Origin of the sequence: Streptomyces sp. NPDC021225 (genome assembly GCF_044332865.1) — a bacterium.
Taxonomy (GTDB): domain Bacteria; phylum Actinomycetota; class Actinomycetes; order Streptomycetales; family Streptomycetaceae; genus Streptomyces.
The window spans coordinates 1-55,582 of record NZ_JBIRPV010000022.1 but is presented as its reverse complement, the minus strand read 5'-3'; the positions used below and the strand labels follow the sequence as shown (position 1 = coordinate 55,582).

The following is a 55,582-nucleotide window of genomic DNA, read 5'->3' as shown; positions in this document are numbered from 1 at the left end:
TTGCAGACAGAGGCGTATGCGCGGGCCGTCTTTCAGAGCAGGGTGCCACTCCTGGCCGACCAACAGATCGAAGCCCAGCTCACCGCCCGCCAAGAGCGCCAACGTCTGCTCCGGGACAGGCCCAACACTGCGTTCAGCTTCATCGTCGAAGAGGCGCTTTTCCTGCGGCGTACCGGTGGTGCGGAAGTCACCCGGCAGCTCGTCGAACACCTCCTGGAGTGTGCGGAGCTCCGAAATGTCGAAATCCAGATCATGCCGCTGAGGCAGGAAAACCACGCCGGGCTGGAAGGACCCATGCGACTGCTGGAAACCCCGGACCACCAGTGGTTCGGCTACACCGAAGGTCAGCGCAGCGGCCACCTGATCTGTGACCGGAAAGACGTCAGTGTGCTCCAGATGCGGTATGCGAAACTGCGCTCACAGGCTCCCACCCCCGAGGACTCCGTGAGCCTGCTGAAGCAGATCCGAGGAGCGCTATGAACACCAGTGAGCCGGCCTGGTTCAAGAGCAGCTACAGCGGAGGTGATGGTGACGACTGCGTCGAAGTTGCTACCTGCCCTGACACCGTCCACATCCGGGACTCCAAGGACCAGCAAGGCCCCCAGCTCGCCGTCTCCCCCGCCGCCTGGTCCGCCTTCGTCACATACGCCGCGCGCAGCTGACCGTACGACCACAACCCCGCACCTCACACCCATGCTCGGCTGCAGTCCCCCAATGGAACATGGCCGACGGCGCTACGCTGCCGTGCCATGCAGGAGACACGCCTCGACACTGCTCGGATCCGGGCGGCTCGCCGGGTGATCGACCCGATTTTTCTCGACACTCCGCTGTACCCCTGCGAGCCGCTGGAGCCCGCCCTCGGGTGCGCGGTGAGCATCAAGCTCGAAACGGCGAACCCGGTCCGCAGCTTCAAGGGCCGCGGCACCGAGGTAGTCGCGAGCCTGCTCGCCGACAATGACTCGCGAGCCGTGGTGTGCGCCAGCGCGGGCAACCTCGGCCAAGCCCTCGCCTGGTCCGCTCGCGGCCGGGGGCTCGACGTCACCGTTGTGGCATCCCGCTTCGCGACTGCGGCCAAGCTTGACCGCATCCGCGCACTGGACGCCGGGCTGGAACTGGTGGACGGCGACCACGAGATGGCACGCGAGCGGGCCGCGGCCATCGCGCGCCACGACGGCATCCGGCTGCTCGAAGACAGCCTGGACATCGAGACCTGCGAGGGTGCAGCGACCATCGGCCTGGAGCTGGTCGATACGGCGCCATCGTTCGACACCGTCCTGATTGCTCTCGGCGGCGGGGCGCTGGCCACCGGTGTGGGGCATGTGGTGAAGGCCTTGGCGCCCGGCGTCGAGGTGATCTGCGTCCAGCCGCTGGGCGCACCGGCGATGACACACTCGTGGCGCCGGCGGCGCGTCGCCACCACCGACTCGACCAACACCATCGCCGACGGCGTCGCCGGCCGGTGTCCCATCCCGGCCGTCCTGGACGACCTCCTGCTGGTCGCCGACGACGCCGTCCTGGTCCAGGAGGCGTCGATCATCGCCGGTATGCGAATGCTCCTCGACCACGCCGGCCTCGTCGTCGAACCGTCGGCCGCGCTCGGGGTCGCGGCGATCCTCGAAGACCGCGACCGCTTCGCCGGCCGACACGTAGTCACCATCGTGTGCGGCAGCAACGTCGACGTAGACGCCTATCACCGCTGGGTCGGTGCGGCTCCCGTCCACAGGTCTTGACAATTACTCGGCCGTAAGCCACCTGCGGGAAGCGGGTATTCGGCCTCGGGGAACATCGGTACACCGGTTATCGGTGAGAACGATCATGGTGGACCAGCACAGTGATCCACTTTGCCGCTGGGGTTCGGTGAAATGCCTCCAGGGCTGCTCTGGGGCTGGTTACGGTCCGGCTCGTGCCGGTGGAATTTCTGAGTGATGAACAGGCCGAGGCGTACGGGGCGTTCGCCGAGGAGCCGACGGGGCCCGAGCTGGAGCGGTTCTTCTTCCTGGACGACGTGGACCGGGATCCGATCGCCCTGCGGCGGACGAAGCACCATCAGCTCGGGTTCGCGCTCCAGATGTGCACGGTGCGGTACGTCGGTCTGCTCCTGGAGGACCCGCTCGCGGTGCCGTGGCCGGTGGTCGAGCACCTGGCCGTGCACCTTGGCATCGAGGACCCGTCCGCGGTCAAGCAGTACAGCGAACGGCGTCAGACGCTGTACGACCACGCGTGGGAGATCCGGGAGGCCTACGGATACCACCCCTATGGGGACGCTGAGTGGGGCCGGCGCTTCCGTACGTTCCTGCACGGGCGGGCGTGGATGCACGCCGAGGGCCCGAAGGCATTGTTCGACCACGCGGTGGGCTGGCTGCGCCGTCACCGGGTGCTGCTGCCCGGGGTGTCGGTGCTGGCCCGGCAGGTATCGGAGGCGCGGAAGGTCGCGGAGAAGCGGCTGCACGCCACGGTCGCGGGGTCCGCCCGGCGGGCGGACCCCGCGTTACCCGGCGACCTGGTGGCGACGTTGATGACGCCGGAAGGCTCTCGGTTCTCGGAGCTGGAGCGGCTGCGCCGGCCGCCGACGCGGGACGAGGACATCGCCCGGTCCTCCCCGCTCAAGCACCGCAACCTGAACCTGCTCGGCCGCTACAGCTTCACAGCCTCCACCCCGGCCGCCGGCGCCCTGCGCCCGTTGCGCGACCCGGACGCGCCGGAGCTGGACGAGGACGACGACGGGGCCGCACAGAACTGAGGAAGCTGTGCGAGCACCTGGACGTCGAATCGGATCCGTGGGGCGAGTCCAGCGTGGCGCCGGGGGCGCCCGTGGCCGACGAGCGGATGCCGCCCGGTGGGCGGCCTCTGCGGGCATTTAGCGCTGTTTTTGAGCCGGCCATGGCATGACAGCCCGTGGAGTTTCGGTGTTCGCCCAGCCAGGAGCTTCCCCGACGCCCGCGTCGTGGAGCCCACTATCGGCCAACCCGACACAATGTGTAAATGATCTGTCGCTTACTGTAGTCAATCTGGGAGCATGGTGCGGCGCGGCCCGCGTCCGGTGAGGGTCGGCTTCTACCTGTGGGAGTGGCGATGTCTTCACCTGTCGACAACGGGACCTTCACCCGGACTGAGCGGCTGGAGCGGCTGCGCGGCCTGCTGTCGGGGGCGCGGGAGGAGGAGTGCGCGGGGCGCGCTTCGGGCCCGGAGTCGTACGGGCATCTGCTGATGGGGGCGATGCTGCACGGCGCGGACCGCCTGCGGCAGGGTCAGGAGCCGACCGATCTGGAGAGGCTGCTGCTGGACGCGGTGGGCTCGGTGCTCTCCGAGGAGGAGACGAAGGCGTGGGGCGCGGTGTACCGGGAGGTGGCCTCCGGGAGCCGGATGGCGCTGCTGCCGCAGGCGTTCGCCGACCGGCCGGTGGAGTCGGGCTATGCGCTGGAGGATCTGCAGCGGGACCTCCCTGAGATCGTCGCGGAGGCGATGGCGGCGGGGAACACCCAGATCATCGACCCGCGGACGCCGGCCCGGGAGGCCAACGATCCCGCCTTCCTCGCCGCGATGCGGGCGGCGAAACTCGGCATCACCGCCTTCGCCACCCCCAGCGAGCGCCTCCTGCCCGACACGGACGACCTGGCGGGCACGGAGCAGGCGCCCCAGGAGGGCGGAGAAGACCCGGAGGGCCGCTCGGGCCCGCCGTTCCGCGTGCGGATCTTCACGGAGAGCTTCTACGTCCACAAAGCGGTCGGCGACCAGTGGGGCGGAAGGGACGAGATCTTCTGGACGGCGGCCGGCAGCGTCGGCGGCGGCACCAAGCACTCCTTCACCTCGGAGGAGTTCGGAGCCGTCGAAAAGGGCCAAACGCGGGCGTTCTCCGTGAACAACAAGACCCTCTTCGACGGGTACTCCTCCGGCGACTACCTGGGGATCAACGTCACCTGCTGGGAGAAGGACGAAACTCCCAACGAGTGGTGGAGGGCGCTGAACAAGGCGCTGCTCGACGCGATGGAAGCCCTCAACAAAAACCTGGCCTTCGACGACTTCGTCACCGGCCAGCTGCCGGTGTGGCTGGGCATCGCCGTCCAGGTCGCGAACATGTTCATCGACGTCATGATGGAGCTCATCAACATGAGCGACATCTCCTGCCAGCGCGTCATCGGCATGGGCCGCTACGAACTCGCCATGCTCTCCCGCGGCGGCGGCTCCATCTGGAAATTCGACGGCGACGGCCACCACGACCTGCGCCTGGCGTGGGGCGGCAGCCTCATCCCCTTCCACCAGGCCTACCTGAAGTCCTCCATCCGCACGGGCAGCACCTGGAGCGAGCCCGGACACGTTCCCTTCAAGACCATCACCACCCCCGCGCTCGCCGTCCACGACGGCAAGCTCTACATCGCCTACCTGCGCCCCAGCGACCAGGCGGTGATGTGGGCCGCCATGGACAGCGGCGGCAACTGGAGCACGCCCCAGCAGATCGGCGGCGACCAGAGCTGGTACGCACCGGCCATGACCTCGGCCCACGGCAAGCTGTACTACACCCACACCGGCAAGGACTACAAAATCTATGCCCGGACCTTCACCCCCGCCGCCGGGTGGAGCGCGGCGAAGCCCCTCGAGGGAGGGTGGCTGTACGCGCCGGCTCTGACCACGCACAACAGCGATGTCTGGCTGGTCGCCTACGGCCGCGACGAGAACCTGTGGACCTCCGGCAACAACACCGGCGCCGACACCGGCTGGAGGAAGCCGGTCTCGGACAACCTCGGCTGGGAGCTGAACACCTACGTGACCCTGGCCTCCTACCGCGGCTACATGTGGCGGATCGCCACCGGCAAGGCCCGCGAGATCCGTACCAGTAACAGCACGGGCGGCTATTGGAACAGCAAGGGCAACATCCCCGGGTGGGGCTCCACCCACGCCCCCGCCCTGGCCGCCGACGCCAACAACATGACGCTCCTCAGGCGCGGTGACGACGCCGCGCTGTTCTCAGGCGAGTACAACGGCACCTCCTGGCACAGCTCCAGCAAAATCCCCGGAGCCACCGCGAAGGAGACACCCGGCGCCGCCTACTACAACGGCAAGCTCTACGTGATGTACCTGCCCCCCGCCACCTGACAGGGCGGCGGGCGGCCTTCCGCGCTGGTCTTCTTCCCGCCGTCCGGCACCTCTCGTCCTGTTGGATGACGACTTCGAGGACACGGGCTGGGGCTCCCCTGTCGAATTCACGCTGTGGGGCCCGCCCAGGGTGTAGCGCGGCCCCAGCACACCTTGCGAACCCCATCAACTGGGCTTCATCCACGGAGGACCGAAATGTCTAATACTGAACCCGCGGCGGAGAACTCCGGCCTGGTGATCCTGCCGGCGGAGCAGGTCAGTGAGACAGTCAAAGCCACGCTGAAGATCGAAGAACACGACGGCACCCTCATCGTCCGCGCAACCGAGGGCACTGCCCTTCCCGCCAACCTCGTCATTGTCGATGGGGACGACACCCCCATCGCGATCTACTCGGCTGCCGAGCTGCCCCGGCCAGTCGCGTTGCAAGGACGCACGGCCGACATCCAGGTCCTCACTCAGACCCTCGATGGATTCAACGACTGGCTGCTCACCGAATCAGGCGAGCCCCGCCAGTAGTTCGCATCCACGGGCACTACTGGCAGCGGCTGCCACGAATCCGTCGTGAGCGACAGAGCCCTGGAGACACCTTGGTGTCTCCAGGGCTCTGTCGCGTACGCCCGACATTGGCCTCCGGCCCTGCGCATCAGCGCCGCCCCCGCCATGCACCGCCGTCTCCTCGCCCGCTGCCAGCCGCTCAACGGCGCCCAGGGCGTCCCGGCGGTCCCGGCCCAGCGCAAGGCCCGCCGCGAGTACGAGAACCGGGTCAGCACACTCACGCCGCCCGGACCATGATCGTTCTCACCGATAACCGCTGTACCGATGTTCCCTGAGGCCGGTATTCCGGCACTCGGGCTGCGACAGGAGACTCCGGAGGCGGCGGGCGGCACCAAACGGACCTCACCGACGCCGGGATGTCTTAGCCACCTCGCGCTCCGGGAGCCAACCTCACGGACGGACCGTCCGCCCGAAATTCCGGGGAATCCTCGCCGCCGTTGAGACATTGGCGCCCCCGAGCCGTATCCCTCGTCACCGGAGCCGTCCGGTGACGCGCGGACGCGTGCGGAAAGGGGACAGGGCGTTGACGACGGTGACGAACAGCCGGACCGACCGGCGGGAGGTGATGCGGCGCATCCGTCCCCGCCGCTCCCCCGCGGTGCCGCTGATCCTGCTCAGCTGGGCGGGGGCCGCGGCGGTGGTCACGCTGTGGTGGCAGAACACCCCGAACGTGGTCGGCAACGCCGAGTGGCTGGTCGGCGGGGGCCGGCTCACCGGGCTCCTCAGCGGGTACTCCATCGCGCTGGTCGTGCTGTTGATGGCGCGGGTTCCGGCGCTGGAGCGGCGCGTGGGGTCGGACCGGGTCGCGCGGTGGCACGCCGTGGCCGGCCGGTACACGCTGTGCCTGATCATCGCCCATATCGCGCTGATCATCTGGGGGTACGCGGTCCAGGCGCGGACGAGCGTCGTCGACCAGACCGTCACGGTGGTGACCGAGTACCCGGACATGATCAAGGCGACGGTCGGCACCGGGCTTCTGCTGCTGGTCGGCCTGATCTCGGCGGGGGTGGTGCGCCGCCGGATGCCGTACGAGGCCTGGTACTACCTGCACCTGATGACCTACGCGGGCGTGTTCCTGGCCTTCTGGCACCAACTGGCCGCCGGCGCGGAGTTCGTCGCCGACGAGGTGGCGCGCATCGCCTGGTACGTGCTGTACGGCAGCGTCACCCTCGCCATGGTGTGGTTCCGGGTGCTGGTCCCGGTGGGGCTGAACCTGCGCCACCGGATGCGTGTGTTAGCCGTGGTGCCCGAGGCGCCCGGCATGGTCTCGGTGGTGATCGGCGGCCGGGATCTGGACCGGCTGGGCGCGGAGCCGGGGCAGTTCTTCCGCTGGCGGTTCCTGGCGCCGCGGCTGCGCTGGGGCTCGCACCCCTACTCGCTGTCCGCGCCCCCGCAGCAGGAGCGCATGCGGATCACGGTCAAGGCGGTGGGCGGGCACAGCACGGCGCTCGCCACGCTGGAGCCGGGCACGCGGGTGTGGGCCGAGGGGCCGTACGGGGCGATGACCACCGGGCGGCGCAGCCGCAGCAAGGTGCTGATGATCGCGGGCGGGGCCGGGATCACCCCGCTGCGGGCGCTGTTCGAGACGCTGCCCGGCCGCGGCAGCGACATCACGCTCCTCTACCGGGCCCGCAGCATGGAGGACCTGGCGCTGTGGGACGAGCTCCAGCGGATCGCCGAGGCCCGCGGGGCCCGGCTGCTGTACGCCGTGAACGGGCCGGACGGCGCCCGCCCCGAGATCACCTCCGAACGGCTGCGCTCGGTGCTGCCCGACATCGACCGGCACGACGTCTTTCTGTGCGGGCCCCCCGGCCTGGCCGAGCACGCCTACGCGGCGCTGCGCGAGGCCGGGGTGCCCGATCGCCGTATCCACCACGAGTCCTTCGAAATGTAGGGAGGCGGAGTCATGAAGAGGAAGCATCCGCTGCGCCGGATCATCCTGGGCACCGCGGCCACCGTCTCCGGGGTCGTGCTGCTGCTCGCCCTGAAGCAGCCGGCCTCCGAGCCGGTCGCCGCGGCCGGCTCGCAGAACGCCGGGCAGGTGCCCGCCACCGCGCCGCCGGCGCCCGGCGGAGACAGCAGGGGCGGAGGTGGCGGTGGCGGTGGCGGAGGCGGCGCCGCGCAGACGGTCACCGGCGACGAGGCCAACACCCAGTACGGCCCGGTCCAGGTGAGCGTCACCGTCACCGGCGGAAAGATCACCGCCGCCACGGCCGTCAAGACCCCCGACTCCGGCCCGCAGAGCGAGCAGATCGCGGCCGATTCGGTGCCCAAGCTGAACCAGGCGGCGGTGACCGCCCAGAGCGCGAAGATCGACACCGTCTCCGGCGCCACCTACACCAGCGAGGGCTACCGGAAGTCCCTCCAGAGCGCGCTGGACAAGGCCGGTCTGTGATGGACGGCGAGCCGCGGCGCATGCTGCATGTCGAGGAGACCATGGGCACGGTCTTCTCCCTCGACGTCCGCGAGGTGGCCGACGCCGACCGGCCCCGGGTGCGGGCCGCGCTGGACGGGGCCGCGGCCTGGCTGCACCGGGTCGACGAGCTGTTCTCCACCTGGCGCCCCGACAGCCAGATCAGCCGGCTGCACCGCGGCGAGCTCGACGTGTCGCAGTGCGACGCGGACGTACGGGACGTGCTGCGGCTGTGCGAGGAGGCCGAGCGGCTCAGCGACGGCTGGTTCTCCACCCGCCACGCCGGCCGGGTGGATCCGACCGGCCTGGTCAAGGGCTGGGCGGTGGAGCGGGCCGCCCAGATGCTGGCCTCGGCGGGGGCCGGGTCGGTGTGCGTCAACGGCGGCGGGGACATCCAGACGCACGGGGGACCGTGGCGGGTGGGCATCGCCGATCCGCTGCGCCCCGGGGAGCTGATCGCCGTGGTGGAGGCGCGCGACGAGCTGGCGGTGGCGACCTCCGGCCCGGCCGAGCGCGGCTGCCACATCCTGGACCCGTACACCGGCGCGCCTCCCGCGGAGCCGCTCGCCTCGGTCACCGTGGTGTGCCGGAGCCTGACGGACGCGGACGCCTGGGCCACCGCGGCCTGCGCGATGGGCGCCGAGCGGGCCCGGCCCTGGCTCCAGCGGCTTCCGGACGCGGCGGCGTTCGCGGTCACGGCGGACGGCGCGACCTGGCAGACGAGCGGGTTCGCGCGGTACGACGCGGCGATGTTCGTGTAGCGGTGTTCCGGCCGCGCCGCGCGGCACCCCCGGCGATCGATGTAGGGACCACATAACGAGACGGCCTTGCGCGTCGCCCCGTCGAGGGCGTTCCATCACGCGGTGCGATCAGAAGACACGAGCCGCAGGGCGGACGCCACAGCGCCGCCGACACCGACGCAGTCCGCCACCACCGACCGGGCGGCCAGACGGGCCGTCACCGTCTTCCCCATCCTGGTCCTCGCCGCGGGCGCGGCGGGCCTGGCGACGCCCGGCACCTTCAGCGGCTGGGCGCCGAACGTTCCCTACCTACTGGGAACGATCATGTTCTGCATGGGTCTGACCATGACCACGCAGGATTTCTCCGGCGTCGTCAAGCGGCCGTGGGCCGTGGCGCTCGGCCTGGTGGCGCACTATGTGATCATGCCGGGCCTGGGGTGGCTCATCGCCCATGCCCTGGGCCTGTCACCGCAGTTGGCGGCCGGTGTGATCCTCGTCGGCTGCGCCCCGAGCGGTACGGCCTCGAATGTGGTGACGTACCTGGCGCGCGGCGACGTGGCGCTGTCGGTCTCGGTGGCGACCGTCTCCACGGTGCTCGCCCCGCTGGTCACCCCGCCGCTGACGCTGCTGCTGGCCGGGGAGTATCTGCCGGTGGACGCCGGGTCGATGGTCACCGACATCCTCAAGACGGTGCTGCTGCCGGTCCTCGGCGGCCTCGTCGTACGGCTGGTGGCGGGGCGTTACCTCGGCCGGGTGCTGGGCCTGCTCCCCTGGCTGTCGGCCGCCACCATCGCGGTGATCGTGGCGGTCGTGGTGGCGGCCAGCGCGGACGCCATCAAGTCGGCGGCCGGGCTGGTGCTGTTGGCCGTGGTGCTGCACAACGGCCTCGGGCTCGCGCTCGGCTACGCCGCGGGCCGGGCCGCCCGCCTCGGCGAGCCCGCCGGGCGGGCCATGGCCTTCGAGGTCGGCATGCAGAACTCCGGGCTCGCGGCGTCCCTGGCGTCCGCGCACTTCAGCCCGCTGGCCGCGCTCCCGGCCGCCATCTTCTCCGTCTGGCACAACATCTCGGGCGCGCTGGTCGCCGCCTGGATGTCCCACCGCTCGCGCCGCGCGGAGGGCTGACGGCGGGGGTCACACGACGACCGGGTCCTCCCAGGCCCGGTCGACCACCCGCACCAGACCCAGGTCCGTCAGCTTGATCTGCGGCGACACCGGGAGGGTCATGGTGGACACGCTCATGAAGGCGTTGCGGTGGCGCCAGCCCCACCCGTGCAGCGCCTCCCGTACGGCGCCCGCGCCGGCCGCGACCTCGGGCGCGGGCGCGGCGGACATCACGCCGCCCACGGGCAGCGGCAGATGGACGTCCGGCCGCCCGGCCACCGCCACGCAGATCCCGCCGCCCGAGGCGATGACGCGGTTGGCCGCCCGGCGCAGCGCGCCCGCGTCGGTGGCCACGACGGTGAGGTTGTGGCTGTCGTGCGCGTACGTGGTGGCGGTGGCGCCCTCCGCGAGGTCGAACCCCACGACGGGGGCCATCGTCCGGCGGCCGGTGCCGTGGTGGCGTTCGTACACCGCGAGCACGGCCGTCCTGCCCTCCCAGTGCACGACACCGTCGCGTACGGGCAGCACGACCTCGGCCGGCTCGGTGAAGGTGTCGACGGGGTTGACCCGCAGCGCCCGGAAGGTGTGCTCCCCGTCGGGGAGGTCGGCGCGCCACACGCAGTCGGCCTCCTCCAGCGGGGCGAGGCGGACGGAGTCGGCGAAGGGGTTGTCGGGCGCCGGCCCGGCGGTGTCGTCCCCGGCCACGACGCGGCCCCCGCAGACCACGGTCACCGGTGTCGGGTCGTCGAGGGCGCGCAGCAGGACCAGGTCCGCCCGCTTGCCGGGGGCCACCACGCCCCGGTCGTCCAGGCCCAGGCGGCGGGCCGGGTGCAGGGTCAGGGCACGCAGTACGGTGGCGGGGCTCATCCCGGCGTCGAGCGCGACACGGGCGATGTGGTCGAGGTGTCCGCGGTCGAGGATGGCGTCGGCCGCCAGGTCGTCGGTGACCAGGCAGAAGTCGGGCAGCACGGGGAGTTCGTGGAGGCGGCGCACCAGTTCGGCGCTCAGGCACTTCTCCTGGAGCATCAGCAGCATGCCGAGCCGCGCCTTCTCGACCGCGACCTCGGGGGTGTTCTTGGTGTGGTCGGAGTCGATCCCCGCCCACAGGTATTCGCCGAGGTCGTCGCCGGTGAGGTTGGGGCAGTGGCCGTCCAGGCGGACGCCCTTGCGCCGGGCCGCGTCGACGATCGAGCGCATGCGCGGGGAGCCCGCGACCACGGCGCGGTAGTCCATCACCTCGCCGAGGGTGGTCACCCCGTCCCAGTCGAGCATCTCGGCGATGTCCTCGGCGGTCAGCGAGGAGCCCGCGGTCTCGAAGCCCTCCAGCGCGGGCACGCAGGAGGGCACGGCCCAGAGCATGGTCTGCTCGGCCCCGCGGCCCTGCTCGATCATCCAGGCCATAGCCTCGCGCCCCGCGACGTTGACGATCTCGTGCGGGTCGGCGAGGACCGTGGTGGTGCCCCGGGGCAGGGTGATCCGGGCGAACTCGGCGGGGGTGAGCAGCGAGCTCTCGATGTGCATATGGGCGTCGATGTAGCCGGGCGCGACGATCAGCCCGTCGGCGTCCAGGACGCGCTCGGCCTCGATCCGTACACCCGGGGCGGCCACGGCGCGGATGAGGTCGCCGGTCACCACCACGTCGGCCGGCAGGATCTCGCCGGTGTGCACCGAGAAGACGCCGGCGCCACGGATGAGGAGGTCGCAGCGGCTTGGCATCGGCATGGGGTCTCCTGCTCGCTTCCTGCTCTGGGGGGTTGGTGAGGGGTGCGGCCGTTACGGCACGGGGGTGGTGTCCGCGCCGTAGTGGCCGCGCAGCCGGGACATCAGGAAGGCCCGGAACGCCTCCGCGTCCACGCCGGTCGCCACGCGCGCGTTGGGCGGAAGGCCGGTGCGCCCGTGCACATCGGCCACCAGGGCGCCGCGGGTGAACTCGCCCGCGCACTCGACGGTCACCCACGCCTCCGTCCACTCCAGCAGCTCCGGGCGGACGGCGGCGGCCACGGCGAGCGCGTCGTGCACGGCGCAGGCGCGCACCTGGTGGCGGCGGGCGTAGCGGTCGATGAGGTGGCGCAGCATCTGCCCGGCCGCCGTGGTGACGGGCGCGCCGTCGGCGACGAGCGCGTCGGCGTCGGCGAGCGGGGTGAGGGCCTGGCGGGTGACGTCGAGGCCGACGATGCGCAGCGGGACGCCGGACTCGGTGACGTAGCGGGCGGCCTCCGGGTCGGCGTGGAAGTTGAACTCGGCGGCGGGGGTGGTGTTGCCCGGGGCGAACGCCGCGCCGCCCATGACCACGATCTCCCGCAGCAGTCCGCGGGTGTCGGGGTGGGTGTGCAGCAGGGCGGCGACGTTGGTGAGCGGCGCGGTGGCGATGAGGGTGATCTCCCCCGGGCCCGCGCCGCGCAGCTGCTCGGCCATCCAGTCCACGGCGTGGCCGGGGTGGGCGGCGCGGGCGGCCGCGGGGAGTTCGACTCCGCCGAGGCCGTACGCGCCGTGGACCGGCTCGTCGGGGTGGCGCGGCACCCGGGCCAGCGGCCCGGCGTGGCCGCGGAGCACGGGGGTGGCCGCGGCAGGCCCGCCGATCAGGTCGCACAGCCGCAGGGCGTTGTCGACCACCTGGTCGAGGCCGACGTTGCCCGCGACCGTGGTCACGCCCGCGACCTCGAGCTCCGGCGACGCGTACGCCAGGAAGAGGGCGATGGCGTCGTCGATGCCCGGGTCGCAGTCGATCATGACCCGTCTGGGGGTCCGGCTCATCCGGAGACCTCGCGCTGGAAGCGGTCCACCCACGCGTCGTTGTGCTCCACGGAGTAGGCCAGGTCGGGCGAGGTGAACCCGGCGGCGGCCGGGTCGCTCGCGGCCTCGCCGGACACCTTGGTGATGGCGGCGGGGACCTTGGCGTCCTTGTTGACCGGCTTGTCGCTGAAGGAGGCGGCCGCCTTCTCCTGGACGTCGGCGGACAGCAGGTAGTCGAGGAACTTCTCGGCGCCCGCCTTGTTCTTGGCGCCCTTGACGATCTGGGCGGTGTTGGCGGCGACGTAGCGGCCCTTGTCGAACGGCACCCAGCCGATGGGCTTGCCGGCCTTGGCCGGGTCCACGGCGAACAGGTCGAGGCCGGGGGCCATCTCGACCTCGCCGCGGTCGAGGAGGCTGACCAGCTCGGTGGAGCGGTTGAAGAACTTCAGCACGTTCGGCTTGAGGTCGGAGAGCCTCTTGAAGCCGGTGTCGGTGTCCTTGGGGCCCGAGCCGTACGTCGCGGAGACGGCCTGGAGGAACGGGACACCGGCGCTGGTGGACAGGTCGGGGACGGCGACCTTGCCCTTGTACTTCGCGTCCCACAGGCTCTCCAGCGTGGGCGGCTGCTTGACCTTGTCGGTGCGGTAGAGCATCCCGAGCAGCTGGTAGGTGTAGGCGGGGCCGTAGCCGTCCTGGCTCTTGGCGAAGTCGTAGATCTTCGCCATGTTGGGGACCTTCTTGGCGTCGACCTTGTCGAAGAGGCCCTGCTTCTGGCCCATGGCGGCGAAGAGGTCGGAGATCATCACGACGTCCACGGTGGGGTCGTTCTTGTTGACCTTCAGCTTGGTCAGCCGGTCGGCGTTGGCCCCCGTCTCCAGGGTGACATCGATCCCGGTCTTCTTCTCGAACGGCTTGATCACCGTCTCCTCGAAGCGGTCGGCCCCGAAGCCGAAGGTGCTCACCGTCAGCTTCTTCGGGTCGGCCCCGGCGCTCTCCGCGCAGCCGGAGAGGGTGAAGGCGATCAGGGACGCGGCCAGGGCGCCGGTGGTGAGTCTGGCGGTGCGGATCATGCGGGACACTCCTGACGAGGGTTCTTGCCGAGCCGAGCGGCGCCGTCGTCGCCGGGCAGAGGGATGGCCTGCCCCAGGGGCAGATGGAGCCGCACCGACGCGCCCGCGCGCAGCGTCTCGTCGGTGGTGACGGCGTGCAGGACGCGGTCGCCGACGGCGGCGGTGACCGCGAAGTCGGTGCCGCGGAAGCGGACCGCGGTGACGGTCGCCTCGACCACCTCGCCGCCCGCGGGCGGCTCGGCGTCCGGGCCGAGGACGCCGATGTGCTCGGGCCGGATGGTGACCGGGCCGCGCCCGGGGAGGTCGAGGAAGTTCTCGTAGCCGAGGAACTCGGCGACGAAGCGGGTGGCGGGCGCCCGGAACACCTCGCGCGGCGGGCCCTGCTGGACGATCCGGCCGCGGTCGAGGATCACCATGTTGTCGGCGAGTTCGAGCGCTTCTTCCTGGTCGTGGGTGACCAGGATGGCGGTCAGCCCGGTCTCCCGCTGGACCCGCAGCAGCTCCTGGCGCATCTGCACCCGCAGCCGCGCGTCCAGGTTGGACAGCGGTTCGTCGAGCAGCAGCACCGAGGGGCGGATGGCCACCGCGCGGGCCAGCGCGACCCGCTGCTGCTGGCCGCCGGACAGCTGCTTGGGCTTGCGCCCGGCCAGGTGGGCCAGGCCGACCAGGTCGAGGACCTCGGCCACGCGGGTGCGGATCTCGGCGCTGGGCACACCCCGCATCCGCAGTCCGAAGGCGACGTTCTTCTCGACGGTCAGATGCGGGAAGAGCGCGTAGGACTGGAACACCATGCCGATGTTGCGGCGCTCGGGCGGCAGGGTGGTGGCGTCCTTGCCGTCGAGCAGGATCGTGCCGCTGGTGGGCGGCAGAAAACCGGCGATCATCCGCAGGGTGGTGGTCTTGCCGCAGCCGCTGGGGCCGAGCAGCGCGGTGAACTCCCCGCGGCGCACCGTCAGATCGATCGAGTCGACCGCCACCGAGCCCGAGAACTCCCGGCTGATGGACTGGAGCTGGACCACCGGCGTCGTCGTCTTGGTCACCGTCGTCGTCGTCGTTGGCATCGTCGTCATGGGTGCATCCCTACTTGCCGAAGACCTTGTTGAAGCCGACGAGCCGCTCGGTCACCAGGGCGACAACCACCGTGGCCGCGAGCAGCAGGGTGGACACCGCCGCGACGACCGGGTCGAAGGAGAACTCGACGTAATTGAGCATCTGGACCGGGAGGGTGGTCACGCCGGGGCCGTTGAGCAGCAGCGACAGCGGCACGTTGTTGAAGGAGGTGAGGAAGGACAGCACGGCCGCGGAGACGATCCCGGGCATCATCACCGGCAGGGTGACGTGGAAGAAGGTCCGCAGCGGGCCCGCGCCGAGCCCCCGCCCCGCCTCCTCCAGCGCGGGGTCGGCCATGGCGAGCGAGGCGCCGGTCACCCGCACCGCGTACGGCAGCAGCAGCACGGTGTGGCCGATCAGCAGCGCCCCGAGGGCGGTGATCCGCAGGGTGACCATCAGCTGCTGGAACAGCGCGAAGCCCAGGACCAGCTCGGGGACGATCGCCGGGGACAGGAACAGCGCCTCGGCCGCCTTGCGGCCGCGGAACCGCCGCCGCTGGATCGCCAGCGCGGCGGGGATGCCGACGAGCAGCGCGAGCAGCGTGGCCCCGGCCGCCACCATCGCGCTGGTGGCCAGCGCGTCCTGGAAGGGCTGGTACGCCAGCGCCTTGGTGAACCACTTGCCCGACAGGCCGGGCGGGGGGAACTCCACGGTGTCGCCGGAGGAGAAGGCGATGGCCACCACCAGGAGGATGGGCCCGAGGAGAAAGACCAGGGCCAGCGCGGCCACGGCGGTCAGCAGCGGACGTCCGCGCATCAGACGGCACCCACCTTCGACAGCCGGCCGGAGATCCAGCCCGCGACGAGCACCAGCGCGGTCATGATCAGGGCCACCGCGCTGGCCGCGCCCCAGTCGAGCTTCACATTGGCGTAGTCGTACAGGAGCGTGGCCAGCGTGCGGTTGCGGGTGCCGCCCAGCAGCAGCGGGGTGGTGAACGCGGTGACCGCGCCGGCGAACACCAGCATCGCGCCGACCAGCACACCGGGCAGCGCGATCGGCAGCACCACGCGGCGGAAGGCCCGGCCGGGGCTCGCCCCGAGGCCGCGGGCGGCCTCCTCCAGCTTGACGTCGATGTGCGAGAGCGAGCTGTACGAGGTCAGGATCATGATCGGGGTGAAGAGCTGGGTGAGCCCGGCGATCAGGGCGAACTCGGTGTAGAGCAGCTGGGTGCCGCCGTCGGCGAGGCCGAGGGCGGTCAGCAGGTCGCTGATCAGTCCGTTGCGGCCCAGGATGACCAGCCAGGAGAAGGTCCGTACGACGGTACTGAGCAGCAGCGGGAACACCGCGAGGGCCAGCAGCAGCCCCTGGCGGCGCCGGGGCGCCCGGGCGATCAGATACGCCACCGGGAAGCCGAGCAGCAGACAGATGGCCGTGGTCAGGGCGGCGACCCGGACGGTGCGGGCCGCGACCTCCAGCACGTATCCGTCGCCGAGCATGCCGCCGAGCTTGCCGAGGACATCGGGGTTCTCTGCGGCGGGCGGTGCGAACAGGGTGATGCCGAAGGGGTAGAGGAAGCCGAAGGCGAGAAGTGCCACGCCCGGCAGGAGCAAGAGGCCAGAAGCCGCTCTGCGTGACACGAGCCGGACCCTCCTAGATGTTACTGATACGTCGTCTGCAACCGGTTGCGGCAACCGGTTGCAGGCAAGCTACGCTGGAGCCGGTGAGCCCGTCAACAACTGCCGGTTAAAAACATGTAACCGGCAACGGACAACAGAAGGCAGGGGCGGATGGTTCGGCTGGCAGATGTCGCACGCGCCGCGGGGGTGTCCACGTCCACCGCGTCCCGCGCTCTGAGCAGGCCCGACATGGTGGCGGCGGAGACCCGGGAGCGGGTCGCCAAGGCGGCCGCCGAGATGGGATTCACGCTCAACGCCACCGCGCGGGCCCTGACCACCGGCCACACCGGGCTGGTCGGCGTCATCGTCCCCACCCTCGCCAACCCGTTCTTCCCGCCCATCGTCACCGGTGTCCAGGAGTCACTGGCCGAGACGGGCGGAAACGTCCTCCTCGGGGTGTCCGACCGCTCCGAGGAGCGCGAGCGCGAGCTGGCGGCGCAGTTGGGCTCGCGGGTCGACGGGCTCGTCCTCGTCGCCCCGGTCAGCGGCGACGCGACGCTGCACGAACTCGCCGAGCGACTGCCGGTGGTGACGGTCGACCGCACCACCCCGGGGCTGCCCGGGGTGGTGGTGGACACCCCGGGCGGGGTGCGGGAGCTGATGGCGCATCTGCTCGGCCTCGGCCACCGGCACATCGCCTACCTGGGCGGCCCGCCCGGCTCATGGATGGACCGGCAGCGCACCAGGGCCGCCCGCAAGGCGGTCGAGGACGGCGGCGGCGAGCTGACCGTGCTGGACCCCGTGCCGCCCCAGGTCGACGCCGGCCTCGCGGCGGCCGAGCACCTGGTGCGGCGGGCGGAGCGGGTCACCGCGGTCATGGCGTACAGCAGCTACGTCCTGCTCGGCCTGCTCATGGGGTTGCGCGGGGCGGGGCTGCGGGTGCCCGAGGACATCAGCCTCGCGGCGTCCGACGACCTCACCGTCATCGGGATGACCCAGCCGGGCACCACCGCGCTGCACGTCCCGCTCCAGGAGGCGGGAGCGGCGGCGTGCCGGCTGGTGCGGGAGGCTCCGCACACGGGCGAGCGCCCGCCGCGCGTCCGCGTCCCCACCCGCCTGGTCGTCCGCGGCTCCACGGCCCCGCCGCCGAAGAAGCGCTAGCCGTGCCGGCGGGGGTTTCTGGGGCGGCGGGCTGTGAGCGCCACGATCGAGTGATGCTCGATCGAGCGCTGCTTCGATCCTGCGGTTCGCATTCGGAGTGTCGCGGCCGGACGAGTGCCGGCCTTCGCCTGAAGGGGAATCTGTGATCTCGAAAACCAAGCGCGCCGTGTGTTCCATGGCCGTGGTGCTCGCCGCGGCGGCCGCGTCCACTGTCACCGTGTCGAGCGGCACCGCCTTCGCCATCGACCATGTCCAATGCGTCGGCGGCGAGAACTTCCTGAAGATCTGGTCGCACCTCGACGGCCGCGAGAGCGTCGACTGCTACGCGAACGCCGGCCGGACCGACTTCGGCGGGTGGTGGGTCGACCGCATCTACACGGGCAACAACGACCTGATCTACTACGACGCCAACGGTGACTCGGTGAAGATCGAGCGCTGGCACGACATCACCTTCCCGAACCGCCCGCCGAGGGTCGTCTCCATCCAGATCCTGTGACAACCCGCGGCGGAAGCTCTAGCGCTCCTTCTGGGCCAGCCGGAGCAGGTGGTCGGCCAGCGCCTGGCCACCTGCCGACTCGCGGCTGATCAGCAGCACCGTGTCATCGCCCGCGATGGTGCCCAGGATGGCGTGCAGCTCCGCCGAGTCGATGGCCGAGGCCAGGAACTGGGCGGCGCCGGGCGGGGTGCGCAGCACCACCAGGTTCGCGGACGCCTCCGCCGAGATCAGCAACTCGGCCGCCAGCCGCGCCATCCGGGCCTCGCTCGCCGACTCGCCGAGCGGGGCCCGGGGCGTGCGGTCGCCGCCCTCGGCCGGGACGGCGTAGATCAGCTCGCCGCCGGTGTTGCGGATCTTCACCGCGCCCAGTTCGTCCAGGTCGCGGGAGAGCGTCGCCTGGGTGACGGAGAGCCCGTCGTCGGCGAGGAGCTTCGCGAGCTGGCTCTGGGAGCGGACCGGCTGCCGGTTCAGGATGTCCACGATCCGGCGGTGCCGGGCAGTGCGGGTCTGCGGCACGGCCGGGCCACCATTGTTGTGGTTGCCGGTGCCCTGCGCCTCGGTGTGCTGCGCCTCGGTCATCGTCTCGTCAGTCTCCGGATCCGTCAGTGCCCGTGTCTCCCCTGGGCGGCGTCCAGGGCGGTGGGGAAGGCCCGGAGGAACGCATCCACCTCCTCGTCGCCGATGACGAGCGGCGGGGCGAGCCGGACCACGTCCGGCGCGACCGCGTTGACCAGGAGTCCCGCGTCCTGAGCCGCCTGCTGCACCTGCGGCGCGAGGGACTCTGTCAGCACGATACCCAGCAGCAGGCCGGAGCCGCGGACATGGTCGATCAACGCGTGGCCGAGGGACTCGATCCCGTCACGCAGCCGCTCGCCGGTCCGCTTGACCCCGTCGAGGACACCATCGGCCGCGAGGGTGTCGAGCACCGCCACCGCGGCGGCGCACGCCACCGGGTTTCCGCCGAAGGTCGATCCGTGCTGACCTGGGGTCAGCAGCTCGGCGGCGGGCCCGAAGGCCACGGTCGCACCGATGGGCAGGCCGCCGCCAAGACCCTTGGCGAGGGTCACCACATCGGGCTCGACGCCCTGCGCCTGGCATTCGAACCAGTGGCCGGTGCGGCCGATTCCCGTCTGGATCTCGTCGACGACCAGCAGGGTGCCGGTGGCCCGGGTGATCTCGCGGGCCGCCGCGAGATACCCCGCCGGAGGCGCCACGACGCCGTTCTCACCCTGGATCGGCTCCACGATGAACAGCGCGGTGTCGGTGGTGACGGCCGCGCGCAGCGCGTCCACGTCCCCGTACGGGACATGGGTGACCTCGCCGGGCAGCGGCAGGAACGGGTCCTGCTTGGCGGGCTGGCCGGTCAGCGCGAGGGCGCCCATGGTGCGGCCGTGGAAGCCGCCGGTGGTGGCCACCATGTGCGTACGGCCGGTGCGCCGCCCGATCTTGAAGGCCGCCTCGACGGCCTCCGCGCCGGAGTTGGAGAAGTAGACCCGCCCGGGGCGGTCGAAGAGCTGGAGCAGCCGCTCGGCCAGCGCCACCGGGGGCTCGGCGATGAACAGGTTGGAGACATGGCCAAGGGTTGCGATCTGGTCGGACACGGCCCGTACGACCGCGGGGTGGGCGTGGCCGAGGGCGTTGACGGCGATGCCGCCGACGAAGTCGACGTACTGGTTGCCGTCGGCGTCCCAGACCTTGGCGCCCTCGCCGTGGGTGAGCGGGACGCGGGGCGTGCCGTAGTTGTCCATCAGCGCGCCCTGCCAGCGCTGTGTCAGCTTCTCGTTGCTCACCGGTCCGCCCCCTCATTTTTGTTGCTGTCGTTGTCCGGGTCGGGCAGGACCATCGTGCCGATGCCCTCGTCGGTGAAGATCTCGAGCAGGATGGAGTGCTGGACCCGCCCGTCGATGACGCGCGCGGTGGTGACGCCGTTGCGCACGGCGTACAGACAGCCCTCCATCTTGGGCACCATGCCGCTGGCCAGGTCGGGCAGCAGCTTCTCCAGCTCGCTCGCGGTGAGCCTGCTGATCACCTCGTCGCTGTTGGGCCAGTCCGCGTACAGGCCCTCGACGTCGGTGAGGACCATCAGCGTCTCGGCGCCCAGCGCGGCGGCGAGCGCGGCCGCCGCGGTGTCGGCGTTGACGTTGTAGACGTGGCCGTCATCGGCGCTGCGGGCGATGGAGGAGACGACCGGGATGCGGCCGTCGTCCAGCAGGGCCTGGACCGCGCCGGTGTCGATCTCGGTGATCTGGCCGACCCGGCCGATGTCCACCCGCTCGCCGTCGATCTCGGCGAAGTGTTTGGTGGCGGACATCAGATGGGCGTCCTCGCCGGTCATGCCGACGGCGAGCGGCCCGTGGCGGTTGAGCAGCCCGACCAGCTCGCGCTGGACCTGGCCGGCCAGCACCATCCGTACGACGTCCATGGCCTCGTCGGTGGTGACCCGGAGTCCCGCCTTGAACTCGCTGACCAGGCCGTGCCGGTCGAGCTGAGCGCTGATCTGCGGGCCGCCGCCGTGCACCACGACGGGGCGCAGGCCGGCGTGGCGCAGAAAGACCACGTCCTGGGCGAAGGCGGCCTTCAACTCCTCGTCGACCATGGCGTTTCCGCCGAACTTGATGACGACGGTCTTGCCGTGGTGGCGGGTCAGCCAGGGCAGCGCCTCGATGAGGATGCGCGCCTTGGGCAGGGCGGTGTGTTTACGGGCGGTCGGCTGGCTCATGAGGAGTAGGCGCTGTTCTCGTGGACGTAGTCGGCGGTCAGGTCGTTGGCCCAGATGACGGCGGATTCGGTGCCCGCGGACAGGTCGGCGGTGATCCGGACCTCGCGGTAGCGCATGTCGACCAGCTCGCGGTCCTCGCCGACGGAGCCGTATCTGCACACCCACACGTCGTTGATGGCGACGTTGAGCTGGTCCGGGTCGAAGGCGGCGGAGGTGGTGCCGATCGCGGAGAGCACCCGGCCCCAGTTGGGGTCCTCGCCGTGGATGGCGCACTTGAGGAGGTTGTTGCGGGCGATCGAGCGGCCCACCTCCACGGCGTCGTCCTCGGTGGCGGCGCCCACCACCTCGATGCGGATGTCCTTGGAGGCGCCCTCGGCGTCGCCGATCAGCTGCCGCGCCAGGTCGGCGCAGACCGTGCGGACCGCCTCGGCGAACTCGTCGGCGGCGGGGGTGACTCCGGACGCGCCGGAGGCGAGCAGCAGCACGGTGTCGTTGGTGGACATGCAACCGTCGGAGTCGACCCGGTCGAAGGTGGTGCGGGTGGCCGCGCGCAGCGCCGCGTCCAGGTCCTGGGCCTCGACGTCGGCGTCGGTGGTGAGCACGACGAGCATGGTGGCAAGGCCGGGGGCCAGCATGCCCGCGCCCTTGGCCATGCCGCCGACGACCCAGCCGCCGGCGCCCTCCGCCACGGCGGTCTTGTGCACGGTGTCGGTGGTCTTGATGGCGATGGCGGCCTTCTCGCCGCCGTGGGCGGTCAGCTCGGCGGCCGCCTTCTCCACGCCGGGGAGCAGCTTGTCCATGGGCAGCCGGATGCCGATGAGCCCGGTGGAGGCGACGGCGACCTCACCGGCGCTGTGTCCGAGGACCTCCGCCACCTTCTCGGCGGTGGCGTGGGTGTCCTGGAAGCCGAGCGGGCCGGTGCAGGCGTTGGCGCCGCCGGAGTTGAGGACGACCGCGCTCACCGCGCCGCCCTTCAGCACCTGCTCGGACCACAGGACGGGGGCGGCCTTGACGCGGTTGGAGGTGAACACGCCGGCGGCGGCCAGGCGCGGCCCGTTGTTGACGACGAGGGCCAGGTCGGGGTTGCCGTTCTCCTTGATGCCCGCTGCGACACCGGAGGCGGTGAAGCCCTTGGCTGCCGTAACGCTCACTGTGACTCCTTGTTCGCCCCAGGGGGGCCGGTTTCGTGGGGTGCGGCGTCGGCCGCGCGACTCGTTCCGGTCGGGCTTATGGCGCGATTCCGGTGGTGGGGAGCCCCAGCTCCTCCGGGAGGCCGAGCGCGACGTTCATGCTCTGAACCGCGCCGCCGGCGGTGCCCTTGGTGAGGTTGTCGATGGCGCTGATGGCGATGACCCGGCCGGCCGCCGCGTCGAGGGCGACCTGGATCAGCGCGGTGTTCGATCCGTACACGGAGGCGGTGGACGGCCACTGCCCCTCGGGCAGGAGGTGGACGAACGGCTCGTCCTGGAACGCCTTCTCGTACGCGGCCCGCACCGCCTCGGCCGTCACCCCGGGCCTGGCCTTGGCGCTGCACGTGGCGAGGATGCCGCGGGGCATGGGGGCGAGGGTGGGGGTGAAGGAGACCGAGACCGGCTCCCCCGCCGCGGCCGACAGGTTCTGGATCATCTCGGGGGTGTGCCGGTGGCCGCCGCCGACGCCGTACGGGCTCATGGCGCCCATGACCTCGCTGCCCAGCAGGTGCGGCTTGGGCGCCTTGCCCGCGCCCGAGGTGCCGGAGGCGGCGACGATCACGGCCTCGGGCTCGACGAGCCCCGCCGCGTACGCCGGGAACAGCGCGAGGGAGACGGAGGTCGGGTAGCAGCCTGGGACCGCGACGCGCTTGGACCCCTCCAGCGCGTCGCGGGCCCCGGGCAGCTCGGGGAGGCCGTAGGGCCAGGTGCCCGCGTGCGGCGAGCCGTAGAACCGCTCCCAGTCCCCCGCGTCCTCGAGCCGGAAGTCGGCCCCGCAGTCGATGATCAGGACCTCGTCGCCCAACTGCTCCGCGACGGCGGCGGACTGGCCGTGGGGCAGTGCGAGGAACACCACGTCGTGCCCGGCGAGCGCCTCGGGGCCGGTCGGCTCCAGGATCCGGTCGGCGAGCGGCGGAAGGTGCGGCTGGAGGGCTCCGAGGCGCTGGCCGGCGTTGGAGTTGCCGGTCAGGGCGCCGATCTCCACCTGGGGGTGGGCGAGCAGCAGGCGCAGCACCTCGCCGCCCGCGTATCCGCTCGCTCCGGCCACCGCCGCACGTATCGCCATCGAAACAACCTCCCTGTCGATGGCATGACTATACGGTTGACCGAAGCTTTATGCAATGAGTGTTTCGGACAGCCGGGGGCGGTGACACGGCGGGGGTGACGCGTGTTACGCGCCCAGAGGGGGTCGGGCCCTTTCGAGAGGGGGCCGGCAACGAGATATCTTGATGTCGAGCAATGTTGCAGACGTGGAGCGGAGCACCCGGTGACTGACTCGACCATCATCTATACGCACACCGACGAGGCCCCGGCCCTGGCGACGTATTCGTTCTTGCCGGTGGTCCAGGCGTACGCGTCGACGGCCGGGGTCGCTGTGGAGACCCGTGACATCTCGCTGGCCGGGCGCATCATCGCCGTCTTCCCCGAGTACCTGGAGGAGGGCCTGCGGATCCCCGACGCCCTCGCCGAGCTCGGTGAGCTGGCCAAGACGCCCGAGGCCAACATCATCAAGCTGCCGAACATCTCGGCCTCGATCCCGCAGCTGAAGGCCGCGGTCGCCGAGCTCCAGCAGCAGGGCTACACGCTGCCGGACTACCCGGACGACCCGAAGACCGACGAGGAGCGCGAGATCCGCGCCCGCTACGACAAGGTCAAGGGCTCCGCGGTCAACCCGGTGCTGCGCGAGGGCAACTCCGACCGCCGCGCCCCCGCGTCGGTCAAGAACTACGCCAAGACGCATCCGCACCGCATGGGCGCCTGGACCGCGGAGTCGAAGACCAACGTCGCCACCATGGGCGTCGACGACTTCCGCGCCACCGAGAAGTCCGCGGTGGTCGCCGAGGCCGGCTCGCTGCGCATCGAGCTGGCGGGCGACGACGGCTCGACCACCGTGCTGCGCGAGTCCGTACCCGTGCTGGCCGGCGAGGTCGTGGACGCGTCCGTGATGCGCGTGGCCGCGCTGCGCGAGTTCCTGACCGCTCAGGTGGCCCGGGCCAAGGCCGAGGACGTGCTGTTCTCGCTGCACCTCAAGGCCACGATGATGAAGGTCTCCGACCCGATCGTCTTCGGCCACGCGGTGCGGGCCTTCTTCCCGAAGACCTTCGCCGAGTACGGCGAGGTGTTCGCGGCGGCCGGTCTGACCCCCAACGACGGGCTCGGCGGCATCCTCAAGGGCGTGGAGTCGCTGCCCGAGGGGGCCAGGATCAAGGAGTCCTTCGAGGCCGAGCTGGCCGAGGGCCCCCGGATGGCGATGGTCGACTCCGACCGCGGCATCACCAACCTGCACGTCCCCTCCGACGTGATCGTCGACGCCTCCATGCCGGCAATGATCCGCACCTCGGGCCACATGTGGGGCCCCGACGGCCAGGAGCACGACACCCTCGCCGTCCTGCCCGACAGCAGCTACGCCGGCATCTACCAGGCCGTCCTCGACGACTGCCGGGCCAACGGCGCCCTGGACCCCGCCACCATGGGCTCGGTCCCGAACGTCGGCCTGATGGCGCAGAAGGCCGAGGAGTACGGCAGCCACGACAAGACCTTCGAGATCCCCGTCACGGGCACCGTCCGCGTCGTCGACGAGGCCGGCAACGTGGTCCTGGAGCAGGTCGTCGGCGCCGGTGACATCTTCCGTATGTGCCAGACCAAGGACCTGCCGATCCGCGACTGGGTCAAGCTCGCCGTCACCCGCGCCCGCGCCACCGGCGACCCGGCCGTCTTCTGGCTCGACGAGAACCGCGCCCACGACGCCCAGCTGATCGAGAAGGTCAAGGCGTACCTGCCGGAGCACGACACCGAGGGCCTTCAGATCGAGATCAAGGCCCCGGTCGACGCGATCACGTTCTCCCTGGAGCGGATCCGCCGCGGCGAGAACGCCATCTCGGTCACCGGCAATGTGCTGCGCGACTACCTGACCGACCTGTTCCCGATCCTGGAGCTGGGCACCAGCGCCAAGATGCTGTCGGTCGTCCCGCTGATGGCGGGCGGCGGCCTCTTCGAGACGGGCGCCGGCGGCTCCGCGCCGAAGCACGTCCAGCAGCTGGTCAAGGAGAACTACCTGCGCTGGGACTCGCTGGGCGAGTTCTTCGCGCTGGTGCCGTCCCTCGAGCAGTACGCGAAGACCACCGGCAACGCGCGCGCCCAGGTGCTCGCCGACACCCTCGACCGGGCCACGGCCACGTTCCTCAACGAGGACAAGTCGCCCAGCCGCCGGGTCGGTGGCATCGACAACCGCGGCAGCCACTTCTACCTGTCGCTGTACTGGGCGCAGGAGCTGGCCGGGCAGACCGACGACGCGGGCCTGGCCAAGGCCTTCGGCCCGCTCGCCGAGACGCTCGCCGCCCAGGAGCAGACGATCGTCGACGAGCTGATCGCCGTCCAGGGCGAGCCGGCCGAGATCGGCGGCTACTACCAGCCCGACCCGGCCAAGGCCGCCGCCGTGATGCGTCCGTCGGCGACCTTCAACCAGGCCCTCGCCACCCTCGGCTGACGCGGCGGTCTTCCCTCCGCCTCTTCTGCCTCTCGCCGCCGCCCCGGCCGGACACCGTTCCGGCCGGGGCGGCGGCTTGTGTGCGCCCGTCCCCGCGCGCTTCTCCGCGGCCCCGCCGGGCGCGCTCCCCCGCAGCCCCCGCCATGTGCGCTCCGTGGTCCCCCGGTCACCGTGCCGACAACCAATAGCGGAGCCCTACAAAACCCGGACCCCGGCCTGCTGGGATTGCGCCATCTGCCCGGCCGTGAGCCCCCTGACAGAGTGGCCGACAAGTGATCTCCTCCCGCGAACTTCCACGCGGGAGTCGTGTGTCCACTACACGGGGGTAGTTTTCGATGAGCGCTGACACCGAACAGGTGGTGGTCACCGGTCTCGGGGCCACCACACCGCTCGGCGGCGATGTGGCCTCGACCTGGTCCGGGATGCTGAGCGGGAGATCCGGGATCAGCCGCATCGAAGAGGCGTGGGCGACCGACGCCCCCGTGCGGATCGCGGGCCAGCTGGCGGTCGAGCCGACCGAGGTCCTGGACCGGGTGCAGGCCCGGCGCATGGACCGCTGCCAGCAGATCGCGCTGATCGCCGCCCGCGAGGCCTGGGCCGACGCGGGCGCCCCCGAGGTCGAGCCGGAGCGGCTGGCCGTGGCCATCGGCACGGGCACCGGGGGCACGCTGACCATGCTCCGCCAGAGCGACATCATGGAGTCCTCGGGGATGCGGCGGATGTCCCCGCACTCCGTCCCGATGCTGATGGCGAACGGTCCCGCCGCCCTGGTCAGCATCGAACTCGGCGCGCGCGGCGGCGCCCACGCCCCGGTCAGCGCCTGCGCCTCGGGGGCCGAGGCGATCGCCATGGGCTTAGACCTGATCCGCCTCGGCCGCGCCGACGTGGTCGTCGCGGGCGGCACCGAGGCCTGCGTCAACCCGCTGGTGCTGGCCGGATTCGCCCAGGCCCGAGCCCACTCCACGCGCAACGACGAGCCCGAGCGGGCGTCCCGGCCCTTCGACGTCGACCGCGACGGCTTCGTCATCGGCGAGGGCGCTGCCGTGGTCGTCCTGGAGCGCGCCGAGTTCGCCGCCGCCCGGGCGGCCCGCACCCACGCGACGCTCGCCGGGGCCGGGGTCACCTCGGACGCCCACCACATCACCGCCGCGCACCCGGAGGGTCAAGTCCGCGCCATGCGCATGGCGTTGGCCTCCGCGAAGCTGACCCCGCTCGCGATCGAGCTCATCCACGCCCACGCCACCTCCACGCCGATGGGCGACCTCGTCGAGGCCGAGTCGATCGCCGAGGCCATCGGCATCCACCCGTCCGTGACCGCGACCAAGTCCATGACCGGCCACCTCTTCGGGGCGGCGGGGGCGGTCGGCGCGGTCGCCGCGATCCTCGCGGTGCGCGACGGGGTGATCCCCGCGACCCAGAACGTCGACGCCCTCGACCCGCAGGTGAAGCTCGACGTCGTCACGGGAGCGCCCCGGCGCGGCGCGGCGCCGACCGCCGCGCTCAGCAACTCCTTCGGATTCGGCGGCCACAACACCTCGCTCGTGTTCACTCCCGCGCCGTAGTCCGGCCGCGGAGGGTGTCCGGTGGGCATCCGGGCCGACCGGGAGCCGCCGGCCTCCTCCGGGCCGGGGCGCCGGGCAGCGGCCCTGGATAGGCTCGGGGCCCATGACCTCGGACCACCCCAACGCCTGGGCGGCGGACGCGATCCGGCGCCTCCGCGCGGAGGGCCGCGGAAGCGGCCCGACCCCGCTCCGGCCGCTTCCGCTGCCCGCGCTGCCGGACGTCCGGGTCTATCTCAAGGACGAGTCCGCACACCCCACCGGCAGCGTGAAACACCGCCTGGTGCGGGCCATGTTCCACGAGGCGATCGCGACCGGCCGGATCACCGCGGACACCACGGTGGTCGCCGCCACCGGGGGCGCGGTCGCCGTCGCGGGAGCCCACTTCGCGCGGCTGCTGGATCTGCCGTTCCTCGCCGTCGTACCGGCGAAGACCCCGGCGGACACCCTGGCCCGCGTCGAGCGGGAGGGCGGGCGGTGGCAGGTGGCCGAACAGCCGCCGGCCGCGGTGCAGGAGGAGGCCCGCGCGGTGGCCGAGCGGCTCGGCGGACACTTCCTCGACCACTTCACCGACGCCGAGCCGGCCCTGGCCGCAAGCCGCGAACCGACGATCGCGGACGAGATCTTCACGCAGCTGCGCGAGGAGCCGCATCCGGTGCCCGCGTGGATCGTCACCGGCGCCGGCACCGGCGCCACCTCGGCCTCGATCGGACGCCATCTGCGCCACCACGGCCATCCGACCCGGCTGGCCGTGGTGGACCCGGAGAACTCCGCCTACTTCCCGGCGTGGGCGAGCGGCTGCCGCGACTACGCCACCGGCATGCCTTCCCGGATCCCCGGCATCGGCCGCCCCCGCACCGAGCCCGGGTTCCTGCCCACCGTGATCGACCTGGTGATCCCGGTTCCGGACGCCGCGTCCCTGGCCGCCCTGCGATGGCTGCACGACACGGCCGCCGTCCCGGCCGGCCCGGCGGCCGGGACCGGGCTGTGGGGCGTATGCCACCTGGTGGCGCGGATGCGCGAGTCGGGAGCGCGGGGCAGCGTGGTCGGCCTCGTCGGCGACCACGCCGAACCGTACCGGAACACCCACCTGGACCCCGAGTGGGTACGCGCCCGGGGGCTCGACCCGGCGCCGTACGCGGGCGTCGTCGAGCGGTTCGCCACCACCGGGGAATGGCGGCCGCCGGCCGGTTAGGCCGTGTCCGGCCGTCCCGGACCCGGCACTTCGCGGACACGGCCGGGCGCCCCCGGCTACCGCTGGGAGGTACCCCCGCCGGCGGTAGCCGGGGGCGCGTGCGATCGCAAGGCGGAGGGCCGCCCTCGCGGGCCCGACAACGCAGCGCGAGGGCGCGTGCCAGGCGTCGCGGGCCCGCAGAGATCAGGGCCTAGCGGAACCGGCGAGTTGCCGGGCGCGGTGCAGGCCCGCGGTGACGTCGGCGAGGGTCGCGCAGGGGACGCCGCCCAGCGGTAGCCGGGGGACGGTGACCAACGGTCCGGCGGGCAGCGGGAGATCGGCCGACGGGCGACGGGCGGCGACCGCGTCGGCCAGGTCCGACAGGGCGGCCCGCAGCCCGTCCGCGAGGGCCGGCTCCGGGCGCGGCGCGCCGTGGTCCAGCCGGACCCCGCACGCCGTCGTCGCGTCCACGATCTCCTCGAGCGCGGCCACCACCGGGGCCCACGCCGCCAGGTCGCGCCCGAACGGCGGGTGTTCGGCGCCCGCCACCTCCACCGCGCGCCGGGCGTCCGCCAGCGCGCGGTACGCCTCGCGACGCAGCCGCAGCCGTACCGCGTACGGCGCGTCGGCATCCAGCACCCGGTCCAGGTGGTCGCGGGTGGCGCGGACCGCGAGCGACAGCCGTACGGACACCTGGGCGCGCGGGCCGCCGAGGCCGGGCAGCGCGCCCGCCGCCAGCACCACCGCGCAGGCCAGCAGCGTGTCCGTGAGCCGCGCGTACCCCGCGCCGCGGTCGCCGCCGAGGTACACCAGGGACAGCAGCAGTGGCGTGAGCACCGCCGTCTGGAGCGCGAAGTGGCGTACGGACACCGGGATCAGCGCCGAGCACACCGCGGCGACGGCCACCGGCCACACCCCGTCCGCCCCCGCGAGCGGGCCGAGCAGCGCGGCGAGCCCGCCGAAGACGGCCACGCCGACGGCGGTGCCGAACGCGCGGCTCACGGCCCGCGACACCAGCGGGCCCATGTCCGGCTTGACCAGGAAGGCGGCGGTGGCGGGGAGCCAGTACCAGTGTTCGCCCGGCAGCGACCGGGCCAGCGCGGTGGCGACGCCCACGCACAGCCCCACCCGGGCCGCGTACTCCCGGCCCGCCGGGCCGAGCGCCCGGCGCAGCCGCTGCCGGGGGCCGGGGCCGACCGCGCCGACGGCCGGGGCCGGTTCGCCGTCGAAGACACGGGCGGCCAGCAGCACCGCGCGGTGCGCGGCGAGGCCGCCGGCGGTGTGCGGCGCGGGCGCGGGGAGCGGGCCCGGCGGCCGGCCGGTGCGCACCGAGCGGGCCAGCAGCGCGGGGGTCCGCGCCACCCGGGCGGGCAGCGGCTCGCCCTCCCACAGCAGGGTCACCGCCGTCTCGCTCAACGCCCCGGCCACCGCCAGCAGATCGCGCAGCCGGCGCCGGCCGGCGTCGGGGCGGTGGAGCGGGACACGGTGTGCGTAGAGCGATTCGTAGGCGGCGTCGTACGCGGCGGTCAGCCGGCGCCGGGCCGCATGGCCGCGCTCGGTGCCGACCGCCGCCATCAGGTCGGCGAGCGCGTCGTAGACGGCGGCCACCGCGACCCGCTCGTCGGGCAGGCCCGCCGCCGGGCGAACCGAACCCCGAAGGGGGGCGAGCAGCGGCAGCAGCCACGCCATGGCCAGCACCCACGCGGCGCCGGCGAGCAGCAGCCCGGCCCGGGCGGGCGGGGATTCGGGGGCGGGCATGCCCGTGCCGACCACGCACACCACCATCAGCTGGACCCCGGCCGAGGAGCACACCGGCCCGATCGCGCTGATCGCGCCGGACACCAGGCCGACCGCCGCGAGTGCGAGCGCGATCCAGGTGCCGAGCCCCAGCGTGCCCAGCCATGCCCCGGTGAGCATGCCCACGGCCCCGGCCAGGGCGGGCAGGCCGATGCGCACCAGGCGGGTGGCGCGGGTGGCGGGCCGGTCGTTGATGTGCGCGAACATCGCGCCGAGGCCCGCGGTCACCCCGGCGGAGGTCTGCCCCGCGGCCACTCCGGCCGCCAGCACGGGCCCCACGCCGAGCGCGCCGCGCGCCACCGCCGCCCAGGGCACGGGCCCGCGCAGCCCGCGAGCGCCGGGCAGCGGGTGGGTGAGCCAGCGGGGCAGTGCGGGCGAGGTGTGCGGGGTGCGCAACGGTGTCCTCCGGGCGGTCGGGCGGGGGGGCTTCCCTCGTCGTCGAGGACACGTCCCCTCGAACGTACGCGACCGATGCCGACATTCCGTAACCGCTGCGTTTCCACTGTGTAGACCGCTGTGTGGACCGCTGTGCAGACCGCTGGGCGGGCCTTACAACTGCGCTTCGCGGTCCACGCACAGCCGCCACCGCCCGGCCCCGCCGATCAGCGTGACGGTGGACAGCGGGAGCACATCGACGTTCCAGTAGCAGTGCGGCGGCGCCTTCATCGCGTGGGTCACCGCGGCGCGGATCACACCCGCGTCGGCGACGGCGAGCATCCGGTCGTCGAATCCGGCGGGCCGGTTGTCCAGCCATCTGCCCACGCGGTTGATGAACGCCGACAGCGACTCGCCCCCGTGCGGCGCGCTGCCCGGGTCGGCGAGCCAGGCGTCGACCGCCTCGGGCTCGCGCTCCTTCACCTCCTCCAGGGTCCGGCCGCGCCAGTTGCCCATGTCGCAGTCGCGCAGGGAGGTTTGGGAGAGCGGCATGAAACCGAGGATGTCGCCGGTCTCCCGGCTGCGGGCCGACGGAGAGCAGTAGCGCAGCTCAGCGGCGGCCAGCGGAAGCAGCGAGGGCGCCACGCGCTCGACCTCGCGCCAGCCCGCCGGGTCGAGCGGCCGGTCGTCGTCGAAACGCTCGGCGAGCCGGGAGGAACTGCGGGCGGAGGCGATCAGCGTGAGCCGGAAGTTCATCCGGGCATGGTAGGCGGCATGGATCATGGTGGCGGCTGCCGAAGCCCGTTCCGCCGTGTGGGAATGGGTGGCGCGATGTGTGGGGTGTGTGTCCTTGCCGCCATCCGGGACAGACCGCAGGGTGGAAGGGTGAACCAGCGACACGTCGTCTTCGTGATCTACGAGGGGTTCCAGTCGCTCGACCTGGCCGGTCCGCTGGAGGTGTTCCAGCACGCCGACCGCCTCGCGGGCGGCTACTCCTGCCGGATCGTGGCGCCCCTCCCGGGCCCCGTGCGGTCGTCCGGCGGCCTGCCGGTGCACGCGGCGCACGGGGTGGCCGATCTCGACCCCGGCGGGATCGACACGCTGGTGGTGGCGGGCGGCCGCGGGGTGGACCGGGCCCGCCACGATCCGGCGCTGACCGGCTGGATCGCGTCGGCCGCGGCCGGCGCCCGGCGGGTCGCCTCGGTGTGCAGCGGGGTGTTCCTGCTGGCCGCCGCCGGGCTCGTGGACGGGCGGCGGGTCACCACCCACTGGGGCCGCGCGGAGCAACTGGCCCGGGAACACCCCGGGGTGCGGGTCGACTGCGATCCCATCTTCGTCCGGGACGGGAAGGTGTGGACCTCGGCGGGCGTGACCGCCGGGATGGATCTGGCGCTCGCGCTGGTGGAGGCGGATCTGGGGCGGAAGACGGCCCACACCGTGGCCCGGGAGCTGGTGTTGTTCCTGCGCCGCCCCGGCAGCCAGTCCCAGTTCGGCGTGGGGCTGTGGTCGGCGCAGCCGGCCACCGACTCGATCGGCGCCGCGGTGTCGGCGATCCACGCCGACCCGGGCGCCCGGCACACCGTCGCGGATCTGGCGGGGTGTGCCGGGCTGAGCACACGCCATCTCCAGCGCAGGTTCGCCGCCGAGCTCGGCGTGCCGCCCGCGGTCTATGTGGAGCGGGTGCGGGTCGAGGCGGCGCAGCGCGCGCTCGTCGAGGGCGGCGACCCCGTCGAGGCCATCGCCCGGCGGTGCGGCTTCGGCACCGCAGAGACCCTGCGCCGCGCCTTTCACCGCCATGTCGGCGTCGCCCCGTCCGACTACCGGGACCGTTTCCGATCCACGAGGGAGTACACATGACCACCTACGGACTGCTGGTGTTCGAGGGGGCCGAGGAGCTCGACTTCGTCGGCCCCTGGGAGGTGTTCACCGCCTCGTCGATGCTGCGCGACCACGCCGACACCGCGCTGCTCATCGCCGAACGGCCCGGCGCCGTCCGCTGCAACAAGGGCATGCGGGTGCTGCCGGACCACACGCTGGACGACCATCCGCCGCTGGACGTCCTGCTGGTGCCCGGGGGCATGGGCACCCGCCGCGAGGTGTCCAACCCGGCGGTCATCGACTGGATCCGCAAGACCTCCGCGCACACCGAGTGGACCACCGGCGTCTGCACCGGGGCGCTGCTGCTGCACGAGGCGGGCCCGGCGCGCGGTCGCCGGGTGGCCACCCACCACGCTTTCGAGGACGCTCTGGAGGCCCGCGGCGAGGTCACGGTGGTGCGCGACGCCCGCTATGTGGTCGACGGCGACCTGGTCACCAGCCAGGGTGTCTCGGCCGGGATCGACATGGCGCTGTGGCTGGTCGGCCGCCTGCACGGCCGGGACCACGCGCGCGCGGTCCGCCGGTACATCCAGTACGAGCCGGCGCCGCCCTACCTCGCCGACGAGCCGCTGGGGTCTTCTGTCTGAACACCTCCTGACGTAGTCGGCCGGCGCGGGTGCCTGGTTCCCGCGCCGCACCGGGAGAAACCTCACGCGCCCCGCCCCCGTGCCACGGCGTCCGCACGGTGTTCCGGCGTGCCAGCATGACGGCGGCCGACCAGGCCATGTGCTCTCGCAGGAGTGATGATGACGGACCACCATCCCCCGTCCCCCGAAAGGCGTGTCGCCGTGCGGCGCCTCGCGCCGCCTCCCGCGCTGCTGGGCTTCCTGGTGCTGCTCGGGCTGCTGTTCGCGGCCTCCTACGCGGTGGGGGCGGCGGCCGGGCCGGTCGCCCCGTGGATGCGCCCGTCGAGCCCGTCCGGGACCGCCCCGGGGGACGGGGGCGGGGGCGGAGACGAGGGCGGGGATGGCGGCGGCGGGATGCACGGCATGGCCGCGCGGCCGGGTGGCGGGCGGTGACCGCCGCGGCCCCGCAGGTGGCGCCGTCGGCCGGGCTCGCGATGCCGCCGCAGCGCCCGGGCCCTGAGGACGTGGCGGCCGACATGGCGGCGCCGGAGCGCCGGCGGCTGCTGGTCGCCGCGGTGCTGGCGCTGCCCGTGCTGGTGCTCTCCGTGGTGCCGGGCGCGCAGTTCCGCAACTGGCAGTGGCTGTGCTTCGTACTCGCCGCGCCGCTGGCGGTGTGGGGCGCCTGGCCGTTCCATCAGCGGGCGCTGCGAGAGCCGACGGTCGCCTCGGACACTTTGGTGTCGCTCGCCGTCGTCGCGTCGTTCGTCTGGTCGGCGTACGCCCTGTTCCTGGGCGGGGCCGGGGAGCCCGGGGCACGGCTGCCCTTCGACCCGACGGCCACCGCCGGAGTCGGCGCGGCACGCCCGTGTCCGGACGCGGTGGCCGGGGTCGTGCTGTGTGCCCTCGCCGGGCGCTGTCTGGAGGCCAGGGCCGGGCGCCGTACCGCCGCCTCGGCTCCGCTCCCGGCCGACGCGATGGCCCGGGCCTGTGTGCCGATGGTGGCGGCCGTGGCCGTGACGGTGCCGGGCTTCTGGCTCGGGGCGGGCGCCGAGCCACGGGCCGCGGTGGCCGCCGCCGTGGCGGTGCTGGTGGTGGCCGCCCCCTGCTCGCTGTTGGCGGCGGTCCCGGCGACGCTGCTGTCCGCCGCCCTGCGCGGCGCCCGGATCGGCGTTCGGGTCCGTCGGCCGCGGGCCTTGGAGGCGCTGCGCGCCGTCGACACCGTCGTGCTGAACACCGTGCGGCGGCCCGGCGATTACCGGGCGGTGCGCCATCTGAAGCGGCTCGGGCTGCGGCCGGTGCTGGTCACCGGGGAGCAGGAGGAGGCGGCCCGGGCCGCCGCCGACCGGTTGGGCATCGCCGAGGCGCAATCCGGTGTCGGGCCGCGCGACAAGGCCGTCCTGGTGCGGGAGTTGCGGGAGCGGGGACACCGGGTGGCGGTGGTGGGCGAGGGCGCCGAGGACGCGGCGGCGCTGGCCGAGGCCGACCTGGGCATCGCCCTGGGGGATGGCGACCCGGTGGCCGTCGGGGCGGCCGACATGACGCTGACGCGCGGGGACGTCGAGGCCGTCGTCGACGCGATCCGTCTCGCGCGGCGCACCGGGTACGTCCTCCGCGCCCAGCTGGTCTGGGTGCCGGGCTGCCAGGTGGTCGCCCTGGCGCCCGCCGCCGCCGGTTGGCTCAACCCGTCGGGCGCCGTCGTGGCGATGGCGGCCGGTGTTCTGCTCGCCGTCGCCGACGGCCTCGGCGCGTACGCCACCGGCCCGCGCCCGGCCCCGGCCGCCCGAAGGCTCACCCCATCATGAGGAACGTCATGCGCCCCGTGCTTTCGCCCACCCGTCGCCGCCTGGCCGGCGCCGTCCGCGGCGCGCTGGCGCCGCTGGTGGCGAGCGCCGTCGCCCTCGGCGGGCTGACGGCCTGGACCGCCACCGGCGCGGCCGGTTCGCCGGCCCGGCTCCGGATCACCGACGGCCGCGTCTGGCTGCCGTACGCCGGCAACGAGTTCACGGTGGCCTTCTTCCGGGTGCGCAACGCCGGGGGCGCCGAGGACCGGCTGGTGTCCGTGACCTCCCCGGTCACCGGCCGCGCCATGCTCTCCCGGACGGTGCGCAGGGGCGCCACGGAGTCCATGGCCATGGTCGACACGGCGGCCGTCCCCGCCCGCTCCGGGCTGACCATGTCGGCGGGCGGCCTCAAGGCGATGGTCAAGGTTTCCACGCCGCTGCGGCTGGGCGAGGAGCTGCCGTTCGTGTTGCGGTTCCGCGACAGCGGCCGGGTCACGGCCACGGCCCGCGTGGTGCGACTCGGCGACTGAAGCAGGTGTCAGGGCGCGGCGAGCGGCCGCGCCGCGTACGCCCGGGAGTCGCGGCGCCCGTCCGGAGTCCCGTTCAGACGCCCCTGGCGGCGGCGTAACGGGCCGCCACGTCCTCCCAGTTGACGAGGTCCCAGAGCTTGGTGACGTAGTCCGGGCGGACGTTCTTGTACTGGAGGTAGTAGGCGTGTTCCCAGGCGTCGAACACCAGCAGCGGCACCGCGCCCTGGCCGACGTTGCCGTGATGGTCGTAGACCTGCTCGACGATCAGGCGCTTGCCCAGCGGCTCCCAGGCGAGCACGCCCCAGCCGGAGCCCTGGACCGTGGTGGTGGCGGTGGTGAGCTGCTTCTTGAACGCCTCGAAGCCGCCGAGGTGTTCGTCGATGGCGTCGCCGAGCGCTCCGTCGGGGCGGTCGCCGCCGTCCCGGGACAGGTTCTGCCAGAAGATCGAGTGCAGGACGTGTCCGGAGAGGTTGAACGCGAAGGTCTTCTCCAGCCCGACCAGGCCGCCGAACTGCTCCTTGTCCCGCGCCTCGGCGAGCTGCTCCAGGGTGTCGTTGGCGCCCTTGACGTAGGCCGCGTGGTGCTTGGCGTGGTGCAGCTCGAGGATCTGACCGGTGATGGCCGGCTCCAGCGCGGCGTAGTCGTACGGCAGGTCGGGAAGCGAGTACGTGCCCATCAGGCACAGCCCCTTTCGGCTTTCGACGGTGAGTGATCGTGCCGGGACCCACCCTAGAGCCTTATTGCGACTTAGTTGCAACAACTACAGATATGCAGGAGCATGAAGGCGTGCGGGGCCGGCCCGTCAGCCTTCGCGATCGACGCCCGTAGCCATCCGGGCGCGTCCTTCCGAGGGGTGATCGTCTTCTCGCCCGGCGACCGCCGGTACCCGGCCGGCTCCGTGCACAACCACCCCCCTCCCGCCCCGCTCATTACCAAGTCTTTGCCGTTCGATAGGGTGTACGGGGGACGTCACCGGCCAAAACCAGCCGCCGTGCGTCCACCGCCAAGTGGCACACACGACGGAAGGATGGCCGTGGGAGCTCCGCGGATCAGCAGTACGCCGTTGCCCGGAATCGGTGTCCGTTACGACCTGACCACGCGAGAACACCAACGCATGTCGGTGGTCGCGCATCGCGACGGCGGGCGGACAGTGAGCGCGTATCGCGAGGACGACCCTGACGAGTGCGCGCTGTCCGTGCGGCTCACGGCCAAGGAGACGGAGTCCCTCATCGGCGCGCTGATGCCGTCGCACCACAGCCCCGCGCTGCTGTCCACGACCGAGCTGGGCCTGGTGGCCGAGCGGGTCGAGCTGTCGTCGGTCTCGCACTGGAACGGGCGGGTGCTGGGCGAGACGCGGATGCGGACCGAGACCGGCGCCTCGATCGTCGCGGTGCTGCGCCGCGCGGAGGCGATCCCCTCCCCGGCGCCGGACTTCCGGCTGGCCGGCGGCGACACCCTGATCGTGATCGGCACCCGCGAAGGCGTGGAGACGGCCGCGACGATACTTGGGCGGGAGTGATCGATGCATTCCTCCGCTCTTTTCCTGATCGAGTTCGGGGCGGTCATCCTGGGCCTGGGCCTGCTGGGCCGGCTGGCCGGACGCCTTCAGTTCTCCCCCATCCCCCTCTATCTGCTGGCCGGGCTCGCCTTCGGCGAAGGCGGTCTGCTGCCGCTGGGCGCGAGTGAGGAGTTCGTGGCGATCGGCGCCGAGATCGGCGTGATCCTGCTGCTGCTCATGCTCGGGCTCGAGTACACCGCCAGTGACCTGGTCAGCAACCTCAAGACCCAGTACCCGGCCGGACTGGTCGACGCCACGCTCAACGCCCTGCCCGGCGCCGCCATGGCGCTGCTGATGGGCTGGGGCCCGGTGGCCGCGGTGGTGCTGGCCGGGGTCACCTGGATCTCCTCGTCCGGCGTCATCGCCAAGGTCCTGGGCGACCTGGGGCGCCTGGGCAACCGCGAGACCCCGGTCATCCTGTCCATCCTGGTCCTCGAAGACCTGGCGATGGCCGTCTATCTGCCGATCATCACCGCCCTGCTGGCGGGCGTGAGCCTGGCGGCGGGCAGCGTCACCCTGGCCATCGCGCTCGGCGTGGCCGGTCTGGTGCTGTTCGTCGCCGTGCGCTACGGCCGGGTCATCTCGCGCTTCGTCTCCAGCGACGACCCGGAGAAGCTGCTGCTGGTGGTGCTGGGCCTGACCCTGCTGGTCGCCGGGATCGCCCAGCAGCTCCAGGTGTCGGCGGCCGTCGGGGCGTTCCTGGTGGGCATCGCGCTGTCCGGCGAGGTGGCCGAGGGCACGCACAACCTGCTCAGCCCGCTGCGGGACCTGTTCGCGGCCGTGTTCTTCGTCTTCTTCGGTCTGCACACCGACCCGGCGAGCATTCCGCCGGTGCTGCTGCCGGCCCTCGCGCTGGCCGTCGTCACCGCGGGTACGAAGATCGCCACCGGCTACTGGGCGGCGAAGCGCGCCGGGATCTCCGTCAAGGGCCGCTGGCGAGCGGGCGGCACCCTGGTCGCGCGCGGCGAGTTCTCCATCGTCATCGCCGGACTCGCCGTCACGGCGGGCATCGAGCCGGAGCTGGGGCCGCTGGCCACGGCCTATGTGCTGATCCTGGTGATCCTCGGCCCGCTCACCGCCCGCTACACCCAGCCGCTCGCCATGCGGCTGACCGGCCGCCGCAAGCCCGCCGAACCGGCCGCCCTCGCCGAGGCGGCCGAGGCCGCCGAGCGGCCGCAGGAGGCGGCGGAGCCGCGGGAGTCCGTGGACCAGCACGGCCACTGACCTGCCCGCGGCCCGGCCGCGTCACCTCCCCGGCGCCTCGGCGCCGGGGAAGCGCAGGGTCATCCAGTGCTCCGGGTCGTCCAGGAGCGAGAAGCCGATCTTCTCGTAGACGCCGTGGGCGTCGAACGTGGCGAGCAGGATGCGCCGCAGCCCGAAGGGCTCCAGGTGGTCACGGACGGCCGTGACCAGCGCGGTGCCGAGGCCCGTCCCGCGCGCGGACCGGTCCACGTAGACATCGCACAGCCAGGCGAAGGTGGCGTGGTCGGTGATGACCCGGGCGTACGCGACCTGGGTGCCCGAAGCGGTCTCGTACGCGCCGAAGTTGAGCGAGCCGGCGATGGCCAGGTCCTGCTTCTCGCGGGTGCGGCCCAGCGCCCAGTACGCGTCGGTGGACAGCCAGCGGTGGATCCGGGCCGGGTCGAGGCGGGCGGGGTCGCTGGATATCTCGTAGCCGTCCGGCACCGGCCGGCCGTTCGTGTCACTCATGGCGGGAGACTCGCAGGTCAAGGGGGCCGCGTCGAGGGGTTTTCGGCACGTGGAAGATCCTGCGTGCCGTCACCCCAGCACCTCGTCGCAGGCGAGGCGCAGCCGGCGCAGCCCCTCCGCCAGCTCGCCGGCGCCCGCCGCCGAGGCGAAGCCCAGCCGCAGGTGCGGGGCCGGCGGCTCGGCGCAGAAGTACGGGCGGCCGGGCGCGACGGACACCCCGGCGCGCAGGGCCGCGGCCGTCAGCGCGGCCTCGTCGGCCCCGTCGGGCAGCCGCAGCCACAGGTGGAAGCCGCCGGGCGGGACATGGCGCAGGGCGAGTTCGGGGAGGTCCCGCCGCACGCCCGTGGCCAGCGCCTCGCGGCGGGCGCGCAGCTCGGCGGCGACGGTGCGCAGATGGCGGGGCCAGGCGGGCGAGCCGACGAGTTCGAGCGCGGCCTCCTGGAGCGGGCGCGGCACGAAGAAGCTGTCGACGACCTGGATGGCGCGCAGCCGCTCCAGCGCCGGGCCGCGGGCGGCGAGCGCGCCCACCCGCAGGCTGGCCGAGGTGACCTTGGTGAGCGAGCAGACGTGGACGACGACTCCGTCGGGGTCGTCGGCGGCGAGGGTCGCGGGCAGCGGCCCCGCGTCCTCGTGGGCGAGGCGGCGCGCGAAGTCGTCCTCGATCACGAACGCGCCCGCCTCCCGGGCGACCCGCAGCACCTCGCGCCGCCGCTCGGCGGAGAGCACCGCGCCGGTCGGGTTCTGGAAGAGGGGCTGGCAGAGGAAGACGCGCGCCCCGGTCGCGCGCAGCGCCTGTTCGAGCAGATCGGTGCGGACCCCGTCGGCGTCCACGGGGACCGGGACCGGCCGCAGCCCGAAGGCGCGGGCGGCGGCGAGCGCCCCGGGGTAGGTGGGCGACTCCACGAGTACGGGCGCGCCGGGGGGCGCGAGGGCGCGCAGCGCGGTGGTCAGCGCGCTCTGGCCGCCCGCGGTGATCAGCACCTCGGAGGGGGCGAGGGCCCCGGCCCGGCCGCCGATCTCGGCGGCGAACCACGCGCGCAGCTCGCTCAGCCCGTCGATCGGCGGGCGGTCCCAGGCGCCGGGCCGCCGCCCGGCGCGGGCGAGGGCGGCGGCCAGCGCCCGCTCCGGCTGGAGCGAGGGGTGCAGATAGCCGCCGTGCAGTTCGAGGGCGCCGGGCGGCGGGACGGCCAGGGTCATCAGCACCCCGGAGGCGTCGACGGAGCGCGGGACCGACTCGCCGGACGTCTCGACGCTGAGGGCCACCTCCTGCCAGGAGGTGTCGCCGGGGCGCGGCGCCTCGGCCGCGCGCGGCCGGGCGGCCCGGAAGGCCCCGGCGCCGGGGCGGGTGACGACGAGCCCCTCGGCGCGCAGCGCGGCGAGCGCCCGGGAGACGGTCACCGGGCTCACCCGGTAGCGGTCCACCAGGGCCCGGCTGGACGGCAGCTTCTCACCCGGAGAGTAGCGGTTCAGCTCCGTGCGGAGGATTCCGGCCAGTTCCACGACACTGCTACGCTCTTGCATGAGAGTCCAAGATAGCGCTATTGCGAGCGAGACGATAGCGGTGAGCGGTGGCGCCGAGCCGCGCCCCGCCGCCCGGCCGCCGCTCGGCCGTCCCCGCCCCGCTCCGTCCCCCGTCCACCGCGGGGGCGTCCTCGGCACCGTCATGGCCGCGCTGGGCGTGGCCGCGTTCTCCCTGACCTTCCCCGCCACCGCCTGGGGTCTCGAGGGCCTGGGCCCCTGGTCGCTGGTCGCCTGCCGGCTCGCCCTGGCCGGGCTGGTCGCGGGCGGCGCGCTGGCCGCCCTGCGCGTCCCGCCGCCCGCCCGGCGCCACTGGCCCGGGCTGCTGGTGGTCGCCGGGGGCGTCGTCATCGGCTTCCCGCTGCTATCCACGCTCGCGCTGCGGACCTCCACCACCTCGCACGCCGCCGTGGTCGTGGGCCTGCTGCCGCTGACCACAGCCGCCTACGCGGCGGTGCGCACCGCCGAAGGGGCGCGCCGCTGTCGAAAGGGAGAGCGCGCGCAGGCCCTGAGGAACGAGGGGCCGAGCACGGTCGACCGTCGACAGGGGCTGAGGCGCCCCGGAGGCGAACCAAACCCAAAAAAAGGAGCCAGGCCCACCCGTGTGTTCTGGATTGCGGCCCTGATCGGCGCGGCGGTGATCGTCGCCTTCGCGCTCCAGCAGAGCGGCGGCGCGCCGACCGCCGGAGATCTGTATCTGTTCGGCGCGCTGCTGGTGTGCGCGGCGGGCTACGGGGAGGGCGCCCGGCTGGCGGCCCATATGCCGGGCTGGCAGGTGATCGGCTGGGCGCTGGTGGCCTGTCTGCCGCTGTCGGTGCCGGGCGCGGCGGCCGCCCTGGCCACCGAGCCCGTGCACCTCGGGGCGCACGCCGTCGCCGGGGTGCTGTGGCTGGCCCTGGGCTCCCAGTTCCTGGGTCTCGTGGTCTGGTACCGCGGGATGGCCGCCATCGGCGTGGCCAGGGCCAGCCAACTCCAGCTGGCCCAGCCCCTGCTCACCCTGGTGTGGTCCGTGCTCCTCCTGGGAGAACACCTCACCTGGGCCGCCCCCGTGGCCGCCGTGGCCGTCCTGGTGTGCATCGCCGTGACGCAGCGGGCGTCGACGGGCGCAAACCGGGAGGAGCGGCCATAAACTGGCCTCAGGGACCGCAACACCCTCCGGGGCACCGGACAGGAGGTCACGCGCATGGAGGCGACCGTAGGCGACAAGCTGCTGGTACACGGCAGGGTTGTCGGAATTCACGACCGGACCGCGGAGATCATCGAAGTGCTCGGGGACGACGGGACCCCACCGTTCCGCGTCCGCTTCGAGGACGACGGGCACGAGTGCGTGGTCTCCCCCGGCCCGGATTCGGTCGTGCGTCACCTGCACACAGAGCCCGGACGGCCGTAGTCCAGGCCCAGACGGCTCAGCGGGGCGGACGCACGCGATACGGGTAGTGGTCGGCGACCACGCGCGCCATGGCGCCGTTGCGGTCGGCGGCCACTTCCTTCGCGGAGAAGTAGACGTTGCCCCGCACCTGCGGATAGTCCCGGTCGAAGGTGAGGTGCCGGGACAGCTCCGCCGGGTCCTGCCAGGGCGCGGGCTGCGCCGGGTCCCCCGCCTTGTAGAGCGCCTCGCCGATGTAGAGGTGCACATCGGTGCCCCGCACCACCTCCGCCCACCAGGGCACCAGCTTGGCGTAGTCGGCGGCGGCGAAGCCGATGTTCCAGTACACCTGCGGGACGATGTAGTCGATCCACTCCTCGCGGACCCACCTGCGCGTGTCCGCGTACAGGTCGTCGTAGGTCTGCACCCCGGCCCGGGTGTCGGAGCCCAGCGGGTCGGTGGCCTGGTTGCGCCAGACGGCGAAGGGGCTGATCCCGAACCGCACCCGCCGGTCCAGCCGCTTGATCCGCCCGGCGGTCTCGCGCACCAGCCGGTCGATGTTGTCCCGCCGCCAGGCGGCCCGGTCCGGGAACCCCGCGCCGTGGCGTTCGTACGCCGCGTCGTCGTCGAAGACCTGGCCCGCCACCGGATAGGGGTAGAAGTAGTCGTCCCAGTGGACGCCGTCGATGTCGTAGCGCGCCACCGCGTCCAGCATCGCGTCCTGGACGAAGCGGCGGACCTCCGGCAGGCCGGGGTTGTAGTAGAGCTTGCCGCCGTAGGGCACCACCCACTCCGGGTGCAGCCGCGCGGGGTGGGTGGGGATCAGCCGGGTGGGGTCGGTGTGGTTGGCGACGCGGTACGGATTGAACCAGGCGTGCAGCTCCAGGCCCCGGCGGTGGGCCTCGCGCACGGCGGTGCCCAGCGGGTCCCAGCCCGGGTCGCGGCCCTGGACGCCCGTCAGATACTCGGCCCACGGCTCGTACCGGGAGGGCCACAGCGCGTCGGCGGTCGGCCGGACCTGGAAGACCACCGCGTTCAGCCGCCGGGCCACCGCGGTGTCCAGGAAGGCGAGCAGCTCGGCGCGCTGCTCGGCGGCGGTCAGGCCCGGCTTGGAGGGCCAGTCCCGGTTGGCGACGCTGGCCAGCCACATCCCGCGGAACTGACGCGTGAGGTGTCCGCCGCTCCCCCGCGCCTTCTCACGCCCGTACGCCGCCGTCGAACCCGTCGTGACGGTCGCGGCCAGCGCTCCGGCGGCCGCGACCGTCAGTCCCCTGCGCGTGATCTGCCCCATCCTCGCTCCTCGCTCGCTCGCCTGTTGATCGTGGCTAACTCCCGCCGATGATGCGGGTCTTACGGGCACACGGCAATCCTTCCCACCCTTCCGGACCACTCGACTCTTCACCGCCACGCCCTCTTGACTCCACTCTTCTCGCCCGGTCATCCGGCCGCTAGCATCGGTGGTACGCACACATGGGAGCGCTCCCAAACCCGGATACGGACAGACCGGCACAGACACCCGCCCCCGTACCGCCGCGGCCCGCGGCGGATGCCCGGAGAGGAAGTTCCCGTGCGCTTTCATGGCAGGAGAAGACCACTCGGCGCGCTCATGGCCGCGCTGGCGCTCGTCGGCGGATTACTCACCGCGGCCGCCGCCCCCGCCGCCGCCCACCCCGACCGCGCCGCGAGCGACCGCGCCCCGAGCCGCCCCGCCGCCGGGCTGGCCGCCGCCACCTGGAAGAACGTCCGCGTCGACGGGGGCGGCTTCGTCCCCGGCATCGTCTTCAACCGCAAGGAGAAGAACCTCGCCTACGCCCGCACCGACATCGGCGGGGCGTACCGCTGGGACCAGACCGGCAAGCAGTGGGTGCCGCTGCTGGACTGGGTGGACTGGGACCGCTGGGGCTGGACCGGAGTGTCGAGCCTGGCCAGCGACCCGGTCGAGCCGAACAAGGTGTACGCGGCCGTCGGGACGTACACCAACAGCTGGGACCCGACCAACGGCGCGATTCTGCGCTCCTCCGACCGGGGCGCCACCTGGCAGTCCACCACCCTCCCCTTCAAGGTCGGCGGCAATATGCCCGGCCGCGGCATGGGCGAGCGCCTGGCGGTCGACCCCAACAAGAACAGCGTGCTGTACTTCGGCGCGCCGAGCGGCAACGGCCTGTGGCGCTCCACCGACTCCGGCGCCACCTGGTCGAAGGTGACGGCCTTCCCCAACGCGGGCAACTACGCCCAGGACCCGAGCGACTCCAGCGGCTATCTGAGCGACAACCAGGGCGTGGTGTGGGTGACCTTCGACGAGCGCACGGGCTCGTCGGGCACCGCGACCAAGACCATCTACGTGGGCGTGGCCGACAAGCAGAACACCGTCTACCGCTCGACCGACGCCGGCGCCACCTGGTCGCGGGTGGACGGACAGCCGACCGGCTACCTCTCCCACAAGGGCGTCCTCGACTCCAAGAACGGCTACCTCTACATCACCACGAGCGACAAGGGCGGCCCCTACGACGGGGAGAAGGGCCAGGTGTGGCGGTACGCCACGGCCACCGGCGAGTGGAAGAACATCAGCCCGATGACGGACGCCGACACCTACTTCGGCTACAGCGGGCTGACGGTGGACCGGCAGAAGCCCGGCACGCTGATGGTGACCGGCTACAGCTCCTGGTGGCCGGACACCCAGATCTTCCGCTCCACCGACTCCGGCGCCACCTGGACCCGCGCCTGGGACTTCACCAGCTACCCCAACCGCTCCTTCCGCTACACCCAGGACGTCTCGTCCGTGCCCTGGCTGACCTTCGGCACCAACCCGTCCCCGCCCGAGGTCACGCCCAAGCTGGGCTGGATGACCGAGGCGCTGGAGATCGACCCGTTCGACTCCAACCGGATGATGTACGGCACCGGCGCCACGGTCTACGGCACCGAGAACCTCTCGTCCTGGGACTCCGGCGGGCAGATCAAGATCACGCCGATGGTCAGGGGCCTGGAGGAGACCGCGGTCAACGACCTGGCCAGCCCGCCGTCCGGCGCCCCGCTGCTCAGCGCCCTGGGCGACATCGGCGGCTTCCGCCACACCGACCTCGACGCGGTGCCCACCAAGATGTTCGCCTCGCCCAGCTTCACCACGACCACCAGCCTGGACTACGCCGAGACCAACCCGAACACGGTGGTGCGGGTCGGCAACAACGACGCCGCGCCCCGGATCGCCTTCTCGACCGACAACGGCGCCAACTGGTGGCAGGGCAGCGAGCCGTCCGGGGTCACCGGCGGCGGCACGGTGGCCGCGGCGGCCGACGGCAGCGGCTTCGTCTGGAGCCCCGACGGCACCTCCGCCGTCTACTACACCGCCGGCTTCGGCAACTCCTGGACGGCCTCCAGCGGCATCCCGGCCGGGGCGGTCGTCGAGTCGGACCGCAAGAACCCGAAGAAGTACTACGGCTTCAAGTCCGGCACGTTCTATGTGAGCACCGACGGCGGCGCCACCTTCACCGCCAAGGCCGCCACCGGGCTGCCCACCGACGGCCCCGTACGCTTCAAGGCCCTGCCGGGCACGGAGGGCGACATCTGGCTCGCGGGCGGCAGCGCGAGCGGTACGTACGGGCTGTGGCACTCCACCGACTCGGGCACCACCTTCACCAAGCTGTCCGGCGTCCAGCAGGCCGACAACATCGGCTTCGGCAAGGCCGCAACCGGTGCCACGTACCAGACGCTCTACACCAGCGCCAAGATCGGCGGCGTCCGCGGGATCTTCCGCTCCACCGACGCCGGGGCGAGCTGGGTACGGATCAACGACAACGCACACCAATACGCCTGGACCGGCGCCGCGATCACCGGCGACCCGCGGGTCTACGGGCGGGTGTACGTGAGCACGAACGGGCGCGGCATCCTGCGCGGCGACTCCGCGTAACCGAGAGGCCGCCGACCACGGCCCCCGACCGCCCCAACGGGGCCCGCCGCCCGCCCACTTGAGATCCCGGGCCGGGGTCCGGACCACAAGGTTCCGGCCCCCGGCCCACCCCTCGGACCCGACCGGCAGGTAACGTCTGGGACGACCTACTGATCAGCGGAAGGGCACGAGGTGACCGACATCCAACGCGTCGGAGTGGTGGGCTGCGGCCAGATGGGCGCGGGCATCGCGGAGGTGTGCGCCCGTGCCGGCCTGGACGTCAAGGTCGCGGAGACCACCGGTGAGGCCCTGGAGCTGGGCCGTACCCGGCTGACCAACTCCCTCGGCAAGGCCGCCGAGCGCGGCAAGATCACCGAGGCGGAGCGCGACGCGACGCTGGCGCGGCTGAGCTTCACCACCGACCTCGGCGAGTTCTCCGACCGCGATCTCGTCATCGAGGCGGTCGTGGAGAACGAGCAGATCAAGACCGAGATCTTCCAGGTCCTCGACCAGGTCGTGACCCGCCCCGACGCCATCCTGGCCTCGAACACCTCCTCCATCCCCCTGGTCAAGCTGGCCGTCGCCACCTCCCGCCCCGACCAGGTCATCGGCATCCACTTCTTCAACCCGGCCCCGGTCCAGCAGCTGGTCGAGCTGATCCCCGCGCTCACCACCGGTGACCAGACCATCAAGCGCGCCGAGGCCCTGGTCCACGACGTCCTCGGCAAACACGCCATCCGCGCCCAGGACCGCTCCGGCTTCGTCGTCAACGCCCTGCTGATCCCCTACCTGCTCTCCGCCATCCGCATGTTCGAGTCCGGCATCGCGAGCCGCGAGGACATCGACAACGGCATGGAACTCGGCTGCGCCCACCCCATGGGCCCGCTCAAGCTCTCCGACCTGATCGGCCTGGACACGATCGCGGCGATCGCCGACTCGATGTATGGCGAGTACAAGGAGCCCCTGTACGCCCCGCCGCCGCTGCTGCTGCGCATGGTCGACGCGGGCCGGCTGGGCCGCAAGACGGGATCGGGCTTCTACGAATACGCCTAACCAGCGCTGACACCTACGCTAAGCGATCACCGGAAGGTCCCGACGGGCATCAGCAAGGGCGGCTGTCCGCGAGTCGGATAGCCGCCCCGAGTGATCGTTCATGCCGCCAGGGAGTTCTCAGGGGGTTTCGGTGGGAGTTCACGCATCCCGCTCGCCGGCAGTTCAAGGACACCGCTGCCCGCCTCGCCGCCGGCGGGCAGGCCCCGGCCGGCGCCCCGTTCACCACGCCGGAGGGCCAGAGCCCGGTCCGCTGCCCAGGCGCATCGGCCCGCGTCCTGGCGGATGACCCCGCCAGCGACAGCACCACGACGTGAGCTCACCGGGGACCGCAGCCGGTTACTACTTCTCCCAGCACATCTTGTGTGACCCGATCCAAACCTTGTGATTCTTGCCGTTGATGGGGATCGTCTCGTGGTGAGCCCCGACGGTCACGCAGTGTTTGTAACCCGGGCTCGGGCTGGGCGTGTCATCACTGGCTGCCGCATGGGAGTGCGTGACCGAGGCGGGCGTCGCGAAGGCGGTACCCGTTGAGGCCACGGCCGCTCCGCCGACCAACATGGCTGCGGCGGCACCTGTGGCCAGCGCGCACGCTATCGGGTTCCGCATGCCTGTCACCTTCTTTGGTCGACTCGCGGATCTCTACGCCCCATCCTTCGCTTCTCTCATCGCCGGTGCATCTCGATCACCAGGTGCTCACGCCCCAGGCGAGACCGGCCCCAGCTACTTCCGCATTGCCCGCCCTGTGCCGCCCGGCCGGAGCGTTCTTCAAGTACGCAGGAGAAACTTCATGGCCCGTATGCCCGGCGCGACCTGACGCCCCGTACCGAACTGCACCAAGGGCGGACAGGACTCTGTCCGCGGTGTGGTGCTCCACATCATGCAAGGCACCCTCGACGGGTCGGACAGTTGGTTCCGCAACCCACGGCCAGGCCTCGGCGCACTTCGGCGTCGGCAAGGACGGCCGCATATACCAGTGGGCCGACGCCGCCGACCGCGTGTGGGCGCAAGCCGCAGGCAACCGCACCTGGTTGTCGATCGAGCACGAGGGGCACGCCGGAGAGGAGCTGACCGAGAAGCTGCTCGCCGCGACCGCCCGCATCGTTGCGTGGGCGCACACCGAGCACGGCGTGCCGCTACGGCTGGCGGATAGCCCCGAGGGGCGCGGCATCGGCTGGCACGGCACGAGCGGCTCGGCATGGGGCGGCCACACGGGGTGCCCGGGTACGCCTATCAAGAACCAGAGGGCGGCCATCATCAAGACCGCAGGGGGTCGGCGTCCGCCGGCAAGCCACTGTATGAGCCGTTCCCCGGCGTCGGCTTCTTCAAGCTGACGAACGCTCGTACGCCGCGCGGCAGCGCAAGCTCGGCTACGCCGGGGCCGACGCCGCATACGGAGATCACAGTTGCGCTTGCCCGCTGACGCCCCACACTGCGCCCCTTGCCTTGGCCTCCGGGCCGGGCGAGGGGTATTTTTGTTCAGCGGAGATCAAGCACCATGACGTCATATAGCGGAGAATCGGGGAACGGCAACCTTTCCCCAGCTTTTCGATAGCCCCACTTCTCATACATTGCCCTGAGCCGCGAGCGCTCTCGACGCACCAACAGCTGCACACGCTCCTCCTGACGCTGACTTGTCAGCTCGGCGTGCATCACTTGGGAAATGCCTCGACCACGCCACTTCTGCCGAAGCATGTTCTCGCACAACTTAAACGTGACTCCATCGCGGTCCGCGAACCCGTAGGTGAAGCCCGCGATTTCTTCGCTAACCTCGGCGATCACGCAGGCCCAGTCAGGAGCGGAAGTATGGCTCTCCAGGCGCTCCCCGAAGCGCTCCATGGAGAAAAATGGGTCGGTGGCGATATCGTCCGCGTATACCTCCGCGTACACATCCAGTATGATGTCTCGAATTTCCTCCAGCCGTTCGCGGGTGTAATAGCTGGTCGTCAGCAGGTCTGCGGACATTTCACCACTGCCTCGTATCGGTCGGAGAACTCCACAGCGTCCACCGGGCTGCGGTCGAGCAGGTCATCGCGGAGTTGACGCAGCTGCTGGCCGACGCGAGGGCTTCGGACCTCACGCAGAAGGGCAAGGGCATCGTCCCCGGCAGCGATAGCTGCTTCAAGCTCGCCAGCAGCGGCCAAACTCCGACCCAAGCGAACATGGGCCGCCAGGTGATTCCTCCTCAGCGGAGTTTGCTGGACAACGGCAAGAGCCTCGCGGGCCGCGTCCACCGCCTTGCCGTACTGGCGCAGATCCATAAAGCAGAGTGCTCTGGCACTGGATACCTCGCCGGCGTTGAAAAAGCCCAGCCAGCGTTGTGGCTCGGCGGGCTCGCGGTCCAGGTCTTGCTCAGCCCAGAGCAAGGAACGACCGCACCAGCCCCCCTCACCGCATAATGCGTGCCCTTGGGCAACCCAGGTGTGCAGCAATGCCGACAGCTGCCCATCGCGGCGTCCTCTGGTTTCATCCAGTGCCGCCCGAGCAATCGCCACCGCTTCGCGCCCGTGTCCCAGCCTGTATGCCTGATGGGACATGGAAGACCAGATCCGGGCCTGGAGCAGCTTGTTCCGGGCCAGGCTGGCGTAGCGCATCGCCGTGTCCCACCGCCTGCGGGCTACGTCCTGTTGCCCGGCGTCGAACGCGAACCACCCAGCGCTGGTTGACATCTCGCCCAGCGCCTCGTAAAGGCGCTTTTGGACGTTGCCGCCGTAGGTGCAGCGCCGGGCGTTGTGCTCGACGTACTCGACATAGCGGGCACTGATCTCGACCAGCTGGGCCCCGCCGTGGCGGTCGTCGATCTGGTGCAGCTTCGCAGCTGCGGACTGGATGCGGTGGACGTCGGCCATGCCAAGTCGGCCAGTGTCAGGCATGGGCGGGAGGGCGAGGACGCCTCCGGTGAGGCCGAGGACGAATTGTCGACGGAGCACGGGCGGTCCCTGGAGCTTCGGGGGTGCTGATGCTTGAACCGTAACCCCGGCGAGCCCCGTGGCGGGAGGGGTAAACCCCAGCGCGGCGGCGGATCGGCCGAAGATGGTCTCAAGCGCGAAGCGGGTGTGGTCGCGTGGCCAGCCAACTTGTCCAGACAGCCATCGACGCACATGACGTGCGGCGCATTTCCCTGGCGTGCCGCTGAAGTGCTCGATGGCGGTGTTCACCGCCTCGGCCAGGCCCTCATGGGTGAAGCCAAACTCGACCATGAGCTGGCGGAGAATGGCGTTCGGCAGGAGTTGGTCGGGCATCAGCTCTCCCTGTTGTGACGCGAGACACAGTAGTCGGGAGGTGACAGAACGTGAAGAAAAGTGTCCTCCTCTCGTGAAGTAGACGGCGCCCGGCCGTCCTTTCGCAGGCAAGCCCCACGGCGAGATGGTGGGTTCGCCGCAGGGTCACCCCCCTGGTCCTGAACAGCCGTGGAGCGCAGCATGACGACCAGAGCCGAACCGTGGACGCTGCCCAGAAGCCGTAGCGCGGAGCTACAGCCCGCTGGCCGATCGTGGGACGTCGTGTGTGTCCCCCTCTCCATCGGCATCGGCAAACGCACCCTCGACCTGCTGGACGAGACAACGGGCGCGGTCATCGAGAACCCGATCAACAGGGTCCTCTATTGGCTCATCTCCCCGGGCGCCGCTGCTGATTGGGACATGAGCCTGCTGCCCTCCGTCCAGGTGTGGGGCGCGACCGCCTACGTCGAAGTTCCCCCTGTGGGCTTCGAGACGGGGCCGGGCGTGCGCTGGCGCGTACCTCTCCGGTACGACCGATACCTCACCGACCCGGCGGCCCTCCTCACCGCGCTCAAGACCGCGACCCGCGAAGCGCTCGGCCCCCGCAAGGATGCAGCCCGGTGACTCAGTACTGCTACCGCTGCGACAAGCCCACCCGGGAACCGATCACCGTGCTCCGCTCGTCGGCGTCCGGACCCGGCTGCCTGCGCCACCTGTGCCCGGACTGCAACCGCCGACGACCGCACCCCGACGCCGACCTCTACGACGTGCTCGTCACCCTCCAGCGCGAGAGGACGGCATCGTGACCGCCCCGGTCAGCGGTCCACCCCAGCCAGACCCAAAGACACTGAACGGCGACCAGTTGCAGGGCTGGAACTGCGCCCTGTGCAATGCCCGCCTGTTCGCCGACCACTCCTTGGGCAAGGTCACCGTCGACTACGGCCACGTCACAGAGACCTACGAGCTGTGGGCATGTCGACCGTCATGCCCTCTTCCGCCCCCGTCACACGGGCAGGGGGCCACGTAGACCGGTGGGCCGCTGGTTGTCCGGTCCTGCCCCGTAGCCGGACACCTGTCGCTGGCCAGCGGCCCACCCCTCAGCGTTCGCCCGCCTCCAACTCGCCCCGGAGGCGGGCGGGCACCCAGCCCCCGCTCCGGCCGCTCCCCGTCAGGTGAGGACGGCCGGCCGGAGCGGGCCGCACACGCACGACGACCGAAGATCCACATCGTGAAGGAGAGCACACCATGACACCGACCCACACCCTCGATCGCCCGGCCACCTCGACCATCAGGCCGTTCGGCCTGTCCAAGACCGTCCCTGTGACGGGCGAAGCGTTCGTGATGCCGGCCCTGCACCTCTGCTCGGAGCGGCAGATCAGCGTGACCGCGACCGGGACGCCGTTCATCAGCGAGCCGTCGATGAAGACGCAGCTCACGACGACGACGCAGACCAAGGAGGACAACCAGCTGGCGACCGACACCGCGAACGACACCGACTGACGTCGGCTGACCGGCGGAACTGAACCATGACCGTCCTGGTGCTGACCCGGCCCAACGACTCCACCGCTGACCTGGTCATAGCGGAGCTCAACCAACGATCCGTACCCGTACATCGTCTCGACCCCGGTGACTTCCCGGAGATCCTGACCGTGTCGGCCCGGATCGGCCCCGACCTGACGTCGTGGCAGGGCGTCTTACGCGGCCAGCACCGGGACGTGTCTCTCAGCGACATCCGATCCGTGTACTACCGGCGCCCCGGAGCGCCCCGTCTCCACCCCGACATGTCCGAGCAGGACGCACGATGGGCGCAGGCCGAGGCACAAGCCGGGTTCAGCGGGATGACGTACTCGCTGCCCTGTCTGTGGGTGAACCACCCGAACCGCAACGCACTCGCTGCGTACCCGCCCGTCGCCCTGGCCGCAGCGGCCCGCGCCGGGCTCTCCGTCCCCCGCACGCTGATCACCAACGACCCGCACCAGGCCCGCGAGTTCGTCTCCGCGCTGCCGGGCCAAGTCGCCGCATACAAGGCGCTCGGCACCGCCCACCCCAGCGACCAGGACGACCGGCCGCAGGCCCTGTGGACGACGCAGGTCCGGCCGGGTGAGATCGATGAGTCCGTCAGGCGCACTGCGCACCAGTTCCAAGAGTGGGTGGACAAGGCGCACGAGGTGCGGCTCACCGCGGTCGCGCACAGCTTGTTCGCGGCCGAGATCCACGCCGGATCAGACGCCTCCCGAATCGACTTCCGCGCCGATTACGACAGCCTGACGTTCAAGCCCTGCCAGGTGCCCGAGCGCATCGCCGGGGGCGTCCACATGCTGATGTACACGTTCGGCCTCCAATACGTCGCCCTCGACTTCCTCGTTAACCCACAGGGCCACTGGTACCTGGTCGACGTCAATCCCAACGGGCAGTGGGGATTCATCCCGGACCTGAGGGCGCCCATCACCCGAGCACTGGCTGACCTTCTGGAGAGGGCTCACACATGATCACCGAAGTACCGTCGGCTGACGAGCTGCGGCACCACATGGCCGACCACCTGGTGAGGGCCGGCTGGGTCCGGACCAAGCCGTGGCGTGCCGCCTTCCTGAGCGTCCCCCGTCACGAGTTCGTCCCCGAATTCTCTGTCCGGTCGCGCGGCAGCCTGCACAGGTACAGCAAGGGCGACCCCGCATGGCTGACCGCGGCCTACAGCGACGCCTCCCTGCTGACCCAGTTCGACCAGGACGGCACCGCCACCAGTTCGTCCACGCAGCCCTCCCTCATGGCCCACATGCTCGAGGCCCTCGACGTTCGCGACGCGGACACCGTGCTGGAGATCGGGGCAGGCACCGGCTACAACGCTGCGTTGCTCTCCCACCGACTCGGCAGCAACAACGTCGTGACCGTGGACGTCGACCCCGATCTGGTGGCGGCCGCGAAGATGCGTCTGTGCGAGGCCGGGTACGAGCCGACGCTCGTGGTCGGCGACGGGATGGTCGGCTGCCCCGATCGGGCGCCGTATGACCGGCTCCTGGCGACGTGCGGCGTCGGCCGGATCCCGGACGCCTGGCGGGAGCAAGTCCGCCCGGGCGGGGTGATCGTGGCCAATGTGGGCTGCGGCATCGCGCGCCTGTCCGTGACGGCCGACCACTCGGCCGGCGGCCGGTTCCTCCCCGAGCTGGCCGGCTTCATGACCGCCCGGCGGAGCCCTGACACCGTGGGGACCGCCGCGGGGCGGCTCGTGCAGCCGCTGCTGACGCGGTCCGACCAGACCCGGGAGATCACCATGCCAGCGAGCCTGGACGCTGCCGTGCCGCAGCTGCTTGCCTCGCTGGTGCAACCGGGGGTCAACGAGTTCGCCCTGGCGGACGACGACGGCCGGCAGATGCGGTGCCTCTTCGACCCGGTCACCTCGTCGTGGGCGCGGATCACCATGACCGGGGTCCAGACCGCTCGGCTCGACCACGGCGGGCCCCGTGATCTGTGGGCCGAGCGGGAGCCGCTGCTCAGTCACTGGCGGGATGCCGGGCGGCCGGGGCACGACCGCTACGGCCTGTCGGTCTCCGCGGACGGTGCTCATACGCTGTGGCTGGACGAGCCGGAGAGCGTGAGCTGGGGACTGCCGGACTAAGACTTATCCCGTATGTGTGTACGGGGGCGGCCGGTGTGCGGTCGTGTCGTTCCGGCGTGGGCCTTGGACCGCTCGGTTGCGGGTCGGGTCTCATCCGGGGTTGCCACGGTGCACTTTCCGGCGTTTAGCCGAGCAGAGGCCGCCTGTTGCCGGGGAAGGGTGTTCCGGCGGGGTTCGGCTGCCGCGCGGGTCCGGCCCGAGGGCGCGGACTTCGGTGCGGTTGACTCGGACAGGGCTTCTTGCAGCCCTTGGGCGAAGAGGATCTGGGCGGCCCGGGCCCGATGGTGGTCGAGGCGGGCGGTGGTGGGGTCGTCGGGGTCGGTGAGGGTGGTGAAGGCGGCCAGGGCGGCGGAGACCAGGTCACGGTCCCCGCGCAGCCCGCAGCCGCCGTCGGCCGGGTCACAGTGATGGGTGCGGTCGCGCAGGGATTTGGGTGCGCGTCGGCCGCACAGGCAGTGCTGGGACAGGGCAGTGGTGAAGGTCGAGGCGCGCAGGAGGCGTCCGCCGGTGGCCGTGCACTCGGCGGCCAGTTGGGTGATCAGCCGTCCGGGGGTGGTGGCGGAGCAGGTACGGCCCCACAGGCGGAACCAGGTGCGGATGTCGCAGTCCTCGACGGTCAGGTGCGGGCCGTGGGCGGCGACCACAGCGGCGGCGATCTTCTTCGCACGGTGACGGGAGGCCTCGGCCGCGCTCGCGGCCATGGCACTGTGGCGGGCCCGCAGATTCCGGTAGCCGGTGCTGAGCGTGTCGCGGCGGTAGGCCTGCCGGGGTGTTCCGGTCGCGGTAGTGCGCCGGGGTCCGGCCGGGACGGTCACGGTCTTGGCGGGCAGGCCTGCCGCCCGCCGGCGTTCGTCGCGGGTCTGCTGGCGGCGGGAGGGCCGGTACTGCCGGGGGTTGGTGGCGCGGCGGGAGCGGTCCAGGGCGCGCTGGCGTCCCCGGGCCTTCTTGCGCGCTGCGGCCAGAGCGTGCTGCTCGGCTTCGGTGAGGGTGATCCGGGAGGAGCGTACCGGCCCGTCACCTTCGTCACCGGTGGCGGGGAAGGAGACGACGGCGAGGTTGGAGACGTTGCCGTCCACCCCACCGACGCGCGTGAGGACGGCGGCCTGGCGGCGCCGGATACGGGTGGCGGGGGAGGCGTAGCCGGGGACCAGGACCATCAGATGGGCCTCATAAGCCCAGCCGCCCGGGGCGGCCGGATCCCGCCTGCGCACCAGATCGATCTTGTGCCACCGGCTCGGGTCGTCCAGGTAGTGCAGCAGATAGGGCCAGCGTCCCGCGCCCTGCGGCAACCGTACCGGCAGGACGATGTCCCCACCTCCGGTGGGCCCGCCGGCAAAGACGACAGTCAGCGGCCCGGTGTGGTCGAACCACGACGCCGCCCTGCTGCGACCGCGCCCCCGGACGTCGGTGGTCCCGGTCGGGACGCCTCCCATGGGCCGGGCGGGGGCGGGCATGCGGCGCGGCTGGGCCAGCACCCGTATGCCCGGTACCAGCCGTGCGGCCTGGGCGGGGGTGGTAACAGAGGGCGGCAGCGCCGGGTGCCGGAATGCCTCCAGGTGTCCGGCGAGGGTGCCGTGCAGGCGGAAGGTCTCCCACTTGCGCTCGGTGGTGTGCGAGCGGGCCCGGCCCGGGATACAGGTGTACTCCCACCACGTCCCGGTCCTGGGACGCCCGGCCCGCCGCCCTGAGGCGTCCTGGTGCAGATGACGGGCCACGCCGGCCCACACCTCGTCGGCCTGGTGCATCACCAACGCCTTCGACACATGATCGCTCAACCAGCGTGAGCGCTCCAGATGCTGATACGCGCGCCGTTCCAGCCCGGTGCGGGACAGGCCCAGGTCGGCCCGCCAGGCCTTCACGTCCCGCTCGCGCCGCACACCACCGGCCCAGTAGGCGCCGGCCACGTCTCGCGCGTCACGCTGCAGGGCGCGTTTGACCTGCCACATCGCCGAAAACAACTGCTCGACCCGGCGGCGGACACTCGCGTCGCCGACGACCAGCGGCAGCCGGATCACCGACACCGGCGCATCCTTCGCCCGCCGCCACACCTCACCCCGATTCGGCCCCCGAAACCGCCGCCCCGACCCAGGCGCAGGAGCAGGAGCAGGAGCAGGAGCAGGAGCAGGAGCAGGAGCAGGAGCAGGAGCAGGAGCAGGAGCAGGAGCAGCCGATGATTGACCCGCCACCTCATCCCCCTCACCCGGACCAGCGTCAGCGTCAGCGTCAGCGTCAGCGTCAGCGTCAGCGTCAGCGTCAGCGTCAGGCATAACGTCATGAAGTCTGTTCGGGTTACGGTCAGTTGTATGGCACTTCGTCCCGCCATCTGCCGTTCAGCTCATTTGAAGGCGTGGACGGGGCTGTCCGGGCCGCAGCTGCACGCCCTGATCGCCCGTTTGTGGCGGCGCCGCCCGGACAGCGGGTGCGGTCGGCCCTGGTCACTTGCCTTCGGCGACCGGGTGCTGCTGGTCGTCCTGGACTACCGCACCAACCTCACCATGGAGCAGCTGGCCGCGCTGTTCGCCACCACGGACTCCACCGTGCACCGGGTCACCGCCGACCTCGCGCCGCACCTCGCCGCCCT

Annotated in this window: 54 protein-coding genes and 1 pseudogene (1 of these 55 cut by a window edge); 34 read left to right on the top strand and 21 right to left on the bottom strand. The window is 72.0% G+C overall.

Features of this window, described 5'->3' with window-relative positions; translation table 11 throughout:
* From ACH4S9_RS46120 to ACH4S9_RS46070, 11 genes and pseudogenes are all read left to right on the top strand, one after another.
* A protein-coding gene (locus ACH4S9_RS46120) for a Scr1 family TA system antitoxin-like transcriptional regulator (RefSeq protein WP_398377583.1) crosses the window boundary here: on the top strand, nt 1-480 show its 3' portion. 360 nt of this gene lie to the left of the window's left edge; the window shows 480 of its 840 coding nt (coding positions 361-840); its start codon lies beyond the left edge, outside the window; its stop codon occupies nt 478-480.
* Entirely contained in the window at nt 477-662 is a 186-nt protein-coding gene (locus ACH4S9_RS46115; protein WP_398377581.1) for a DUF397 domain-containing protein, read from the top strand. Before ACH4S9_RS46120 ends, ACH4S9_RS46115 begins: the two co-directional genes overlap by 4 nt.
* Before the next feature lie 87 nt (nt 663-749).
* On the top strand, nt 750-1,730 hold the full coding sequence (locus ACH4S9_RS46110) for a threonine/serine dehydratase (protein ID WP_398377579.1): 981 nt from the start codon (nt 750-752) through the stop codon (nt 1,728-1,730).
* A 173-nt stretch (nt 1,731-1,903) separates the two neighbouring features.
* Nucleotides 1,904-2,738, top strand: a pseudogene (locus tag ACH4S9_RS46105) (DUF4158 domain-containing protein); the annotation flags it as partial.
* Between the two features lie 334 nt (nt 2,739-3,072).
* The gene (locus tag ACH4S9_RS46100; RefSeq protein WP_398377577.1) at nt 3,073-5,091 is read left to right on the top strand and encodes a hypothetical protein; all 2,019 of its coding nucleotides are present in this window, start codon (nt 3,073-3,075) and stop codon (nt 5,089-5,091) included.
* A 195-nt stretch (nt 5,092-5,286) separates the two neighbouring features.
* On the top strand, nt 5,287-5,607 hold the full coding sequence (locus tag ACH4S9_RS46095; protein ID WP_398377576.1) for a hypothetical protein: 321 nt from the start codon (nt 5,287-5,289) through the stop codon (nt 5,605-5,607).
* Between the two features lie 45 nt (nt 5,608-5,652).
* Nucleotides 5,653-5,883, top strand: a complete 231-nt coding sequence (locus ACH4S9_RS46090; protein ID WP_398377574.1) for a hypothetical protein — start codon at nt 5,653-5,655, stop codon at nt 5,881-5,883.
* A 328-nt stretch (nt 5,884-6,211) separates the two neighbouring features.
* A complete protein-coding gene (locus tag ACH4S9_RS46085; protein ID WP_311725905.1) occupies nt 6,212-7,540 on the top strand; it encodes a ferredoxin reductase family protein in 1,329 nt (442 codons plus the stop codon).
* A gap of 12 nt (nt 7,541-7,552) precedes the next feature.
* Nucleotides 7,553-8,041, top strand: a complete 489-nt coding sequence (locus tag ACH4S9_RS46080) for an FMN-binding protein (RefSeq protein WP_385345555.1) — start codon at nt 7,553-7,555, stop codon at nt 8,039-8,041.
* Nucleotides 8,041-8,820: an FAD:protein FMN transferase gene (locus ACH4S9_RS46075; protein WP_385345553.1), complete on the top strand. Its 780-nt coding sequence runs from the start codon at nt 8,041-8,043 to the stop codon at nt 8,818-8,820. The genes ACH4S9_RS46080 and ACH4S9_RS46075 overlap by 1 nt, the downstream gene beginning before the upstream one ends.
* 102 nt (nt 8,821-8,922) lie before the next feature.
* A complete protein-coding gene (locus ACH4S9_RS46070) occupies nt 8,923-9,921 on the top strand; it encodes a bile acid:sodium symporter family protein (protein WP_398377571.1) in 999 nt (332 codons plus the stop codon).
* A 9-nt stretch (nt 9,922-9,930) separates the two neighbouring features.
* Here ACH4S9_RS46070 and ACH4S9_RS46065 read toward each other — a convergent pair whose 3' ends face one another.
* Genes ACH4S9_RS46065 through ACH4S9_RS46040 form a run of 6 tightly spaced genes read right to left on the bottom strand, consistent with a single transcriptional unit; the run spans nt 9,931 to nt 16,348 of the window.
* Nucleotides 9,931-11,622 carry an adenine deaminase gene (locus ACH4S9_RS46065; protein WP_398377569.1) on the bottom strand — a complete coding sequence of 564 codons (1,692 nt, stop codon included), beginning with the start codon at nt 11,620-11,622 and terminating at the stop codon, nt 9,931-9,933.
* Between the two features lie 51 nt (nt 11,623-11,673).
* Nucleotides 11,674-12,654, bottom strand: a complete 981-nt coding sequence (locus ACH4S9_RS46060) for a nucleoside hydrolase (protein WP_398377567.1) — start codon at nt 12,652-12,654, stop codon at nt 11,674-11,676.
* Complete coding sequence (locus ACH4S9_RS46055) at nt 12,651-13,703, bottom strand: ABC transporter substrate-binding protein (protein ID WP_398377566.1); 1,053 nt, start codon at nt 13,701-13,703, stop codon at nt 12,651-12,653. Before ACH4S9_RS46055 ends, ACH4S9_RS46060 begins: the two co-directional genes overlap by 4 nt.
* Nucleotides 13,700-14,773, bottom strand: coding sequence for an ABC transporter ATP-binding protein (locus tag ACH4S9_RS46050; RefSeq protein WP_398377564.1), 1,074 nt, complete (start codon nt 14,771-14,773; stop codon nt 13,700-13,702). The genes ACH4S9_RS46055 and ACH4S9_RS46050 overlap by 4 nt, the downstream gene beginning before the upstream one ends.
* A 10-nt stretch (nt 14,774-14,783) precedes the next feature.
* Nucleotides 14,784-15,569, bottom strand: coding sequence for an ABC transporter permease (locus tag ACH4S9_RS46045; protein ID WP_398377562.1), 786 nt, complete (start codon nt 15,567-15,569; stop codon nt 14,784-14,786).
* Nucleotides 15,569-16,348 (bottom strand): ABC transporter permease, encoded by a 780-nt coding sequence (locus tag ACH4S9_RS46040; protein ID WP_385345541.1) that lies wholly within the window; start codon nt 16,346-16,348, stop codon nt 15,569-15,571. Before ACH4S9_RS46040 ends, ACH4S9_RS46045 begins: the two co-directional genes overlap by 1 nt.
* Before the next feature lie 192 nt (nt 16,349-16,540).
* On the opposite strand from ACH4S9_RS46040, the gene ACH4S9_RS46035 reads away from it, so the two are divergent.
* Entirely contained in the window at nt 16,541-17,530 is a 990-nt protein-coding gene (locus ACH4S9_RS46035; RefSeq protein WP_385345539.1) for a LacI family DNA-binding transcriptional regulator, read from the top strand.
* 142 nt (nt 17,531-17,672) lie between these two features.
* On the top strand, nt 17,673-18,026 hold the full coding sequence (locus ACH4S9_RS46030; RefSeq protein ID WP_311725722.1) for a beta/gamma crystallin domain-containing protein: 354 nt from the start codon (nt 17,673-17,675) through the stop codon (nt 18,024-18,026).
* An 18-nt stretch (nt 18,027-18,044) separates the two neighbouring features.
* Here the strand turns inward: ACH4S9_RS46030 and ACH4S9_RS46025 are convergent, their stop codons facing one another.
* From ACH4S9_RS46025 to argC, 5 genes are all read right to left on the bottom strand, one after another.
* Nucleotides 18,045-18,605: an arginine repressor gene (locus ACH4S9_RS46025; RefSeq protein WP_385345536.1), complete on the bottom strand. Its 561-nt coding sequence runs from the start codon at nt 18,603-18,605 to the stop codon at nt 18,045-18,047.
* Between the two features lie 23 nt (nt 18,606-18,628).
* Nucleotides 18,629-19,816, bottom strand: coding sequence for an acetylornithine transaminase (locus ACH4S9_RS46020; RefSeq protein WP_385345534.1), 1,188 nt, complete (start codon nt 19,814-19,816; stop codon nt 18,629-18,631).
* Nucleotides 19,813-20,745 carry an acetylglutamate kinase gene (gene argB / locus ACH4S9_RS46015; RefSeq protein ID WP_311725718.1) on the bottom strand — a complete coding sequence of 311 codons (933 nt, stop codon included), beginning with the start codon at nt 20,743-20,745 and terminating at the stop codon, nt 19,813-19,815. The genes ACH4S9_RS46020 and argB overlap by 4 nt, the downstream gene beginning before the upstream one ends.
* Nucleotides 20,742-21,896 carry a bifunctional glutamate N-acetyltransferase/amino-acid acetyltransferase ArgJ gene (gene argJ / locus ACH4S9_RS46010; RefSeq protein WP_311725717.1) on the bottom strand — a complete coding sequence of 385 codons (1,155 nt, stop codon included), beginning with the start codon at nt 21,894-21,896 and terminating at the stop codon, nt 20,742-20,744. Before argJ ends, argB begins: the two co-directional genes overlap by 4 nt.
* Before the next feature lie 76 nt (nt 21,897-21,972).
* On the bottom strand, nt 21,973-23,001 hold the full coding sequence (gene argC, locus ACH4S9_RS46005; protein ID WP_358848885.1) for an N-acetyl-gamma-glutamyl-phosphate reductase: 1,029 nt from the start codon (nt 22,999-23,001) through the stop codon (nt 21,973-21,975).
* 201 nt (nt 23,002-23,202) lie between these two features.
* Between argC and ACH4S9_RS46000 the strand changes: the two genes are divergently transcribed.
* The 3 genes from ACH4S9_RS46000 (at nt 23,203) to ACH4S9_RS45990 (ending at nt 28,176) form a co-directional block, all read left to right on the top strand.
* A complete protein-coding gene (locus ACH4S9_RS46000; RefSeq protein ID WP_311725715.1) occupies nt 23,203-25,422 on the top strand; it encodes an NADP-dependent isocitrate dehydrogenase in 2,220 nt (739 codons plus the stop codon).
* Between the two features lie 335 nt (nt 25,423-25,757).
* The gene (locus ACH4S9_RS45995; protein ID WP_311725714.1) at nt 25,758-26,984 is read left to right on the top strand and encodes a beta-ketoacyl-ACP synthase II; all 1,227 of its coding nucleotides are present in this window, start codon (nt 25,758-25,760) and stop codon (nt 26,982-26,984) included.
* 103 nt (nt 26,985-27,087) lie between these two features.
* Nucleotides 27,088-28,176 (top strand): pyridoxal-phosphate dependent enzyme, encoded by a 1,089-nt coding sequence (locus tag ACH4S9_RS45990; protein ID WP_398377557.1) that lies wholly within the window; start codon nt 27,088-27,090, stop codon nt 28,174-28,176.
* 183 nt (nt 28,177-28,359) lie between these two features.
* Here ACH4S9_RS45990 and ACH4S9_RS45985 read toward each other — a convergent pair whose 3' ends face one another.
* Entirely contained in the window at nt 28,360-30,348 is a 1,989-nt protein-coding gene (locus ACH4S9_RS45985) for an FUSC family protein (protein WP_398377555.1), read from the bottom strand.
* Nucleotides 30,349-30,501: 153 nt separating this feature from the next.
* Nucleotides 30,502-31,083, bottom strand: a complete 582-nt coding sequence (locus tag ACH4S9_RS45980) for a histidine phosphatase family protein (RefSeq protein WP_398377553.1) — start codon at nt 31,081-31,083, stop codon at nt 30,502-30,504.
* A gap of 129 nt (nt 31,084-31,212) precedes the next feature.
* On the opposite strand from ACH4S9_RS45980, the gene ACH4S9_RS45975 reads away from it, so the two are divergent.
* From ACH4S9_RS45975 to ACH4S9_RS45955, 5 genes are all read left to right on the top strand, one after another.
* Complete coding sequence (locus ACH4S9_RS45975) at nt 31,213-32,184, top strand: GlxA family transcriptional regulator (protein ID WP_398377551.1); 972 nt, start codon at nt 31,213-31,215, stop codon at nt 32,182-32,184.
* On the top strand, nt 32,181-32,792 hold the full coding sequence (locus ACH4S9_RS45970; protein ID WP_311725709.1) for a DJ-1/PfpI family protein: 612 nt from the start codon (nt 32,181-32,183) through the stop codon (nt 32,790-32,792). The genes ACH4S9_RS45975 and ACH4S9_RS45970 overlap by 4 nt, the downstream gene beginning before the upstream one ends.
* A 159-nt stretch (nt 32,793-32,951) precedes the next feature.
* Complete coding sequence (locus tag ACH4S9_RS45965) at nt 32,952-33,224, top strand: hypothetical protein (protein ID WP_385345518.1); 273 nt, start codon at nt 32,952-32,954, stop codon at nt 33,222-33,224.
* Nucleotides 33,221-34,573, top strand: a complete 1,353-nt coding sequence (locus ACH4S9_RS45960) for an HAD-IC family P-type ATPase (protein ID WP_398377549.1) — start codon at nt 33,221-33,223, stop codon at nt 34,571-34,573. The genes ACH4S9_RS45965 and ACH4S9_RS45960 overlap by 4 nt, the downstream gene beginning before the upstream one ends.
* Nucleotides 34,574-34,581: 8 nt before the next feature.
* On the top strand, nt 34,582-35,082 hold the full coding sequence (locus tag ACH4S9_RS45955; RefSeq protein WP_398377547.1) for a copper chaperone PCu(A)C: 501 nt from the start codon (nt 34,582-34,584) through the stop codon (nt 35,080-35,082).
* Between the two features lie 73 nt (nt 35,083-35,155).
* Here ACH4S9_RS45955 and ACH4S9_RS45950 read toward each other — a convergent pair whose 3' ends face one another.
* Nucleotides 35,156-35,758 (bottom strand): superoxide dismutase, encoded by a 603-nt coding sequence (locus tag ACH4S9_RS45950; protein WP_311725706.1) that lies wholly within the window; start codon nt 35,756-35,758, stop codon nt 35,156-35,158.
* A 351-nt stretch (nt 35,759-36,109) separates the two neighbouring features.
* Between ACH4S9_RS45950 and ACH4S9_RS45945 the strand changes: the two genes are divergently transcribed.
* Both ACH4S9_RS45945 and ACH4S9_RS45940 read left to right on the top strand, forming a co-directional pair.
* Nucleotides 36,110-36,601: a TrkA C-terminal domain-containing protein gene (locus tag ACH4S9_RS45945; protein ID WP_311725705.1), complete on the top strand. Its 492-nt coding sequence runs from the start codon at nt 36,110-36,112 to the stop codon at nt 36,599-36,601.
* Between the two features lie 3 nt (nt 36,602-36,604).
* Nucleotides 36,605-37,864 (top strand): cation:proton antiporter, encoded by a 1,260-nt coding sequence (locus ACH4S9_RS45940; protein ID WP_311725704.1) that lies wholly within the window; start codon nt 36,605-36,607, stop codon nt 37,862-37,864.
* A gap of 21 nt (nt 37,865-37,885) precedes the next feature.
* On the opposite strand, the gene ACH4S9_RS45935 is transcribed toward ACH4S9_RS45940, so the two are convergent.
* Both ACH4S9_RS45935 and ACH4S9_RS45930 read right to left on the bottom strand, forming a co-directional pair.
* Nucleotides 37,886-38,350, bottom strand: a complete 465-nt coding sequence (locus ACH4S9_RS45935) for a GNAT family N-acetyltransferase (RefSeq protein ID WP_398377546.1) — start codon at nt 38,348-38,350, stop codon at nt 37,886-37,888.
* 69 nt (nt 38,351-38,419) lie between these two features.
* Nucleotides 38,420-39,871: a PLP-dependent aminotransferase family protein gene (locus ACH4S9_RS45930; RefSeq protein ID WP_398377544.1), complete on the bottom strand. Its 1,452-nt coding sequence runs from the start codon at nt 39,869-39,871 to the stop codon at nt 38,420-38,422.
* On the opposite strand from ACH4S9_RS45930, the gene ACH4S9_RS45925 reads away from it, so the two are divergent.
* Both ACH4S9_RS45925 and ACH4S9_RS45920 read left to right on the top strand, forming a co-directional pair.
* Entirely contained in the window at nt 39,870-40,997 is a 1,128-nt protein-coding gene (locus ACH4S9_RS45925; protein WP_398377543.1) for a DMT family transporter, read from the top strand. The two genes, ACH4S9_RS45930 and ACH4S9_RS45925, sit on opposite strands and share 2 nt — an antisense overlap.
* Nucleotides 40,998-41,051: 54 nt before the next feature.
* Nucleotides 41,052-41,258, top strand: a complete 207-nt coding sequence (locus tag ACH4S9_RS45920; RefSeq protein WP_352129240.1) for a DUF1918 domain-containing protein — start codon at nt 41,052-41,054, stop codon at nt 41,256-41,258.
* Nucleotides 41,259-41,274: 16 nt separating this feature from the next.
* Here the strand turns inward: ACH4S9_RS45920 and ACH4S9_RS45915 are convergent, their stop codons facing one another.
* Nucleotides 41,275-42,525: a glycoside hydrolase family 10 protein gene (locus ACH4S9_RS45915; protein ID WP_398377542.1), complete on the bottom strand. Its 1,251-nt coding sequence runs from the start codon at nt 42,523-42,525 to the stop codon at nt 41,275-41,277.
* Nucleotides 42,526-42,840: 315 nt separating this feature from the next.
* Between ACH4S9_RS45915 and ACH4S9_RS45910 the strand changes: the two genes are divergently transcribed.
* From ACH4S9_RS45910 to ACH4S9_RS45900, 3 genes are all read left to right on the top strand, one after another.
* Complete coding sequence (locus tag ACH4S9_RS45910) at nt 42,841-45,138, top strand: xyloglucanase (protein ID WP_398377609.1); 2,298 nt, start codon at nt 42,841-42,843, stop codon at nt 45,136-45,138.
* A 171-nt stretch (nt 45,139-45,309) separates the two neighbouring features.
* The gene (locus tag ACH4S9_RS45905; protein ID WP_398377541.1) at nt 45,310-46,170 is read left to right on the top strand and encodes a 3-hydroxybutyryl-CoA dehydrogenase; all 861 of its coding nucleotides are present in this window, start codon (nt 45,310-45,312) and stop codon (nt 46,168-46,170) included.
* Between the two features lie 671 nt (nt 46,171-46,841).
* Nucleotides 46,842-47,501, top strand: coding sequence for an N-acetylmuramoyl-L-alanine amidase (locus ACH4S9_RS45900; protein WP_398377540.1), 660 nt, complete (start codon nt 46,842-46,844; stop codon nt 47,499-47,501).
* A gap of 145 nt (nt 47,502-47,646) precedes the next feature.
* On the opposite strand, the gene ACH4S9_RS45895 is transcribed toward ACH4S9_RS45900, so the two are convergent.
* On the bottom strand, nt 47,647-48,132 hold the full coding sequence (locus ACH4S9_RS45895) for a GNAT family N-acetyltransferase (RefSeq protein WP_398377539.1): 486 nt from the start codon (nt 48,130-48,132) through the stop codon (nt 47,647-47,649).
* Complete coding sequence (locus ACH4S9_RS45890) at nt 48,114-49,409, bottom strand: hypothetical protein (protein WP_398377538.1); 1,296 nt, start codon at nt 49,407-49,409, stop codon at nt 48,114-48,116. The genes ACH4S9_RS45895 and ACH4S9_RS45890 overlap by 19 nt, the downstream gene beginning before the upstream one ends.
* Before the next feature lie 180 nt (nt 49,410-49,589).
* Here ACH4S9_RS45890 and ACH4S9_RS45885 point away from each other — a divergent pair, with 180 nt between their 5' ends.
* From ACH4S9_RS45885 to ACH4S9_RS45865, 5 genes are all read left to right on the top strand, one after another.
* Nucleotides 49,590-50,012 carry a hypothetical protein gene (locus ACH4S9_RS45885; protein WP_398377537.1) on the top strand — a complete coding sequence of 141 codons (423 nt, stop codon included), beginning with the start codon at nt 49,590-49,592 and terminating at the stop codon, nt 50,010-50,012.
* Nucleotides 50,009-50,194: a hypothetical protein gene (locus ACH4S9_RS45880; RefSeq protein WP_398377535.1), complete on the top strand. Its 186-nt coding sequence runs from the start codon at nt 50,009-50,011 to the stop codon at nt 50,192-50,194. The genes ACH4S9_RS45885 and ACH4S9_RS45880 overlap by 4 nt, the downstream gene beginning before the upstream one ends.
* A gap of 439 nt (nt 50,195-50,633) precedes the next feature.
* The gene (gene tgmA, locus ACH4S9_RS45875) at nt 50,634-50,888 is read left to right on the top strand and encodes a putative ATP-grasp-modified RiPP (protein WP_398377534.1); all 255 of its coding nucleotides are present in this window, start codon (nt 50,634-50,636) and stop codon (nt 50,886-50,888) included.
* 26 nt (nt 50,889-50,914) lie between these two features.
* Nucleotides 50,915-51,877 carry an ATP-grasp ribosomal peptide maturase gene (gene tgmB / locus ACH4S9_RS45870; protein WP_398377533.1) on the top strand — a complete coding sequence of 321 codons (963 nt, stop codon included), beginning with the start codon at nt 50,915-50,917 and terminating at the stop codon, nt 51,875-51,877.
* On the top strand, nt 51,874-53,001 hold the full coding sequence (locus ACH4S9_RS45865) for a methyltransferase domain-containing protein (protein ID WP_398377531.1): 1,128 nt from the start codon (nt 51,874-51,876) through the stop codon (nt 52,999-53,001). The genes tgmB and ACH4S9_RS45865 overlap by 4 nt, the downstream gene beginning before the upstream one ends.
* On the opposite strand, the gene ACH4S9_RS45860 is transcribed toward ACH4S9_RS45865, so the two are convergent.
* Together ACH4S9_RS45860 and ACH4S9_RS45855 are read right to left on the bottom strand one after the other, a co-directional pair.
* Nucleotides 52,998-55,022 carry a transposase gene (locus tag ACH4S9_RS45860; protein ID WP_398377530.1) on the bottom strand — a complete coding sequence of 675 codons (2,025 nt, stop codon included), beginning with the start codon at nt 55,020-55,022 and terminating at the stop codon, nt 52,998-53,000. The genes ACH4S9_RS45865 and ACH4S9_RS45860 overlap by 4 nt on opposite strands.
* The gene (locus tag ACH4S9_RS45855) at nt 55,013-55,276 is read right to left on the bottom strand and encodes a hypothetical protein (RefSeq protein ID WP_398377529.1); all 264 of its coding nucleotides are present in this window, start codon (nt 55,274-55,276) and stop codon (nt 55,013-55,015) included. Before ACH4S9_RS45855 ends, ACH4S9_RS45860 begins: the two co-directional genes overlap by 10 nt.
* 28 nt (nt 55,277-55,304) lie before the next feature.
* On the opposite strand from ACH4S9_RS45855, the gene ACH4S9_RS45850 reads away from it, so the two are divergent.
* On the top strand, nt 55,305-55,582 hold a 278-nt coding region (locus ACH4S9_RS45850), incomplete at its 3' end, for a transposase family protein (RefSeq protein WP_398377527.1).

Bases quoted from the DNA above. Each gene is read 5' to 3' on its own strand.
- ACH4S9_RS46115 (WP_398377581.1), top strand. From the start codon at position 477: ATGAACACCAGTGAGCCGGCCTGGTTCAAGAGCAGCTACAGCGGAGGT.
- ACH4S9_RS46110 (WP_398377579.1), top strand. From the start codon at position 750: ATGCAGGAGACACGCCTCGACACTGCTCGGATCCGGGCGGCTCGCCGG.
- ACH4S9_RS46100 (WP_398377577.1), top strand. From the start codon at position 3,073: ATGTCTTCACCTGTCGACAACGGGACCTTCACCCGGACTGAGCGGCTG.
- ACH4S9_RS46095 (WP_398377576.1), top strand. From the start codon at position 5,287: ATGTCTAATACTGAACCCGCGGCGGAGAACTCCGGCCTGGTGATCCTG.
- ACH4S9_RS46085 (WP_311725905.1), top strand. From the start codon at position 6,212: ATGCGGCGCATCCGTCCCCGCCGCTCCCCCGCGGTGCCGCTGATCCTG.
- ACH4S9_RS46080 (WP_385345555.1), top strand. From the start codon at position 7,553: ATGAAGAGGAAGCATCCGCTGCGCCGGATCATCCTGGGCACCGCGGCC.
- ACH4S9_RS46075 (WP_385345553.1), top strand. From the start codon at position 8,041: ATGGACGGCGAGCCGCGGCGCATGCTGCATGTCGAGGAGACCATGGGC.
- ACH4S9_RS46065 (WP_398377569.1), bottom strand. From the start codon at position 11,622: ATGCCGATGCCAAGCCGCTGCGACCTCCTCATCCGTGGCGCCGGCGTC.
- ACH4S9_RS46060 (WP_398377567.1), bottom strand. From the start codon at position 12,654: ATGAGCCGGACCCCCAGACGGGTCATGATCGACTGCGACCCGGGCATC.
- ACH4S9_RS46055 (WP_398377566.1), bottom strand. From the start codon at position 13,703: ATGATCCGCACCGCCAGACTCACCACCGGCGCCCTGGCCGCGTCCCTG.
- ACH4S9_RS46050 (WP_398377564.1), bottom strand. From the start codon at position 14,773: ATGACGACGATGCCAACGACGACGACGACGGTGACCAAGACGACGACG.
- ACH4S9_RS46045 (WP_398377562.1), bottom strand. From the start codon at position 15,569: ATGCGCGGACGTCCGCTGCTGACCGCCGTGGCCGCGCTGGCCCTGGTC.
- ACH4S9_RS46035 (WP_385345539.1), top strand. From the start codon at position 16,541: ATGGTTCGGCTGGCAGATGTCGCACGCGCCGCGGGGGTGTCCACGTCC.
- ACH4S9_RS46025 (WP_385345536.1), bottom strand. From the start codon at position 18,605: ATGACCGAGGCGCAGCACACCGAGGCGCAGGGCACCGGCAACCACAAC.
- argB (WP_311725718.1), bottom strand. From the start codon at position 20,745: ATGAGCCAGCCGACCGCCCGTAAACACACCGCCCTGCCCAAGGCGCGC.
- argC (WP_358848885.1), bottom strand. From the start codon at position 23,001: ATGGCGATACGTGCGGCGGTGGCCGGAGCGAGCGGATACGCGGGCGGC.
- ACH4S9_RS45995 (WP_311725714.1), top strand. From the start codon at position 25,758: ATGAGCGCTGACACCGAACAGGTGGTGGTCACCGGTCTCGGGGCCACC.
- ACH4S9_RS45990 (WP_398377557.1), top strand. From the start codon at position 27,088: ATGACCTCGGACCACCCCAACGCCTGGGCGGCGGACGCGATCCGGCGC.
- ACH4S9_RS45980 (WP_398377553.1), bottom strand. From the start codon at position 31,083: ATGAACTTCCGGCTCACGCTGATCGCCTCCGCCCGCAGTTCCTCCCGG.
- ACH4S9_RS45970 (WP_311725709.1), top strand. From the start codon at position 32,181: ATGACCACCTACGGACTGCTGGTGTTCGAGGGGGCCGAGGAGCTCGAC.
- ACH4S9_RS45965 (WP_385345518.1), top strand. From the start codon at position 32,952: ATGACGGACCACCATCCCCCGTCCCCCGAAAGGCGTGTCGCCGTGCGG.
- ACH4S9_RS45955 (WP_398377547.1), top strand. From the start codon at position 34,582: ATGCGCCCCGTGCTTTCGCCCACCCGTCGCCGCCTGGCCGGCGCCGTC.
- ACH4S9_RS45950 (WP_311725706.1), bottom strand. From the start codon at position 35,758: ATGGGCACGTACTCGCTTCCCGACCTGCCGTACGACTACGCCGCGCTG.
- ACH4S9_RS45945 (WP_311725705.1), top strand. From the start codon at position 36,110: ATGGCCGTGGGAGCTCCGCGGATCAGCAGTACGCCGTTGCCCGGAATC.
- ACH4S9_RS45940 (WP_311725704.1), top strand. From the start codon at position 36,605: ATGCATTCCTCCGCTCTTTTCCTGATCGAGTTCGGGGCGGTCATCCTG.
- ACH4S9_RS45935 (WP_398377546.1), bottom strand. From the start codon at position 38,350: ATGAGTGACACGAACGGCCGGCCGGTGCCGGACGGCTACGAGATATCC.
- ACH4S9_RS45925 (WP_398377543.1), top strand. From the start codon at position 39,870: ATGAGAGTCCAAGATAGCGCTATTGCGAGCGAGACGATAGCGGTGAGC.
- ACH4S9_RS45930 (WP_398377544.1), bottom strand. From the start codon at position 39,871: ATGCAAGAGCGTAGCAGTGTCGTGGAACTGGCCGGAATCCTCCGCACG.
- ACH4S9_RS45920 (WP_352129240.1), top strand. From the start codon at position 41,052: ATGGAGGCGACCGTAGGCGACAAGCTGCTGGTACACGGCAGGGTTGTC.
- ACH4S9_RS45915 (WP_398377542.1), bottom strand. From the start codon at position 42,525: ATGGGGCAGATCACGCGCAGGGGACTGACGGTCGCGGCCGCCGGAGCG.
- ACH4S9_RS45910 (WP_398377609.1), top strand. From the start codon at position 42,841: ATGGCCGCGCTGGCGCTCGTCGGCGGATTACTCACCGCGGCCGCCGCC.
- ACH4S9_RS45895 (WP_398377539.1), bottom strand. From the start codon at position 48,132: ATGTCCGCAGACCTGCTGACGACCAGCTATTACACCCGCGAACGGCTG.
- ACH4S9_RS45890 (WP_398377538.1), bottom strand. From the start codon at position 49,409: ATGCCCGACCAACTCCTGCCGAACGCCATTCTCCGCCAGCTCATGGTC.
- ACH4S9_RS45885 (WP_398377537.1), top strand. From the start codon at position 49,590: ATGACGACCAGAGCCGAACCGTGGACGCTGCCCAGAAGCCGTAGCGCG.
- tgmA (WP_398377534.1), top strand. From the start codon at position 50,634: ATGACACCGACCCACACCCTCGATCGCCCGGCCACCTCGACCATCAGG.
- tgmB (WP_398377533.1), top strand. From the start codon at position 50,915: ATGACCGTCCTGGTGCTGACCCGGCCCAACGACTCCACCGCTGACCTG.
- ACH4S9_RS45865 (WP_398377531.1), top strand. From the start codon at position 51,874: ATGATCACCGAAGTACCGTCGGCTGACGAGCTGCGGCACCACATGGCC.
- ACH4S9_RS45855 (WP_398377529.1), bottom strand. From the start codon at position 55,276: ATGACGTTATGCCTGACGCTGACGCTGACGCTGACGCTGACGCTGACG.